Source organism: Flavobacterium sp. B330r, from assembly GCF_056824325.1.
In genome coordinates this window covers 2306860-2364530 of the sequence record NZ_CP124860.1, presented here as the reverse complement: position 1 = coordinate 2364530, position 57671 = coordinate 2306860, and the positions used below count along the sequence as shown (strand labels likewise).

The 57671-nt window shown below is 32.7% G+C and carries 56 protein-coding genes (2 of these 56 only partly in view); 35 read left to right on the top strand and 21 right to left on the bottom strand.

Annotated elements, in window-relative coordinates:
- Positions 1-273, top strand: the 3' portion of a protein-coding gene (locus QLQ95_RS10745) for a bifunctional nuclease family protein (RefSeq protein ID WP_008466556.1). 351 nt of this gene lie to the left of the window's left edge; only the last 273 of its 624 coding nucleotides appear in the window; the start codon falls outside the window, past its left edge; the stop codon is at positions 271-273.
- A 116-nt stretch (positions 274-389) separates the two neighbouring features.
- Complete coding sequence (locus tag QLQ95_RS10740) at positions 390-1241, top strand: thymidylate synthase (protein WP_095928092.1); 852 nt, start codon at positions 390-392, stop codon at positions 1239-1241.
- A 38-nt stretch (positions 1242-1279) separates the two neighbouring features.
- Here QLQ95_RS10740 and QLQ95_RS10735 read toward each other — a convergent pair whose 3' ends face one another.
- Positions 1280-1576 carry an isoamylase early set domain-containing protein gene (locus tag QLQ95_RS10735; RefSeq protein WP_095928206.1) on the bottom strand — a complete coding sequence of 99 codons (297 nt, stop codon included), beginning with the start codon at positions 1574-1576 and terminating at the stop codon, positions 1280-1282.
- A gap of 239 nt (positions 1577-1815) precedes the next feature.
- Between QLQ95_RS10735 and QLQ95_RS10730 the strand changes: the two genes are divergently transcribed.
- The 4 genes from QLQ95_RS10730 to porT all read left to right on the top strand — a co-directional run bounded on the left by QLQ95_RS10730 (position 1816) and on the right by porT (position 4677).
- Positions 1816-2160: a 2TM domain-containing protein gene (locus QLQ95_RS10730; RefSeq protein WP_095928093.1), complete on the top strand. Its 345-nt coding sequence runs from the start codon at positions 1816-1818 to the stop codon at positions 2158-2160.
- An 11-nt stretch (positions 2161-2171) separates the two neighbouring features.
- Positions 2172-2654, top strand: a complete 483-nt coding sequence (locus tag QLQ95_RS10725; RefSeq protein ID WP_095928094.1) for a dihydrofolate reductase — start codon at positions 2172-2174, stop codon at positions 2652-2654.
- A gap of 579 nt (positions 2655-3233) precedes the next feature.
- Positions 3234-3965: a bifunctional demethylmenaquinone methyltransferase/2-methoxy-6-polyprenyl-1,4-benzoquinol methylase UbiE gene (ubiE, locus tag QLQ95_RS10720; protein WP_095928095.1), complete on the top strand. Its 732-nt coding sequence runs from the start codon at positions 3234-3236 to the stop codon at positions 3963-3965.
- Position 3966: 1 nt separating this feature from the next.
- On the top strand, positions 3967-4677 hold the full coding sequence (gene porT / locus QLQ95_RS10715) for a type IX secretion/gliding motility protein PorT/SprT (protein ID WP_095928096.1): 711 nt from the start codon (positions 3967-3969) through the stop codon (positions 4675-4677).
- A gap of 9 nt (positions 4678-4686) precedes the next feature.
- On the opposite strand, the gene QLQ95_RS10710 is transcribed toward porT, so the two are convergent.
- On the bottom strand, positions 4687-5415 hold the full coding sequence (locus tag QLQ95_RS10710) for an RNA methyltransferase (protein WP_320493418.1): 729 nt from the start codon (positions 5413-5415) through the stop codon (positions 4687-4689).
- A gap of 37 nt (positions 5416-5452) precedes the next feature.
- On the opposite strand from QLQ95_RS10710, the gene tamL reads away from it, so the two are divergent.
- The 4 genes from tamL to QLQ95_RS10690 all read left to right on the top strand — a co-directional run bounded on the left by tamL (position 5453) and on the right by QLQ95_RS10690 (position 10747).
- A complete protein-coding gene (gene tamL, locus QLQ95_RS10705; RefSeq protein WP_482503764.1) occupies positions 5453-8026 on the top strand; it encodes a translocation and assembly module lipoprotein TamL in 2574 nt (857 codons plus the stop codon).
- A gap of 60 nt (positions 8027-8086) precedes the next feature.
- Positions 8087-9154: a class II fructose-bisphosphate aldolase gene (gene fbaA, locus QLQ95_RS10700; protein WP_035645669.1), complete on the top strand. Its 1068-nt coding sequence runs from the start codon at positions 8087-8089 to the stop codon at positions 9152-9154.
- A 104-nt stretch (positions 9155-9258) separates the two neighbouring features.
- Positions 9259-10113 carry an acetyl-CoA carboxylase, carboxyltransferase subunit beta gene (gene accD, locus QLQ95_RS10695; protein ID WP_026728501.1) on the top strand — a complete coding sequence of 285 codons (855 nt, stop codon included), beginning with the start codon at positions 9259-9261 and terminating at the stop codon, positions 10111-10113.
- A 97-nt stretch (positions 10114-10210) separates the two neighbouring features.
- Positions 10211-10747 carry a hypothetical protein gene (locus QLQ95_RS10690; RefSeq protein WP_482503762.1) on the top strand — a complete coding sequence of 179 codons (537 nt, stop codon included), beginning with the start codon at positions 10211-10213 and terminating at the stop codon, positions 10745-10747.
- A 40-nt stretch (positions 10748-10787) separates the two neighbouring features.
- Here the strand turns inward: QLQ95_RS10690 and QLQ95_RS10685 are convergent, their stop codons facing one another.
- Together QLQ95_RS10685 and QLQ95_RS10680 are read right to left on the bottom strand one after the other, a co-directional pair.
- A complete protein-coding gene (locus tag QLQ95_RS10685) occupies positions 10788-11669 on the bottom strand; it encodes a cupin-like domain-containing protein (protein WP_482503761.1) in 882 nt (293 codons plus the stop codon).
- An 89-nt stretch (positions 11670-11758) separates the two neighbouring features.
- The gene (locus tag QLQ95_RS10680) at positions 11759-13006 is read right to left on the bottom strand and encodes an ABC transporter permease (protein ID WP_482503759.1); all 1248 of its coding nucleotides are present in this window, start codon (positions 13004-13006) and stop codon (positions 11759-11761) included.
- A 165-nt stretch (positions 13007-13171) separates the two neighbouring features.
- On the opposite strand from QLQ95_RS10680, the gene purH reads away from it, so the two are divergent.
- The 6 genes from purH to rodA all read left to right on the top strand — a co-directional run bounded on the left by purH (position 13172) and on the right by rodA (position 20445).
- On the top strand, positions 13172-14698 hold the full coding sequence (gene purH, locus QLQ95_RS10675) for a bifunctional phosphoribosylaminoimidazolecarboxamide formyltransferase/IMP cyclohydrolase (RefSeq protein ID WP_095928101.1): 1527 nt from the start codon (positions 13172-13174) through the stop codon (positions 14696-14698).
- A 56-nt stretch (positions 14699-14754) separates the two neighbouring features.
- Positions 14755-15783, top strand: a complete 1029-nt coding sequence (locus QLQ95_RS10670; protein WP_008466528.1) for a rod shape-determining protein — start codon at positions 14755-14757, stop codon at positions 15781-15783.
- A 111-nt stretch (positions 15784-15894) separates the two neighbouring features.
- On the top strand, positions 15895-16725 hold the full coding sequence (gene mreC, locus QLQ95_RS10665) for a rod shape-determining protein MreC (RefSeq protein WP_095928102.1): 831 nt from the start codon (positions 15895-15897) through the stop codon (positions 16723-16725).
- On the top strand, positions 16718-17224 hold the full coding sequence (locus QLQ95_RS10660; RefSeq protein ID WP_095928103.1) for a rod shape-determining protein MreD: 507 nt from the start codon (positions 16718-16720) through the stop codon (positions 17222-17224). Before mreC ends, QLQ95_RS10660 begins: the two co-directional genes overlap by 8 nt.
- On the top strand, positions 17221-19194 hold the full coding sequence (gene mrdA, locus QLQ95_RS10655) for a penicillin-binding protein 2 (RefSeq protein WP_482503757.1): 1974 nt from the start codon (positions 17221-17223) through the stop codon (positions 19192-19194). The genes QLQ95_RS10660 and mrdA overlap by 4 nt, the downstream gene beginning before the upstream one ends.
- 15 nt (positions 19195-19209) lie before the next feature.
- Positions 19210-20445, top strand: coding sequence for a rod shape-determining protein RodA (gene rodA, locus QLQ95_RS10650; protein WP_095928105.1), 1236 nt, complete (start codon positions 19210-19212; stop codon positions 20443-20445).
- A gap of 282 nt (positions 20446-20727) precedes the next feature.
- Here rodA and QLQ95_RS10645 read toward each other — a convergent pair whose 3' ends face one another.
- From QLQ95_RS10645 to xrtF, 6 genes are all read right to left on the bottom strand, one after another.
- Positions 20728-21408 carry a DedA family protein gene (locus QLQ95_RS10645; RefSeq protein WP_320493424.1) on the bottom strand — a complete coding sequence of 227 codons (681 nt, stop codon included), beginning with the start codon at positions 21406-21408 and terminating at the stop codon, positions 20728-20730.
- A gap of 133 nt (positions 21409-21541) precedes the next feature.
- Positions 21542-21883, bottom strand: coding sequence for a heavy-metal-associated domain-containing protein (locus QLQ95_RS10640; protein WP_095928107.1), 342 nt, complete (start codon positions 21881-21883; stop codon positions 21542-21544).
- A 48-nt stretch (positions 21884-21931) separates the two neighbouring features.
- Positions 21932-23938 carry a TonB-dependent receptor plug domain-containing protein gene (locus QLQ95_RS10635; protein ID WP_482503754.1) on the bottom strand — a complete coding sequence of 669 codons (2007 nt, stop codon included), beginning with the start codon at positions 23936-23938 and terminating at the stop codon, positions 21932-21934.
- A gap of 118 nt (positions 23939-24056) precedes the next feature.
- The gene (locus tag QLQ95_RS10630; protein WP_482503753.1) at positions 24057-24455 is read right to left on the bottom strand and encodes an HYC_CC_PP family protein; all 399 of its coding nucleotides are present in this window, start codon (positions 24453-24455) and stop codon (positions 24057-24059) included.
- Between the two features lie 46 nt (positions 24456-24501).
- Positions 24502-24948 carry an exosortase F system-associated membrane protein gene (locus QLQ95_RS10625; RefSeq protein WP_482503752.1) on the bottom strand — a complete coding sequence of 149 codons (447 nt, stop codon included), beginning with the start codon at positions 24946-24948 and terminating at the stop codon, positions 24502-24504.
- A complete protein-coding gene (gene xrtF, locus QLQ95_RS10620) occupies positions 24938-25474 on the bottom strand; it encodes an exosortase family protein XrtF (RefSeq protein ID WP_482503750.1) in 537 nt (178 codons plus the stop codon). Before xrtF ends, QLQ95_RS10625 begins: the two co-directional genes overlap by 11 nt.
- 71 nt (positions 25475-25545) lie before the next feature.
- Between xrtF and QLQ95_RS10615 the strand changes: the two genes are divergently transcribed.
- The 4 genes from QLQ95_RS10615 to QLQ95_RS10600 all read left to right on the top strand — a co-directional run bounded on the left by QLQ95_RS10615 (position 25546) and on the right by QLQ95_RS10600 (position 29467).
- Positions 25546-26001 carry a GAF domain-containing protein gene (locus QLQ95_RS10615; protein WP_095928111.1) on the top strand — a complete coding sequence of 152 codons (456 nt, stop codon included), beginning with the start codon at positions 25546-25548 and terminating at the stop codon, positions 25999-26001.
- Between the two features lie 33 nt (positions 26002-26034).
- Positions 26035-26730, top strand: a complete 696-nt coding sequence (locus QLQ95_RS10610) for a toxin-antitoxin system YwqK family antitoxin (protein ID WP_095928112.1) — start codon at positions 26035-26037, stop codon at positions 26728-26730.
- Between the two features lie 154 nt (positions 26731-26884).
- The gene (rpsO, locus tag QLQ95_RS10605) at positions 26885-27151 is read left to right on the top strand and encodes a 30S ribosomal protein S15 (RefSeq protein ID WP_012023524.1); all 267 of its coding nucleotides are present in this window, start codon (positions 26885-26887) and stop codon (positions 27149-27151) included.
- A gap of 180 nt (positions 27152-27331) precedes the next feature.
- The gene (locus QLQ95_RS10600; protein WP_428238000.1) at positions 27332-29467 is read left to right on the top strand and encodes a polyribonucleotide nucleotidyltransferase; all 2136 of its coding nucleotides are present in this window, start codon (positions 27332-27334) and stop codon (positions 29465-29467) included.
- Between the two features lie 73 nt (positions 29468-29540).
- Here QLQ95_RS10600 and QLQ95_RS10595 read toward each other — a convergent pair whose 3' ends face one another.
- Entirely contained in the window at positions 29541-29873 is a 333-nt protein-coding gene (locus QLQ95_RS10595; protein WP_482503746.1) for a fatty acid desaturase, read from the bottom strand.
- On the bottom strand, positions 29854-30627 hold the full coding sequence (locus QLQ95_RS10590) for a fatty acid desaturase family protein (RefSeq protein ID WP_482503745.1): 774 nt from the start codon (positions 30625-30627) through the stop codon (positions 29854-29856). Before QLQ95_RS10590 ends, QLQ95_RS10595 begins: the two co-directional genes overlap by 20 nt.
- Before the next feature lie 106 nt (positions 30628-30733).
- On the opposite strand from QLQ95_RS10590, the gene QLQ95_RS10585 reads away from it, so the two are divergent.
- The 10 genes from QLQ95_RS10585 (at position 30734) to rpe (ending at position 43092) form a co-directional block, all read left to right on the top strand.
- Positions 30734-31696: a helix-turn-helix domain-containing protein gene (locus tag QLQ95_RS10585; RefSeq protein ID WP_095928115.1), complete on the top strand. Its 963-nt coding sequence runs from the start codon at positions 30734-30736 to the stop codon at positions 31694-31696.
- Between the two features lie 302 nt (positions 31697-31998).
- The gene (locus tag QLQ95_RS10580) at positions 31999-32745 is read left to right on the top strand and encodes a hypothetical protein (RefSeq protein ID WP_095928116.1); all 747 of its coding nucleotides are present in this window, start codon (positions 31999-32001) and stop codon (positions 32743-32745) included.
- A gap of 5 nt (positions 32746-32750) precedes the next feature.
- The gene (locus tag QLQ95_RS10575; RefSeq protein ID WP_482503743.1) at positions 32751-35534 is read left to right on the top strand and encodes a TonB-dependent receptor; all 2784 of its coding nucleotides are present in this window, start codon (positions 32751-32753) and stop codon (positions 35532-35534) included.
- 27 nt (positions 35535-35561) lie between these two features.
- Positions 35562-36743 (top strand): DUF4249 domain-containing protein, encoded by a 1182-nt coding sequence (locus QLQ95_RS10570; protein ID WP_320493433.1) that lies wholly within the window; start codon positions 35562-35564, stop codon positions 36741-36743.
- Entirely contained in the window at positions 36731-38449 is a 1719-nt protein-coding gene (locus tag QLQ95_RS10565) for a hypothetical protein (protein ID WP_095928119.1), read from the top strand. The genes QLQ95_RS10570 and QLQ95_RS10565 overlap by 13 nt, the downstream gene beginning before the upstream one ends.
- A gap of 121 nt (positions 38450-38570) precedes the next feature.
- Complete coding sequence (locus QLQ95_RS10560; protein ID WP_482503741.1) at positions 38571-38984, top strand: hypothetical protein; 414 nt, start codon at positions 38571-38573, stop codon at positions 38982-38984.
- 10 nt (positions 38985-38994) lie between these two features.
- The gene (locus QLQ95_RS10555; protein WP_482503739.1) at positions 38995-39546 is read left to right on the top strand and encodes an RNA polymerase sigma factor; all 552 of its coding nucleotides are present in this window, start codon (positions 38995-38997) and stop codon (positions 39544-39546) included.
- Positions 39536-41035 (top strand): porin family protein, encoded by a 1500-nt coding sequence (locus tag QLQ95_RS10550; protein ID WP_428238005.1) that lies wholly within the window; start codon positions 39536-39538, stop codon positions 41033-41035. Before QLQ95_RS10555 ends, QLQ95_RS10550 begins: the two co-directional genes overlap by 11 nt.
- 83 nt (positions 41036-41118) lie before the next feature.
- On the top strand, positions 41119-41982 hold the full coding sequence (locus QLQ95_RS10545) for a sigma-70 family RNA polymerase sigma factor (RefSeq protein ID WP_007804760.1): 864 nt from the start codon (positions 41119-41121) through the stop codon (positions 41980-41982).
- A 447-nt stretch (positions 41983-42429) separates the two neighbouring features.
- A complete protein-coding gene (gene rpe, locus QLQ95_RS10540) occupies positions 42430-43092 on the top strand; it encodes a ribulose-phosphate 3-epimerase (protein ID WP_320493436.1) in 663 nt (220 codons plus the stop codon).
- A gap of 67 nt (positions 43093-43159) precedes the next feature.
- On the opposite strand, the gene glsA is transcribed toward rpe, so the two are convergent.
- The 3 genes from glsA to QLQ95_RS10525 all read right to left on the bottom strand — a co-directional run bounded on the left by glsA (position 43160) and on the right by QLQ95_RS10525 (position 47293).
- Positions 43160-44170 (bottom strand): glutaminase A, encoded by a 1011-nt coding sequence (glsA, locus tag QLQ95_RS10535; RefSeq protein WP_482503737.1) that lies wholly within the window; start codon positions 44168-44170, stop codon positions 43160-43162.
- Positions 44171-44228: 58 nt separating this feature from the next.
- Positions 44229-45017, bottom strand: a complete 789-nt coding sequence (locus QLQ95_RS10530) for a DNA/RNA non-specific endonuclease (RefSeq protein WP_482503735.1) — start codon at positions 45015-45017, stop codon at positions 44229-44231.
- A gap of 92 nt (positions 45018-45109) precedes the next feature.
- Complete coding sequence (locus QLQ95_RS10525) at positions 45110-47293, bottom strand: carboxy terminal-processing peptidase (protein ID WP_095928125.1); 2184 nt, start codon at positions 47291-47293, stop codon at positions 45110-45112.
- 212 nt (positions 47294-47505) lie between these two features.
- Between QLQ95_RS10525 and surE the strand changes: the two genes are divergently transcribed.
- From surE to QLQ95_RS10500, 5 genes are all read left to right on the top strand, one after another.
- On the top strand, positions 47506-48285 hold the full coding sequence (surE, locus tag QLQ95_RS10520; protein WP_320493440.1) for a 5'/3'-nucleotidase SurE: 780 nt from the start codon (positions 47506-47508) through the stop codon (positions 48283-48285).
- Positions 48278-48547 (top strand): hypothetical protein, encoded by a 270-nt coding sequence (locus QLQ95_RS10515; protein WP_095928127.1) that lies wholly within the window; start codon positions 48278-48280, stop codon positions 48545-48547. The genes surE and QLQ95_RS10515 overlap by 8 nt, the downstream gene beginning before the upstream one ends.
- A 63-nt stretch (positions 48548-48610) precedes the next feature.
- On the top strand, positions 48611-49732 hold the full coding sequence (lpxB, locus tag QLQ95_RS10510; RefSeq protein WP_095928128.1) for a lipid-A-disaccharide synthase: 1122 nt from the start codon (positions 48611-48613) through the stop codon (positions 49730-49732).
- Positions 49733-49737: 5 nt separating this feature from the next.
- Positions 49738-50235 (top strand): C40 family peptidase, encoded by a 498-nt coding sequence (locus tag QLQ95_RS10505; RefSeq protein WP_095928129.1) that lies wholly within the window; start codon positions 49738-49740, stop codon positions 50233-50235.
- A gap of 50 nt (positions 50236-50285) precedes the next feature.
- Positions 50286-52310, top strand: a complete 2025-nt coding sequence (locus QLQ95_RS10500) for a ComEC/Rec2 family competence protein (protein ID WP_320493441.1) — start codon at positions 50286-50288, stop codon at positions 52308-52310.
- Between the two features lie 2 nt (positions 52311-52312).
- Here QLQ95_RS10500 and QLQ95_RS10495 read toward each other — a convergent pair whose 3' ends face one another.
- From QLQ95_RS10495 to QLQ95_RS10470, 6 genes are all read right to left on the bottom strand, one after another.
- Positions 52313-52762, bottom strand: a complete 450-nt coding sequence (locus QLQ95_RS10495; RefSeq protein ID WP_172426842.1) for a thioredoxin domain-containing protein — start codon at positions 52760-52762, stop codon at positions 52313-52315.
- Between the two features lie 262 nt (positions 52763-53024).
- Positions 53025-53477 (bottom strand): thioredoxin domain-containing protein, encoded by a 453-nt coding sequence (locus QLQ95_RS10490; RefSeq protein ID WP_095928132.1) that lies wholly within the window; start codon positions 53475-53477, stop codon positions 53025-53027.
- A gap of 215 nt (positions 53478-53692) precedes the next feature.
- Positions 53693-54160 carry a thioredoxin family protein gene (locus QLQ95_RS10485; RefSeq protein WP_095928133.1) on the bottom strand — a complete coding sequence of 156 codons (468 nt, stop codon included), beginning with the start codon at positions 54158-54160 and terminating at the stop codon, positions 53693-53695.
- 47 nt (positions 54161-54207) lie between these two features.
- Entirely contained in the window at positions 54208-55692 is a 1485-nt protein-coding gene (locus QLQ95_RS10480) for a peptide MFS transporter (RefSeq protein ID WP_095928134.1), read from the bottom strand.
- A gap of 3 nt (positions 55693-55695) precedes the next feature.
- Positions 55696-57372, bottom strand: a complete 1677-nt coding sequence (locus QLQ95_RS10475; RefSeq protein ID WP_320493442.1) for a peptide MFS transporter — start codon at positions 57370-57372, stop codon at positions 55696-55698.
- Between the two features lie 34 nt (positions 57373-57406).
- Positions 57407-57671: the 3' end of a S9 family peptidase gene (locus QLQ95_RS10470; RefSeq protein ID WP_482503731.1), read on the bottom strand. It continues 1907 nt past the right edge of the window; 265 of the gene's 2172 nt are visible here — the last part of the coding sequence; its start codon lies off the right edge, out of view; it ends in the stop codon at positions 57407-57409.

The following is a 57671-nucleotide window of genomic DNA, read 5'->3' as shown; positions in this document are numbered from 1 at the left end:
TTTAATGCTCCTATTTTTACTTATAAAAACATCTTAGACAAAGCTGGGATTTATCTAAAATCAAATACTGCTGAAACAGATTCTGGAGCTCAGGAAATAGATGATGTTCTTTCAAATCCTGAAACTTTCGGACACGAAGAAGAAAGCAACCAATCTGGAGATGTTTACGCAAAACATTCTTTACAGGAATTAAACGAGCTTTTAGACCAAGCCGTTTCTCAAGAAGATTACGAAAAAGCAGCAAAAATTAGAGACGAAATCTCTAGAAGATAATTTTTAGGCTATAAGCCGTAAGCTTTAGGCTATAAGCTTAAAGCATAATCATAAAAAAACAAACTTTAAGCATTAGGAAAAAGCCTAAAGCTTGAAGCCTAAAGCTTAAAGCAAAGATGAAGCAATACTTAGATTTAGTAAAACACGTTTTAGAAAACGGCAATCAAAAAGGAGACCGAACTGGAACTGGGACAAAAAGTGTTTTTGGCTACCAAATGCGTTTTGATTTAAGTGAAGGTTTCCCAATGGTCACAACAAAAAAACTGCATTTAAAATCCATCATTTACGAATTGCTTTGGTTTTTAAAAGGCGATACAAACGTAAAATACCTTCAGGAAAACGGAGTCAAAATTTGGGATGAATGGGCAGATTCTAATGGCGATTTAGGACCTGTTTACGGTCATCAATGGCGTAATTGGAATAGTGAGGAAATAGATCAGATTTCTGAATTAATTAAAGAATTAAAAACAAATCCGAATAGCAGAAGAATGTTGGTTTCTGCTTGGAACCCTTCGGTTTTGCCAGATACTAAAAAGTCTTTTGAAGAGAATGTTGCCAATAACAAAGCAGCATTACCTCCATGCCATGCCTTTTTTCAGTTTTATGTAGCAAGCCCAGATCCTGAAAAAGGCGAAACAAAAGGAAAATTATCTTGCCAATTGTATCAGCGAAGTGCTGATATCTTTTTGGGAGTTCCTTTTAACATTGCTTCTTATGCATTGCTAACCATGATGATCGCACAAGTATGCGATTTAGAAGCAGGCGAATTTATTCATACTTTTGGTGATGCACACATTTATAACAATCACTTTGAGCAATTAGAATTACAACTTTCGAGAGAACCAAAACCATTACCAAAAATGATTTTAAATCCGGAGATTAAAAACATTTTTGATTTTGATTATAATGATTTCACACTGGTAGATTACGATCCGCATCCAGCCATAAAAGGAAGTGTTGCTGTATAATAATAAAAAAATCCGCTTAAAAATTTAAGCGGATTTTTTTATACAACTAAAACTCCATTTTCACTTCCGGCATAATCGTTCCATTTGTAAAAATCGGCTTCAGGATCGTTAACATAATTTCCGTCGATTACATACTTAAATTCGTAAATCGCATCTTTCACCAAATCGTAAGTTGCTTTAAACGTTCCGTTTTTTAACTTGCTTAAAGTTCCTTCTGAGGCATTCCAGTTATTAAAATCTCCAACCACCGCTGCCGAATCAGCATCTTTGGCATCTATTGAAAATGTAACTTTAACAACCGGCTTCGTTTTGATAAATTGTTTTTTCAAAGACATAACTATTTCGTTTTTAGATTTATACATCTAAAATTACTTAAATTCAACGAAACACTAACTAACCCCAGAACCGATTTATGATAATACCAAAAACAGCATATTATTTTCGCTTTATCTGTAATTTAAAGTGGTTAAAATTTTGTTTTTCAAATTCTTATAATTTTTAAAAGCAAATATTCCCAATCCAAAATATGGACTTTCGAAAATAAATTTTAACTTTATAATCTCATTTTTATCTTATGGAAAAAGAAGTACACGAACAATACGAATACGCTAGACGCCGGTTAAGACAAAAAAAAATCTTATATTTTCATTTTGTTCTTTTCCTTCTAGGAAGTTTATTCCTATTTATTGGCAACAAATTTTTTGGTTTTGGTGAGGGCACAACCCAAAACTGGTGTATTTGGGGAATTACAATCTGGCTTTTCCTTTTTATTCTACATTTTATAAAAGTGTACATAACTGACCGTTTTATGAATAAAAAATGGGAAAGAGAACAAATTGATCGATTAGTTGCTTTACAGCAAAAACGAATCAGTCAGCTCGAATCTTCTATTAATGAAGAAAATGAAAATAAAATTTAGTTAGGCATACCATGATTATAATGATAGCGGCTGCAGCCGAAAATAATGCGCTTGGAAAAAATAACGAATTAGTATGGCATTTGCCAAATGATTTTAAAAGGTTTAAATCGCTTACTACTGGTCATCATATTATTATGGGAAGAAAAACTTTTGAAAGTTTCCCGAAACCATTACCTGACCGCGTTCATGTTGTAATTTCTCGCCAAGAAAATTATAAACCAGAAGGATGCATCGTAGTAGATAGTATTGAAAAAGCCATTGCAATATGCCCTGAAAATGATGACAGCTATGTTATAGGCGGTGGAGAAATTTACAATCTAGCTCTTCCGTTTACCGACATTATTGAATTAACCAAAGTTCATCATTCTTTTGAAGCAGATGCCTTTTTTCCTAAAATCAATAAAAGTGAATGGACTTTGGTAGAATCTGAAGAAAATTATAAAGACGAAAAACATCTTTATGATTACACTTATGAAACTTACATTAGAAAATAAATAAAAAACATCCTCTTTTTACGGAGGATGTTTTTAAATAATTGACGTGAAGCTTATAACTCGCTCAAGAAAAATTTTGTTTAAAAAAATCACAAATGTTGAGAAACATTCGCAAAACTGAATAACATTTAATGTTGTTTGAGACCTAAATCTCAAAAAGCCTTTAATAACAAATACCACTAAGATATTAAAGGCAGAAAATTAAAATTTCCAAAAACAAATTTAATCCTAAGAACGTACTTTGCACTTAATATAGTATATCCCCCCAAAGAACAATACTTCCAAAACTCTTTCATGAACAAATGAAATTACCAGCGCAAAAAAAGCAACCATTTGTTTAAGTCATAGCGACATTATCAATCATTAACTTTAATCATTTTTACTTTGACAAAGTTGGCCATAATAGGCCTATTAGACAATACCATGATTTAGGGATTTTGATAAAATACCTAGATTTAGGGATAGCAGAAATACCCTTTTATTCTGTTTTAAAATAAACACTCCAAAACATTTATTTGACAAATTAAAAAACTCAATTACAGTTAAACTAGATTGTTTATATTTGCCTAAATAAAAAAAATGTCTGAAAAAGTAACTCCGTATAAAGACTCTACCTTAGGTAAAAAAGAGCAAGTAACCCAAATGTTTGATACCATTTCTGGGAATTACGACAATTTGAATCGTGTAATTTCATTTGGAATTGACGTTAAATGGCGTAAAAAAGTATTAAAAATTGTTTCAGACAAAAAACCAAAAGTTATTCTGGATATTGCAACAGGCACTGGTGACTTAGCCATTTTAATGGCAAAGACTAATGCAGAAAAAATTATTGGCCTAGATATCTCTGCTGGAATGCTAGAAGTTGGTAAAAAGAAAGTTGAAGAAAAAAATCTATCTAATATTATTGAACTAGTTTTAGGCGATTCTGAAAATATGCCTTTTGAGGACAATTACTTTGATGCTATTACGGTTGGCTTTGGCGTAAGAAATTTTGAAAACCTAGAAAAAGGTTTTGCAGAAATCTTAAGAGTATTAAAACCAAATGGAGTATTTGTTATATTAGAGACTTCTGTACCAGATAAATTTCCTTATAAACAAGGTTATAATTTTTACAGCAAAAATATACTTCCATTAATTGGTAAATTATTCTCTAAAGATAATGATGCCTATGGCTATTTGTCTGAATCTGCTGCTGCTTTTCCTTATGGCGAAGCCTTAAACAATATTTTGAGAAAAACTGGGTTTATAGATGTTGTGGCAATGCCCCAAACTTTTGGTGTCGCAACAATTTATTCTGCATCTAAAAAATAGTATGAAAAAAGTTGTAATCTTATTTTTATTAGTCTTAACGACAAAAGGACATTCTCAATTTGCTAAAAACATGTTTAGCAAAGACCCTATCATTAATCTTGAAAACTGGCAAAAACAGCGTGTCTATTTTGGCTATTATCTAGGTTTTAATAGTTTTGACTTTAAATTTGACTACAAAACTCCTGTACAGGAAGATATTCAAGTAAAAAAAACTACTGGTTTTAATGTTGGTGTCGTAGCCGATTTAAGACTTCAGGAATACATTAACCTTCGTTTTGAACCAGGTTTGTATTATACTAAACGTGATTTATTTTTTCCTGGCGTAGGAACTACAGAAAACGACTATTTAAGAGAAGTAAATAGTACTTATATTCACTTTCCTTTATTATTGAAATTTTCTGCCTTGCGCACAGGAAATATACGTCCGTACTTGGTTGGCGGTATGTCTACAACTTTAAATTTATCTAGTAATGCTAAGTCTCAAGATGATAACTTTGAGCAAAAATTTAGAGTAAAACAATGGACAGCCGCTTACGAGTTAGGTTTAGGAATTGATATTTTTACCGAATACTTTATTTTTTCTCCTTCTGTTAGAGGTATGTTCGGAATCACTGATGAACTTATTAGAGATAAAACTCCAGACAGCCCTTGGACTGGAAATATCGATTCGATGAAATCTAGAGCAATTTTAATAAATTTCACTTTTCATTAAAACAAAATATCAACTATTTCGTTTAAATTCACTAAGAATAATTGCTGTTGCAGTAGCTACATTTAAACTTTCGGTTTTTTGAAGCTCTCCAAATCTAGGAATTGTTAGGCGACTGGTTACTATTTTTTCAATTTCTTCTGAAATACCATTGGCTTCATTACCCATAATAATGATTCCATCCTGAGGTAATTTGGATTGATAAATATTTTCTCCGTCCATAAAAGTTCCAAAAACTGGCAGTTTAGTTTGAGCAAGAAAAAGTTTTAAATCAACATAGCTTACATTTACTCTGGTAATTGAACCCATTGTAGCTTGTACCACTTTCGGATTATAAATATCTACCGTTTCTTTAGAACAAATAATCTGCTTAATACCAAACCAATCGCATAAACGCAAAATAGTTCCTAGATTTCCAGGATCTCTAATGTCGTCTAATGCTAAAATTAAGCCCGAATCGATTGTCTTTTTGGGAGCTGGAATTTTAAAAACTGCCAAACAAGAATTCGGAGTCGACAAAGCACTTATTTTTTTCAGTTCTTGGTCATTAATAAGCGTTCGTTTTGAAGCATGTACCGTTTCAAAATCATTCAAAGTGGTGTATAAATGTTCTAATTCAAAATTGGATTGCAGCAATTCTTGAATTACTTTTACTCCTTCTGCAAAGAATAATTGACTAGCAAAACGCTGCTTTTTTTGATGTAAACTAGAGATAAGCTTTATTTGGTTTTTACTAACCATAAAATAATGTACTTTTGAATTAAATATTAAAAAACACTTGAAAAATAATTCCACAAAAATAATAGCATTTCTTCTAATTGCAATATTAATTTGCGCTTGTAATGCCGTAAAAAGAGTTCCCGATGGAAAAAACCTTCTTGTAAAAAATAATATTTTAGTTAACGGAAAATCTACAAATGACGAAACAGCTTCTAACCAAATGTACCAAAAACCAAATGGTAAATTATTAGGTTACAAACTTCGATTAAATTTATACAATTTAGCCAATTTAAATCCAGATTCTACTTATCAAGCAAAATTTAAAAATAATCCTGGAAAGTATGAACGAATGTCCAAAATATTTTCTGCAAAACAAGTAGATCGCCTTGGACAATCGTTTTATTACAAAGGAATTCATGAGTTTTTAAAAAGCACTGGTGAACCGCCTGTAATAGTTGACACTTCAAAAACCAGAAAATCATTATTGCGTTTAAAATACTATTATTTTAACAATGGTTTTTTCAACGTCCATACCGATTACACAATCGACACGGTTGGAGTAAAAAGAGCCGAAATTAATTATAACATCACTACAGGACCAGCTTATAAATTGGATACTATTAGAACCAAAATAATGACTCCTGCGTTAGACTCTTTATACAGAACCAACAATGAACCTTCTTTATTAAAATTTGGAAATCAATATAAAACTACCGATTTTGAAGAAGAGAAAAATCGTATTACAACCTATTTTAGAAATCACGGAGCGTATTATTTTCAGCCTACTTATGTAACTTTTGACATTGATACCATTGGCAAAAAAGCAAAAGCTGATGTTAGCTTAATTATAAACAACAATACTATTCAGGAAAAAGATTCGAGCCGTACAGAACCTTTTAAACTATACAAAATTAGCGATGTAAATATTTACACCGATTATTCTGCTACCAATGCCAAGAAAAAACCAACAGATAGCGTAACATACAACAATTTTAATCTATACAGTTACAAAGGATTAAAATATAGACCGCGTGCTATTACCGATGCTATTTTCATTACAAAAGGAAGCACTTTTGCCGATTTTAGAACCACCCTTTCTTCTCGCTCTTTAAACAATTTAAGGATTTTCAACTATCCTTCTATTCAATACGAAGTAGACAAGAGAGATTCTACAGCTCAATCTCTTATCGCTAATGTTTATCTGACTCCAAGAAAAAAATACAGCTTTGGAGCTACTCTTGACGTAACGCACTCTAATATTCAGGATTTCGGAATTGGAGCCAGCATTTCTGAAACGATTCGAAATGTATTTAATCGAGCAGAAACTCTTGAAATTTCAGCGCGTTTAAACATTGGTTCATCTAGAGATATGGCCAATCCGAACAACAACTTCTTTAACGTTTCGGAATATGGATTAGATATGAAATTAAATTTTCCGAGAATTTTACTGCCCTTTGGAACCGAAAAAATCATTCCGAAAAGCATGATTCCATATACCTCAATATCTTCTGGTTTTTCCAAACAGAGAAATATTGGTCTTGATAAAGAAAACTTCACAGGAGGTATCTCGTATAACTGGAGTCCAAAACGCCATAATACTGCGAAACTGGAATTATTGAATGCACAGTTTGTCCGCAACTTAAATCCAGACAACTATTTTAGAGTTTACACTTCTTCTTATGATGATTTGAATGGAATTGGAAAAGACTACAATGTTAACCCTGGCAACTGGGGAGAAACAACAGAAGAACAAGCAAGAAAAGATCTGACAATACCTAAAGGGACAACAGGATTTACGAATGACGTATTAACAGGCCAAACTGCTCTAACACCTTCAGACTCTCAATACCAAGAAGTTGAAAGTATTGAAGAAAGAAGAGTTCGTTTAACTGAAAATGATTTCATTCTAGCAACAAGTTTCTCTTTTACTAAAACAACTAAAAAAGATTTAGCAGATAACAACTTCTATCAATTTAGAACAAAAATAGAATCAGCAGGAACTTTGTTGTCTCTAGTCTCTGAAATTGGAAACCTTCAAAAAAATTCAAGAGGAAATTATGAGATTTTCAACCTAGAATACTCAGAATATGTTAAAACTGAATTTGATTACATCAAACACTGGGACTTTGGAAAAGAAAAAGTTTTGGCTGTTAGAAGCTTCTTCGGAATTGCAGTTCCGTTTGGAAATTCAAATTACATTCCGTTTTCAAGAAGTTATTATGCCGGAGGTTCAAATGACAACCGTGCTTGGCAACCTTATGCTTTGGGACCGGGAAGTACAAATGCTGTAAATGACTTTAATGAAGCAAATATGAAAATTGCGGCAAGTATAGAATATCGCTTCAAAATTTTTGGAGATGTTAAGGGAGCTCTCTTTGCAGACGCCGGAAATATCTGGAATGTGCTCGATAATGTCGTAGATCCTAAAGCAAAATTTGACAACTTAAACGATTTAGAAGAAATTGCTTTGGGTACAGGATTCGGTTTACGATACGATTTAAGCTTTTTTGTTATTCGTTTAGATTTAGGCTTTAAGACTTATAATCCGGCGCATGAGAAGGGAGATCGATGGTTTAAAGAATACAATTTTGGACACTCGGTTTTAAATTTTGGTATAAATTATCCGTTCTAATGCTAATTAATTCTTATTTTTGCAACCTAAAAACTAAAAACAACTATAAAAAAAATTACAATGGCACATAACATTAAACCAGGAGTAGCTACAGGAGATCAAGTACAAGAGATCTTTAATTATGCTAAAGAGAAGGGTTTTGCTCTTCCAGCAGTAAACGTTACTGGATCAAGCACAATTAACGGAGTTCTTGAAACTGCAGCAAAACTAAACGCGCCAGTTATCATTCAATTTTCTAACGGAGGAGCACAATTCAACGCTGGAAAAGGATTATCAAATGCAGGTGAAAAAGCAGCAATCGCGGGAGGAATCGCGGGAGCAAAACATATTCATACTTTGGCAGAAGCTTACGGTGCAACTGTAATCTTACACACTGACCACTGTGCAAAAAAACTTTTACCTTGGATTGATGGTTTATTAGATGCTTCTGAAAAACACTTCGCAGAAACAGGAAAACCATTATTCAGTTCTCACATGATCGATTTGTCTGAGGAGCCAATCGAAGAAAACATCGAGATCTGTAAAGAATATTTAGCTAGAATGAGCAAAATGGGCATGACATTAGAAATCGAACTTGGTATTACAGGTGGTGAAGAAGATGGTGTTGATAACTCTGATGTTGACAGCTCAAAATTATATACTCAACCAGAAGAAGTAGCTTACGCTTACGAAGAATTATCTAAAGTAAGCCCTAAATTTACAATTGCTGCTGCTTTCGGAAACGTTCACGGTGTTTACAAACCAGGAAACGTAAAATTAACTCCAAAAATCTTAAAAAATTCTCAAGATTTCGTACAAAACAAATTCAACACAGGACACAATCCAGTTGATTTCGTATTCCACGGAGGTTCAGGTTCTACACTTGAAGAAATCAGAGAAGGAATTAGCTACGGAGTTATCAAAATGAACATTGATACTGATTTACAGTTTGCATACACTGAAGGAATTCGTGACTACATGGTTAAAAACCTTGACTATTTGAAATCACAAATTGGTAACCCAGAAGGTGCTGATGCTCCAAACAAAAAATATTACGACCCAAGAAGATGGGTTCGTGAAAGCGAAGTAACATTCAACGCAAGATTGGAACAAGCTTTTGCAGATTTAAATAACGTAAACACGTTATAAAAAAGTATTCAGTTTACAGTTTTAAGTATTCAGTATCTGAGTACTTAAAACTGAATACCACTGAACACTGAAATTTTTATTACTGAACACTGAATACTAGAAAAATGGCTTGGTTTAAAAGACAAGAAAAAGGGATTACGACCGCGACAGAAGATAAGATGGACGTTCCGAAAGGATTGTGGTACAAATCTCCTACTGGAAAAATTATTGATGCTGACGAATTAGCGAGAAATTTATTCGTGAGCCCTGAAGATGATTTTCATGTTCGAATTGGAAGCGCAACCTATTTTGAAATTTTATTCGACAACAACGAATTTGTTGAGTTAGATAAAAACATGACTTCTAAAGATCCTTTGCATTTTGTGGACACAAAAAAATATGCAGAGCGTTTGAAAGATGTAATGGAAAAAACTCACTTAAAAGACGCTGTTCGTACGGGAGTAGGAAAATCTAAAGGAAGAGAGCTTGTAATCTGCTGTATGGATTTTGCATTCATCGGCGGATCTATGGGAGCTGTAGTAGGTGAAAAAATTGCTAGAGGTATTGATCACGCTATTAAAAACAAACTTCCGTTTGTAATGATTTCTAAATCTGGTGGAGCTCGTATGATGGAAGCTGCTTATTCTTTAATGCAATTAGCAAAAACTTCTGTAAAACTAGCTCAATTAGCTGAAGCTAAATTACCTTATATTTCTCTTTGTACAGATCCAACAACTGGAGGAACAACAGCATCATACGCGATGTTAGGAGATATCAACATCTCTGAGCCAGGCGCTTTGATTGGTTTTGCTGGTCCGCGTGTTGTACGTGACACTACAGGAAAAGATTTACCTGAAGGTTTCCAAACTGCTGAGTTCTTATTAGAGCACGGTTTCTTAGACTTTATCACGCCTAGAAAAGAATTGAAAGATAAGATCAACTTATATATCGATTTGATTCAAAACAATGATATTCGATAGTTTTAAAACTACTTAAAATAGAAAATCCCTAAGAAATTACTTCTTAGGGATTTTTTTTGGTGGTATATTCGCTTATTGTAATATAAAACTTATTTTTATGTTTGAAATTAAACCCATAGAAAAATTAAAACATGAGCTTTTGACTCAAAAACAACAATTAAGAAACTTTCCTAAATCTGCTCAATTTCTATTTGACAATTTGTATAATGAAATAGTTACTCAAATTAAAACTATCGAAATTTCCGCCGAATGTATATTACTAGACAGCGTTCAATCTTTTAATGAAAACAAAGAATTTTCAAATGCAAAATATTGGAAAGCAAATTTGACAAATGAAGAAATTTCGAGCTATTGGTTTTTTGCAAATAATGGACAAGGTGACCTTTGGCTTTTTGATAAAGAAAACAACATTCATTTTTACGATCATGACCAAGAAGAAATGAGTCCTGAAAACTTTTTAGATACTGGCTTAAACTTTGAAAAATGGCTGCAATTTGCAGATATCAATAATCAACTTGATACTCTTCTCATAAATCAAGATAAAATTGACAAACATCTTATAGTAGAATATGAAGAGAAATTAAAAGAAATTAGTATTACTCTATTAACCAATTATCCCTTTAACTATTACTAAATCCATAATAGATTAAAATTCGAAGAAAAAACAATATTTATTATTTCGGCTTGTTGTTTCGAAGTTCTTTTTCTGCTATTATAAAAGTTCTTTTTTCACGCCAAATCGCATAACGCTTTCTAAAAATCACTTTTATACCGCTATCTACTGCTCCATGCATAAATAAGCTCCAAACGCTCGCAATTTTTCTTGATACAGATTGATCCCATGCGCGAAGTGTCAGCGAAAAAGAACCGTCTATGTAACGCATCCAGTGCCACATTCCTGTTGGCATGAATAACGTATCACCATGTTCTAAAAAAACTTCATAACCCTCTACTCCTTTTAGAGCTGGAAATTTTTCAAAATCAGGATTCGCGACATCATAATCCTCTAAAGCATAAGTCGTATTTGGGATACAATAAAGCCTTTTCTTCCATTTATTATCAAATAGTATAATATGTTTTCTTCCACCAAAATGGGTATGAAAAAGATGTGGCAAATCGATATCATAATGCAAAAAAGTAATTGCCTTTGAACCGCCAAAAAACATAGCAGGCATACTTTCTATAAAACCTCCCATTAATTCTTTAGGAACTTTTACATCATCAATTAATTCTGGTCTGTGTTTGAAAAGATTGAAGAAAAAAATACGCAATTGAGTTGGTTCGCGTTTTATCAAATCTAGATATTCTCCAAATTTCATACTTGCTATAGAAGCGTTGATCACTTTTGTTGGATCTGCCTTTGAATTATCTACAAGTTTAACCTCTATATCTCCAGCAATCTGCTTGAAATAGTCTGTTGACCACTTTTCTCTTGCTGGCCAATCCTTAGTAAGCCCTTTTATAATTAAAGGCTTTCGTTTGTCTAAATAATTCTTTTTGAAATCTTCTCTAGAAATAGACTCAACAGTATCGACAGATCTAAGGTTAAAGCTCATATATTTAGCAATTTATGTTCTTGGTCTATCAAAAATATCTAATTATTTCGTGTCATCAAAATTTACAGTAAAATAACACAAAAACAATATTACATTCCAGTTCGAATTGCTTCAACCGGATCTAAATTTGCCGCCGAAATCGCTGGCAAAATTCCAGAAATCAAACCAATAAGAGCCGCTAAACTAGTTCCTAAAAGAATATTTCCTAAACTCAAAACAAATTCAAAATCGAGGGCTTTTGTTAAGATTACAGCGATTCCCCAAACCATTAACAGACCTATAATTCCGCCAATAACAGAAAGAATAACGGCCTCAAATAAAAATTGAAATAAGATAAATTTGTTCTTCGCTCCCAATGATTTTTGAATTCCGATAAGATTGGTTCTTTCTTTAACCGAAACAAACATGATATTCGCAATTCCGAAACCGCCAACCAAAAGAGAAAACCCACTGATAATCCACCCAACAAAATTCATCTGACCTAAAATTCCGTCAATAAAATCGGTAAAACCAGAAAGCACATTAATAAAGAAATTATCCATTTCTCCCGCTTTCATTCCGCGAATTGCTCGCAATTTTTGGGCAATTTCTGCTTTATACGCCTCCATGTCTACGCCTTTTTCCGGTTTTAAAACTATTACTGGCGTCATAGAATCGCTATCTCCGTACATTCTTCTTAGAAAATTAGCCGGAAGATAAACCGAAGTATCATTGCTGTCTCCAAAAAATCCAGCTCCTTGTTTTGCCATTACACCAATTACAGTAAATCGCTGGCCATATAAGCGAATATTTTTCCCAATTGGATCGCTTGTGCCAAAAAGACCTTCGGCTATATCATATCCAAGAACAATAACAGGAGTTCCCGAATTAGATTCAGATTCGTTATAAAATCTTCCTTTGTCAAAACTCAATCCATCAATATCGACCATTTCGTTTGATGACGGAATAATATTTACATCGCTGACTGTTTTAGAATCATATTTTAAACTTTCCCTATTTACAAAAAGCTGATATGCTACTTGGTCGGTATTATTCATTGAATTTTTTAAACCAATATATTCGTCATATTTTACATTTGGAAACTGTTCTCTCTTCCATTGCGGAATTTCAGATGGCCCAAAGCAATATTTCATTAAATAAATTGTATTTTTATCTAAGCTGCTCAAATCTTTAGAGATTTTTTTATCTAAAGAGTCAACAGCGGCCAAAACAGCAATGATTGAAAAGATACCGATCGTTACACCTAAAAGCGACAATAATGTGCGTAATTTATTATTTCGCAAAGCATTGATGGCAAAGCTTAGACTTTCTTTTAATAATCTTAGATAAACGATCATATTTTTGTATATTTCAATAAAGTAAAATTCAATAATTTAAATTCAAAAACCTAATAAAAGTTAACTTACTCATCAGTAGATTTTTTTAGCATCTTGTTACACTAATTTTCTTTAATATAATATATAAAAAAACTACTTTTGCAGTCTCAAAATCATAACTACACAATGAGCACAACAAAAAAAATACAATCGGCATTAATTTCTGTTTTTTCTAAAGATGGATTAGAACCAATTGTTAGAAAATTACACGAACAAAACGTAACACTTTATTCAACTGGAGGAACTGAAGATTTCATCAAAAACCTTGGCATTCCTGTTGTTCCTGTTGAAGATATCACTTCTTTCCCTGAAATTCTTGGCGGAAGAGTAAAAACTTTACACCCGAAAATTTTTGGAGGGATCTTAAATCGTCAGGACAATGAGAGCGATGTTCAGCAAATGAAAGAATTTGACATTCCTCAAATTGATTTAGTAATTGTTGATTTGTATCCTTTTGAAAAAACTGTTGCTTCTGGAGCTAGCGAACAAGATATTATTGAGAAAATTGATATTGGCGGTATTTCATTAATTCGTGCAGGTGCAAAAAACTTTAAAGACACTGTAATTGTAGCTTCTGTTAACGAATACAGCTTGCTTCTAGATTTGATTACGGAGCAAGATGGAGCAACAACTCTTGAAAATAGAAGATTGCTTGCTACTAAAGCATTCCATGTTTCATCTCACTATGATGGAGCTATTTTTAATTATTTCAACACAGACGAGACTATTTACAAAGAAAGCATTGCAAATGGTCAGGTTTTAAGATACGGTGAAAACCCTCACCAAAAAGGATTCTTCTTTGGAGATTTTGATGCAATGTTCAACAAACTTCACGGAAAAGAATTATCATACAATAATTTACTTGATGTTGATGCTGCAGTAAATTTAATTGCTGAATTTAAAACTGACGGACCAACGTTCGCCATTTTAAAACACAACAATGCTTGCGGATTGGCTTCAAGAAAAACAATTAGCGAAGCTTATTTAGCCGCTTTAGCTTGTGATCCTACTTCTGCTTTTGGAGGAGTGTTAATTTCTAACACAAAAATTGATTTAGAAACTGCACAAGAAATCAACAAATTATTCTGCGAAGTTGTAATCGCTCCGGCTTATGATGATGAGGCTGTTACTGTGTTACAGGAGAAAAAAAACAGAATTATATTAGTTCAAAATGAAGTTGAATTACCTTCTCGTCAAGTAAGAACTTGTCTTAATGGTTTGTTAATTCAGGACAGAAATAATATTACGGATAATAAAGAGCATTTAAAAACCGTTACAATTACAGAACCTACTGCTCAAGAGATCGAAGATTTGATCTTTGCTTCTAAAATCTGCAAGAATACAAAATCAAACACTATTGTATTTGCTAAAAACGGAACATTGATTTCATCAGGTACAGGTCAGACTTCAAGAGTTGACGCTTTAATTCAAGCTGTTGACAAAGCAAAAGCTTTTGGATTTGATTTAAATGGAGCTTCGATGGCAAGTGATGCATTTTTCCCATTTCCGGATTGTGTAGAATTAGCCAAAAAAGCAGGAATAACTGCTGTAATTCAGCCAGGAGGTTCAATTAAAGACGAATTAAGTATAAATTATTGCAATGAAAATAATCTTGCAATGGTATTTACAGGAACTCGTCATTTTAAACATTAATTTGTTTAACTTTGTTCGATAAATAATTTATAACATTTTAAACCCCTAAAAAACTTATGGGATTTTTTGATTTCATGACCGAGGATATTGCGATAGACCTTGGAACCGCAAACACTTTAATCATTCATAATGATAAAGTTGTCATTGATAGTCCATCTATCGTTGCACGTGATAGAGTATCAGGCAAAATCATTGCTGTTGGTAAGGAAGCCAATATGATGCAAGGTAAAACACATGAAAACATCAAAACTATAAGGCCTTTGAAAGATGGTGTAATCGCTGATTTTGATGCTTCGGAAAAAATGATCAATATGTTCATTAAAAGTATTCCTGCATTGAAAAAAAGAATGTTTACTCCAGCTTTACGTATGGTTGTATGTATTCCTTCTGGTATTACTGAAGTGGAGATGAGAGCGGTGAAGGAATCTTGTGAGAGAGTAAACGGAAAAGAAGTTTACTTGATTCATGAGCCAATGGCAGCGGCAATTGGTATTGGTATAGACATTATGCAACCAAAAGGTAACATGATTGTAGATATCGGAGGTGGTACAACAGAAATTGCCGTTATCGCTTTAGGCGGAATTGTTTGTGACAAATCTGTAAAAATTGCAGGTGACGTTTTCACAAACGACATCGTTTATTACATGCGTACACAGCACAACCTTTTTGTAGGAGAAAGTACTGCAGAAAAAATTAAAATTCAAATTGGAGCGGCTATTGAAGATTTAGATGGTCCGCCAGAAGATATGTCAGTTCAAGGTAGAGATTTGCTTACTGGTAAACCAAAACAAGTAGATGTTTCTTATCGTGAAATTGCAAAAGCATTAGACAAATCTATTCAGCGTATTGAAGATGCGGTAATGGAAACATTATCTCAGACTCCGCCAGAATTAGCAGCAGATATCTACAACACTGGTATCTATTTAGCTGGTGGTGGATCAATGTTAAGAGGTCTTGACAAACGTATTTCTCAAAAAACAGACTTACCGGTTTATATTGCCGAAGATCCTTTAAGAGCAGTTGTACGAGGAACAGGAATGGCTCTTAAAAACATCGCTAAATTTAAAAGTATCTTAATCAAATAAGATTTAAAATAACAATCAATTTACTTTTATAAGGGCCCGATTTTCAATATTAGGCCCTTGTAAAAACTGAAACCTTTAAGCATATCCTGAAACAAAATAACCAGACAAGAAATGCAGCAAATATTTAATTTCATTATAAGAAACAGTAATCGATTGCTGTTTTTGCTGCTTTTAGGTATTTCGTTGACGCTCACAATTCAATCGCATTCCTACCACAGAAGCAGAGTAATCAGTTCGGCTAATTTTTTAAGCGGAGGTGTTTATGAAAGAATTAATCGTGTAAACGAATATTTGAATTTAAGAGCCGAAAATGATGAACTTGTATTAGAGAATGCAAGGTTAAAAAGTCTTTTGTTTAACAAAGAAGACACTACCAAAGCACCATTGCCAGATAGCATTAAAGGTGTAAAACCTGCAGATATCGTGGTATCAAAAGTAATTCATAATACATACAACACACACGAAAACTATATCACTTTAAACTCTGGAAGCAAAGAAGGAGTTAAGCCAGATATGGGAGTTATAAACAGTTTAGGTATTATTGGAGTAGTAGACAATACTTCTGCAAACTATTCTACAGTAGTGAGTATTTTGAACATGAAGTCGCATATTAATGCTAAAATCAAAAAATCCAACCACTTTGGTTCTTTAACTTGGGATGGTAAAAGCACAGGATTTGTTCAGCTAGAAGATGTGCCAAGATTAGCATCAATTAGAAAAGGCGACACCATTGTTACCGGAGGACAATCTGTAATTTTCCCTGAAGGAATTAATATCGGAACTGTAGACGTTATATACAAAAAAGAAAACACAAGTTTTTATGTTATAAAAGTTAAACTATTTAACGATATGACAAACTTGGGTCACGTATATGTCATCAAAAGTAAAGACAGAGAAGAACTTATTAACTTAGAAAACAAAAACAAAGAAAAAAATGAATAGCGCTCTGTTAGTCAATATTTTTCGATTTATTATGTTACTGGCAGTTCAGATTGTTATTTTCAACAATATGAATTTCTTAGGATATATAAGTCCTTTTCCGTATATCTTGTATATCATTCTATACCCTGTAAACAGCAATAAAGCAGGATTAATAATTTCTAGTTTTTTACTTGGACTTACAATGGATATGTTCTGTAATTCTGGAGGTATACATGCAACTGCATGTGTTATATTAGCGTATTATAGACCCTATATTTTTAAATTTTCTTTTGGTCTGAGTTATGAATATCAAACTATTAAACTAAACGAATCTTTAACACCAGAACGATTTTCATTTATACTGGTTTCGGTTTTAATGCATCATATTGTATTATTTGTCTTAGAAGCATTTCAATTCAAATTCATCTGGGACATTTTGCTCCGAACCTTATTTAGTTCTATCTTTACTATAATCACCTCAATAATAATAATTTATCTTATTAAGCCCAATAAACGATGAGAAAAGTCTTGCTGCCCACTATAATTATTATTGCAGCGTCTTTGCTAGTGATTAGAATTTTTTACCTGCAGATTATTGATGATTCTTTTAAATTGAAATCGGAAAATAATGCGATAAAAAAAGTATATGACTATCCTGAAAGAGGTTATATTTATGATCGCAACGGAAAACTTCTTGTTGCGAATCAGGCTTCTTATGACATCATGGTTATTCCAAGAGACATTAAAAAAGATTTAAATATTGCCGAATTTTGCGCTCTTCTAAATATTACTGAAGAAGAATATCATAAACGCGTTGAAAAGGCAAAAGTATACAGCCCTAGACTTCCTTCTGTTTTCTTATCTCAGCTAAATAAAAATGAATTTGCTGCTTTTCAGGAAAAAATCAGAAAATATGATGGTTTCTATTTTCAGAAAAGATCACTTCGTGATTATGAAGTAGATTATGGAGCAAATATTTTTGGTTTTATTACACAGGTTAACGAAAAACAGATTGAAAAAAATCCTTACTACAATAGTGGAGATTTAATTGGAAAACAAGGTGTAGAGCAAAGTTATGAAGAAATTTTACGCGGAATAAAAGGTGTAAAATACATTCAAAAAGACAAATACAACCGAGAAATTGGTGCTTATAAAGAAGGGAAATATGACACCATCGCCGTAGCTGGAGAAGATATTAATTTAACTATTGATGCTGAACTTCAAAAATATGGAGAAGAATTAATGATTAATAAGCGAGGAGGAATTGTCGCGCTTGAACCTAAATCTGGAGAAATTCTAGCATTGGTCACTGCTCCTTCCTATGATCCAGGTATTTTAGTAGGTCGCCAAAGATCTAAAAATTATACGCTTTTATATAACGATTCTATTTCAAAACCATTATACGACAGAGGACTTTTAGCAGAGTATCCTCCAGGTTCTCCATTTAAAATCCTAACTGGTTTAGTTGCGCTTCAAGAAGGTGTCATAAATGAGCAGACTACTTTTATGTGTCATCACGGATTTAGTTATGGTGGAGGCCGATTCATGAAGTGTCACGGTTTTGGTCCACATCAATTGCATAACGGAATTTACAATTCTTGCAACACTTATTTTGGACAAGCCTATATGTTGACCATTAATAAATATAAAGATCCTGGTCAGGCAGTTGATGTTTGGAGCGGTCACATAAAAAGTTTTGGTTTAGGACAATTTATGGGATATGATTTACCTATTGGAAAACGAGGAAATATCCCAACTTCTAAAACCTATAAAAGAATTTATCCTAACGGAGGATGGAGAAGTTCCACTATTGTATCGAATGCAATTGGTCAGGGAGAGGTCTTAATGACACCTATTCAATTGGCCAACATGATGGCGACTGTTGCAAATCAGGGTTATTATTATACTCCTCATATCATTAAAAAAATTGAAGGAGAAAAAATCGACGAAAAGTTCACTACAAAACACGTGACTACGGTTGATCAAAAATATTTCCCACCAGTTATCAGTGGACTGTTTGATGTTTACAACAAAGGTACAGCTTACAGTTTAAGAGTAGAAGGAATCGATATTTGCGGAAAAACAGGTACTGCCGAGAACTTTGCCAAAATAAACGGCAAAAGAACACAGCTTAAAGACCACTCTATATTTGTTGCTTTTGCACCAAAAGACAATCCAAAAATTGCTATTGCGGTTATGATTGAAAATGGAGGTTTTGGAGCAACAGTTGCGGGTCCGATAGCGAGTTTAATGATTGAAAAATATCTAAGAAAGAAAATTACAAGAACCGATCTAGAAATAAGAGTACTGAATAAAAGCTTACTTTCAGAATATGCTAAATTGGGAGGAATAAGTGAGGCTCTTAAAATTGAATCTGTTCCTAAAGATTCTGTTTTGCAAGCTAAAATTGCAAAGCCAAAAGCACCAGTTACAACGGCACCAAAAACTGAAGTTAAAAAAACAGCGGTAGACACAACTAAGAAAAACTAAGAAAGATTATTTCAAATGAAAAATCAAAGTGTAAAAAATAATATTGATTGGATAAGTGTCTTTATCTACATTGCGCTGGTAACTTTAGGTTGGCTTAATATTTACTCGTCTTCCTTATTATCAACAGATGGTACTTATCAAAAACAGCTGATTTTTATTTGCTGTACAATTCCTTTGATATTTGTTGTGCTTTTTGTTGATGGTAAATTCTATGAAAAATATGCTAGTATCATATTTGGAGTTTCTTTATTATCTCTTGCTGGATTGTTTCTCTTCGGAAAAACAATTGCTGGACAGCGATGCTGGTATGCCATCGGAAGCTTTACTTTGCAGCCTTCTGAGTTTGCAAAAGCCGCGACATCATTGGCTTTGGCCAAATATTTAAGCGACACGCAGATCAACTTAAAAGAAACCAATAGACAAATTCAGGCTTTAGCCATTATGCTATTACCTGTAATACTTATTCTTCCACAGCCAGATCCTGGAAGCGCTTTAATTTATAGTGCTTTTATTCTTGTTCTGTATCGAGAAGGTTTACCTTCCTGGTATGTTTGGACAGCATTTATAACGATTATCCTCTTTGTTCTTACTTTGGTTTTAGAACCATACGCTGTTATCGCAATGGCTTTTGTGGTTTTGGCAATCATACATTTTAAAGGCAGAGCAGTAGATCGAAATATTATTTTAAGCGGTATCTTATTAGTTTTAATTTCAGGATTTGTTTTCTCTGTAGATTATGTATTTGATAATGTTTTTAAACAACACCACAGAGACCGTTTCAATATTTTACTAGGTAAAACTGTAGATATGAAAGGGATTGGATATAATACCAATCAGTCTGAAATTGCAATTGGTTCTGGTGGATGGATCGGAAAAGGTTTCCTAGAAGGAACTCAGACCAAAGGAGGATTTGTTCCTGAGCAACATACCGATTATATTTTTACAACTGTTGGTGAAGAATGGGGATTTGCAGGTTCTTTTGTCGTTATTTTACTTTTCGTTAGTTTATTGCTTAGAGTAATTTATTTGGCAGAAAGACAGAAGACAAAGTTTAGCCGAGTCTATGGCTATTGCGTCGCCGCAATTCTATTTATACACTTCTTTGTAAATATCGCAATGGTAATTGGAATTTTCCCTACAATTGGTGTTCCTCTGCCGTTCTTTTCATACGGAGGCTCTGGACTTTGGGGATTCACCATTTTGCTGTTTATTTTCCTTAAAATGGATGCAAATAAAGTGAATGAATGGTAATTTAAAATATTCCATTTTAGTTGCTTTACCTGTTCGCTATTGCTCGGATTTAAATTCCAATTAGAAATATTTATACAACTAAAATAATTTAACCTAAAAGCTGTAATTACGTTTTAAAAACTAATTGCAGCTTTTTTTGATTTTACATTTACTCTCTTAGCTTCGATTTTATTTTCTAAGTAAGATTATATATCATACAATGGAAAAGTCAACAATAACTTTAAAAACAAAGCATAAAAAAATCCGAAGTTTAAGCTTCGGATTTTTTTATTTACTTTAAGATTATATTTGTTCCTTTGGTGTCTTTTTAAATAGTTTAACTAGAACCGGGAACGTTGAGATTATAACGATAATAACTATAATGTATTCAATATGTTTCTTTAAATCTATGCCTTGCTTTAAGAAAATACCGTATAGATAATGTCCTGCGAAAATTAAAATAAACGACCAAAGAAAAGAACTCAGGATATTGTAAAACATAAACTTCTTTCTATCCATCGATACAATACCCGCAACAATTGGAGCAAAGGTTCTGAAAATTGGAAGGAAACGTGCGTAAATAATTGCTTTTCCACCATATTTTTCAAAGAAATCTTTTGACTGCAACAGATATTTCTTCTTGAACCAGAATGTATCTTCTTTTTTGAATAAATAATAACCGCTTTTTGCGCCAAACCAATAACCAGTCATATTACCTAAAACTCCCATTACAGCAACTGCTGTAGCAAGCAGAAAGACATTTATAAAATCATTTGGAATAGAGGCAACATTCTCAACTAGATCACGGCTGTAAATACCTGCCAAAAAAAGCAAACTATCTCCAGGCAGAAAAAAACCTGCAAAAAGTCCTGTTTCGGCAAAAACGATAAACAGAACAATAAACAACCCAATCTGAAAACCTCCAACGCTTAAAGTAATATAAAATTCAGGGTTTAGTAACTGGGTCCATTCAAAATTATTCATAAAAGGGGAATTGGTTATCTTATAAGTTCGTGAAAGTAACAATAATTTAGCTTAACCACAATAAAATACGGTATTTTAAACATAAATTAACTATTAAAAAAAGCCCAAACTATTCGTCTGGGCCTTCTTTACATTATTCTCTTACATACTTGCAACAGCTGTGTAAGTTATCATAATCTGCAGTTGTCGCCTTAACTTCCTTAGTATCATGACCTGCCTTTGCAATCGCTTTGTTTAAATCTGAAGGAGAACATTTTTCTTCGTTTAAAATAACCGAAAGCTGATGAGAGCTTACATCCCAACTTGCACTTTTTACACCCGGAACTCCGTAAGCCGCTTTTTCAATTCGTTTCTTGCATTGTTCGCAGTTACCATTTACTTCTGTTGCATACTTTAAGTTCTTATTTTTCTTCGTTTGAGCCTGAGCCGACAAACCTAAAAAAACCATCATTGCGATTAAAACTATCTTATTCATTGTATTTATTTTTATTGTTATTAAAATTGATTTTTGATATTGAAATTGTTATTTAATTTTAAACCTTAATCCTGCATAATACATCTGTCCAAAAATTGGAGCGTATGCGATCGATGCATCAAAATTAGATCCAAAAGGATCGTTTGCCCCTAAAATTGCTTTTTGCTGCTTATAATTTCCAATATTCTCCCCTCCTACATATACCTCAAAAACCGATGAAAAAACACGAGTTACCTGAGCATTCATCACGCCATAAGCTGGTGAAAAATCAGGAAACTGATCTTCTACAGGATTTGTTGCCGTATAAGGCAATTGCTGTTTTCCTGACCAATTATACGTAAAGTCAAACCTCCATTGTTTATCATCATTCATTGTTGTTTCGTATTCTAAATTTCCTAAGAAGCGATGTTTAGCCTGAAGCGGACGCTGGAATGTCCCCCTTAAATAATCGGTTTGGATATCGTAATATTTATAAGCTGTTCTCAAATTTAAGTTATGAATCAATTCATAATTAAACTCTACTTGAAGGCTGTTTGCAAAAGAACTTCCTTTCAAATCATAAAACAAAACTTGTTGCGGGCTTTGCATCACATCTACAACAGCTTGATTTTGGAAATCGGTGCGGTAAAAATCAAAACCTGCATCGGCATTTTTATTGAAAAGACGGAATTTCTGCGAGAAACTCACGCCATAATTCCAAGCAATCTCTGGATTTAAACCGTAAACTTTTCCGCTAGAATCTAAAATCGAAAAAGTTCTTGAACTAGCAAAAAGCTGCTGATTCTCGGCAAAAATATTGGCAGAACGTTTCCCTCTTCCCGCAGAAAAACGAACTACTCCATTTTTCCAAGGATTATATCTCATGTGCAATCTTGGTGTAACAAAAAAACCTAATCGATTATGGTTATCTACTCTCCCTCCTAAAATCAAACTAAAATTGTCTGTATTATCGTAAGTGTACTCAAAGAAAGCACCAACCGAATTATCAATTCTACCCACATCTGTTAAATTAACAAACTCTTGATATTGATCGTAAGTAAAATTCAGACCAGTAGTAAACTTGTGCATGGTGTTATTGATAATCGAATTGAAAATCAAATTAGAATAAAAACTATTTTGTTTGATATCGTATTGATTTAAGCCATAATAAGAATCTTGTTTATGACTATTAAAAGCGTTTTGAAAACCGATGCTTTGATAAGGCATATCTTTAAACACATATCCAATTTTTGTTGACACATCAAAACGTTCTGTATTAATTTCAGAACCCCAATGGTTAGTTGTACCTCGATCGCGATCTTTATCAAAATCAACTTCTCCCGTTTGTTTTTTATCATTCATATATCTGAAATTGATAAAACTAACCAAACCGCTTTCCGGATCATAATATTGGTAACGGTTTAAAACATTGATTTGTTTTCCTAACGGATTATCTAAAAACCCATCATTATTCATATCGTTTTTAGCTACGCGCGCATTTCCATGAACAAACAAACTTGTTGCCCATTTATCTGATAATTTTTTATTGAAATGAGTATTCAATTCAAAACGAGAATCGGTTGAACCATAAGCATTCAAGAAAAACGGAATATCGTTTAAAGGTTTTAAAAGTTCCGTATTAATTTGACCTGAAATACTTTCGTATCCATTTATAACACTTCCCGCTCCCTTGGTAATCTGAACACTTTCGATCCAAGTTCCAGGAGTAAATGACAATCCGTAAGCTTGAGAAGCTCCTCGAACAGAAGGAATATTCTCTTCTGTAATCATTAAGTAAGGACTCGTCAATCCAAGCATTTTAATTTGCTTAGTTCCTGTTAAAGCATCAGAAAAATTGACATCGATTGATGGATTGGTTTCAAAGCTTTCTGCCAAATTACAACAAGCCGCTTTAAGCAGTTCTTTACTAGTAATTACAGAAGTATTGGCTGTTAACGTATAGGATTTTTTAATTCCTTTTTGCTTTTTAGTGATTTTTACTTCTTCTAGATCTTCTTGTGAAAACACAGATACAGAAAGCAAAAACGCCACAAAAAGCATTATATTTTTTTGCATAAAAAATGATTTTAATGTTGAAATAGAATTACATTATTGCATTCTGCGCAAAGCAAAAGCAATTAAAATGTAAATACGAAGCCTTAATTAAGACTCGTAGTGCATCTTAACATTAAAATCAGGAATAGAAAATATACTGATGGTATAATTTAAATAAAGGGGGCGCATTCGCATCAGCATAGTACGAAAGAACTTCTTTCTTTTTAAAACTTGGAATTTCTAAAAAGACAAGAGGTTTGTAATCTTGTACAACTGCTGGGAAAGCAAATTGAAAGAAAAAGAATTTGATTGTTGCATTATCTGATTTCTTTTCGAAATGAACAACTTTGTCTTTACAACAAGAGTTCTTTTTCTCTTTAGAACCACAACATTTCTTTTCAACAACAGGTTCTGCGGTAGTCTTTAATGAAACCGAAGCAATTTCTCCGCCACAATAGTGCACATCAAAAGCAAACCCAATATTGGAAACCAATAAAAGGAACGCCAAAAACAGACCTGTACACTTTTTCAAATTCATACTGCAAAGCTATTCAAAAACTGTTGATAAAAAACTAAATGAATTGTTATTTTTTAGATTTCTGGAGCTGATAGTAAAATCCAGGAATAAACAATAACACCAAAATTGGCTGAACTATAAATCTTCTCACATAAAAAAGAAGCCAACTGCCATCTGGAAAAAAATGAAGTATTATATAAAATGAACTCAATAGCACAACCAAAAAGCAGGCATAAACAAATGAGCTAAACTTAAAAATATCACGATCTTGAAATAAGACATAAATCAGTAAAAGTGACAAAGCAGAGTTTAGAAAATAACGAAGAAAAAGCGACCCGAAAAGTTTTAAAGTTTCCACTTCTGGATAAGGACTCGAATGGTAATCGGCTTCAAAGTATCTCAGAAAAGGATCATAAAACAAATTTCTTTCAAATGTCCTAATCAAAGCAAAACCTATTACCACAACAATTGCTGTAAAGATTTTAAATTTATTCTCTTTTAAATTATTTAGCATATTTTGAAAATCTATTAATCCAGAAAACCCATAAAATAAAAACATATCCGTAAATCACTAACGGAAAGAAAGTACCGTGTAAAAATCGGGTATATTGAGGAAAGTTATATACAAGGACAATCAAAATCGCAATTCTTATAACATTTAATAGGTATATAGATATAAGTCCAAAAAGTATAAACAATACTGTTTTTTTTAAGCTTCTCGAAAAAGCAGATACAAATGACACAAAAAGTATCATTACGCTAACAGCATTGCACCCTTCTGTTATACGCGCTATAAATTTGCCATTTAAAATAATCTCCTGCCACGGATTTTGTGAACTTTTCTGAATTATGACATCATAATTAAAAAGCTTTAGTAATTGCTCTGCATTTTGCCCGGCTATCATTGTCGCTCCATCAAGTTCCTCGGCTTGATAGGTATTTAAATAAAACTTATACAGCAGTGTAAGCACAATATAGGTAAGAAAAAAGACGCTTACAAAAATTAAGAATGGCTTAAACTGGACTAAATATTTTTTCAAGAGATTTTTTTTTTCAAATTTATGTATTTTTTGAGTTCAGCTTTAAATACTTTTGTATAAATTTTTACATTATGACATTTCAAGAATTACAACCAAAAATAAGTGCAATTGTTGCTGGCACTGAAACAGATAGAGACGGAAAATTATTAGCAATATGCCAACTTTTAAACGAAAACGTGGAGTATTACAACTGGGTTGGATTTTATTTTGCTAATCACGAGGCTAAAACTTTACATTTAGGACCTTATGTTGGTGCAGAAACAGACCATACTGTTATTCCTTTTGGAAAAGGAATTTGCGGCCAAGTTGCTGAAAGTAATGCCAATTTTGTTGTTCCAGATGTGAAAGCACAAGACAATTACATCGCCTGCAGTTTAACTGTAAAATCGGAAATCGTAGTACCCCTTTTTGTTAATGGAGTAAATATTGGTCAAATCGACATCGACAGCCACGTAATTGATCCTTTTACAGAAGCTGACGAAAGATTTTTAGAATTTGTAAATCAAGAAGTTGCTAAATTATTCTAGAAGAACTATTTTTAAGATAAAAAATAGCACAGAATGAAAAGAAACTTCCTTCTCTTTTTGCTTACACTAATTTCAGCTCATCTGTCTGCACAAATTAATATGGTTTCTAAAAAAATCTTTTTAGACTCCTTAAATCGTGAATGCACATTAGAAAACTCTGCCTACACAAGAGTAATTACCAATTATTCGCAGAAAAGTGTTCGCTATGTTGTAACTGACTTTTATAAGAACGGAAGAAAGAAAATGACTGGTTCTACTCTGGATCGCGATGTCTTAAAAAAAGACGGCGAATTTATTTACTATTATAAAAACGGAGCAAAAGAAACCGTTGTCAATTATTCTGAGGATCATAAAAATGGAAAAGAAATCAATTGGTACGAAAACCAAAATAAAAAGTGCGAAAAACAGAATCTCTGGGATCCGAAAACAAAAAAGACACAAACTTTAGTTCTTAACTGCTGGGATGAAAACAAAAGTCAGACTGTAGTTGATGGAAATGGAGATTATGAAGAAATAGATTTATTTGTAACACAAAAAGGAACTCTTAAAGACGGATTGAAACAAGGAGTTTGGGAAGGAAATGATGCGTCGAGAAAAATTACATTTGTTGATAATTACGACAAAGGTGTTTTAATTTCAGGTGTGAGCACTGATACAAACAATGTCAAATTTTCGTATTCTTCTTTAAGCGAAAAGCAATCTGGTAAAAAAGCTCAGAAGCTTAAGTAAAAAAACGATCGTAAATCATTAAAAACAAATTTCTTAACCCTTATTTTAAGATTCTTTTATTTTTGTTTGATTTTTTTGTTTTTTTAATCTAATTTTGCACCCGTCTTACAAAAGTTGTATTGACATACATAAAAATCATTAAAACAATATTGGAATGTATTTAACTAAAGAAAAGAAAGAAGAAATCTTCGCACAACACGGTGATGCAAAAAACACTGGTAAAGCTGAAGGTCAAATCGCATTGTTCACTTACAGAATTTCTCACTTAACTGAACACTTGAAAAAAAATCGTCACGATTACAACACTGAGCGTTCTCTTGTACTATTAGTAGGTAAAAGAAGAGCTTTGTTGGACTACTTGAAAAAGAAAGATATCAACAGATATCGTGAGATTATCAAAGTATTGAATATCAGAAAATAATCAATATAGAAAAGAGGTGCGAAAGTGCCTCTTTTTGTTTTTACATTATAGCTATTTATAATAAGCATATTACAAGAAAAAAAGTTTGGTTTTTCATTGGGTTTTAGATAACAACAACTACACACAACAACAACTACAACACAACTAAAACCCATTGTATAATCAATAAGGAAAAAATTTATGATTCCACAATTATTTGTAGAAAAGATCGATTTAGGTGATGGCAGAAGCATCACAATCGAGACAGGACGTTTAGCGAAACAAGCTGACGGTTCTGTAGTAGTAAGAATGGGCGACACTATGATTCTTGCAACAGCAGTTTCAGCTCGCACATCAAACCCAGGCGTTGATTTTTTACCGTTAACGGTAGATTACCGCGAAAAATTTGCAGCAGCAGGTCGTTTCCCAGGAGGTTTCTTTAAAAGAGAAGCACGTCCAAGCGACAGCGAAGTATTGACAATGAGATTAGTTGACCGTGTATTGCGTCCGCTTTTCCCAGACGATTACCATGCTGAAACACAAGTTATGATTCAATTAATGTCTCACGACGAAGAAGTTATGCCAGATGCATTAGCTGGTTTAGCTGCTTCTGCGGCATTAGCTGTGTCAGACATTCCATTTTACAACTTGATTTCTGAAGTTCGTGTTGCACGTATCGACGGGAAATTAGTAATCAACCCAAGCAGAGAAGAATTAGAAAAATCTGATATCGATATGATGATTGGAGCTTCTATGGATTCTGTAGCAATGGTTGAAGGTGAGATGAAAGAAATCTCAGAAGCTGAAATGATCGAAGCTATTAAGTTTGCTCACGAAGCTATCAAAGTTCAAATTCAGGCTCAATATCGTTTACAAGAAGCTTTTGGTAAAAAAGAAATTCGTACTTACGAAGGAGAGAGAGAAAATGAAGAAATTTACGCAAAAGTAAAAGCTGCAGCATACGATAAAATCTATGCTATTGCAAAAGTTGGTTCTGCTAAACACGAAAGAGGTGCTGCATTTGCTGAAGTAAAAGAAGAAGTTAAAGCTTTATTTACTGAAGAAGAATTAGCTGCCGATGGTGATTTAGTTTCTAAATACTTCTACAAAACAAACAAAGAAGCTGTTCGTAATGTAGTTTTAGAATTAGGTGTTCGTTTAGATGGTAGAAAAACTACAGACATTAGACCAATCTGGTGTGAAACTGATTATTTACCAAGAGTTCACGGTTCATCTTTATTTACTCGTGGAGAAACTCAAGCTTTGGCAACTGTAACTTTAGGAACATCTAGAGAAGCAAACCAAATCGATTCTCCATCTGAACAAGGTGAAGAGAAATTCTACTTGCACTATAACTTCCCTCCTTTCTCTACAGGTGAAGCAAAACCATTAAGAGGAACTTCAAGAAGAGAAGTTGGTCACGGTAACTTAGCTCAAAGAGCTTTAAAAAATATGATTCCTGCAGATTGTCCTTATACAATTCGTGTTGTTTCTGAGGTTTTAGAATCTAACGGTTCTTCTTCTATGGCAACAGTTTGTGCTGGAACAATGGCTTTGATGGATGCTGGAGTTCAAATGGCAAAACCAGTTTCTGGTATTGCTATGGGATTGATTACTGACGGTGAGAAATTTGCTGTATTGTCTGATATCTTAGGAGACGAAGATCACTTAGGAGATATGGACTTTAAAGTAACTGGAACTGCTGACGGTATTACAGCTTGCCAAATGGACATCAAAATTGATGGTTTACGTTATGACATTATGGAGCAAGCTTTGGCTCAGGCTCGTGATGGACGTTTACACATTTTAGGAAAGTTAACTGAAACTATCGCTGCACCAAGAGCTGACGTAAAAGCTCATGCACCAAAAATCATTACCAGAACTATTCCTGGAAACTTTATTGGAGCTTTAATTGGACCTGGTGGAAAAGTAATTCAAGAATTACAAAAAGCTACTGGAACAACTATCGTTATTAATGAAGTTGATGAACAAGGTGTTATCGAGATTTTAGGTACAGATCCTGCTGGAATTGAAGCAGTATTAGCAAAAATTGCTTCAATCACTTTCAAGCCAGTATTAGGAGAAGCTTACGAAGTTAAAGTAATTAAAATGCTTGATTTTGGAGCTGTCGTAGAATATACTGCTGCACCAGGAAACGAAGTTTTACTTCACGTTTCTGAATTGGCTTGGGAGCGTACAGAAAATGTTGCTGACGTAGTTAAAATGGGAGATGTTTTCCAAGTGAAATACCTAGGAGTTGACCCTAAAACTAAAAAAGAAAAAGTGTCTAAAAAAGCACTTGTTCCAAGACCTCCACGTGAGGAGAAAAAAGAGTAATCAGATCTTAGTTTACTAAAGGTTTATTCATAGAAAACCCCAATTCATTAATTGAATTGGGGTTTTTAAGTTTTTATTTTGTCTCCGCTACAGGATTTCCCATTTTATGCAAATGAACAAAATGTGAAAACATCATTTCAAACAATGTTTTATGATGATAAGGCTGCCTATACTCTTTTGTTGTTTTTTTAATTATTTCATTTATTTCACTATAATTAGTATGACATATATTAGGAAAAAGATGATGAGCAGCATGACAATTGGAACCTCCACTTAAAAATCTTGCCCAACCTTTATCTGCATCCCAATCGCAGCTAGTGTAAAGCTGATGAACCGCCCAAGTGTGTTCTAAAAACTCTCCCTCGGGCTGCGGATAATCTGCGCCATCAAAAAAAATGGGTTCCAACAAGCATAATAATAAATACCATTGATGTAAATGCACTGGCGGTAAGATAACTCAAAACCACAAATCTCCATGAAAAATCAGAATACAGTAATGGAAGAACCAGCACCAAAGAAAAATAAAATATTTTATACAATACAAATCTAAAATATAACGCCGCTTTAGGAACACCCCTTTTCATCCAGTTGTAGTCTTCTGAAAATAAATATACCCAATCACTCATAAAAACAGAGTGCAATAAAGTAAACATATAAACAAATGGCGCGTAATATGCCTGATATTTATGCTTCGGTTTCCAAGGATGCGTTGGGCTTAATCTCAAAAAAGGGTTTTTATCTATATCAATATCACTTCCTTCTACATTTGCATATAAATGGTGTGATCGAATATGTCTTAATCCCCAAAGCATCGGGTCAATTCCTACCGTAAGAAAACTAAAAAAATGCAAAACGGAATTTGCCTTTTTATTTTGGAATGCTGTATTGTGCGAAGCATCATGCCCAAAACTAAATCCTATTAACAATCCTGATAATTGAAAAACAACATATAATACCCAAAAGTTTATTTTAGTGATGGACTCCAAAAAAAGCAACGAATAAGACAAATAACAAACGAATGTCCAAAACAAACCTTTAAACCAAAACTGAGCATCTCCATAAGAAATAGTTTTATCCTGAAGCTTCTCCTGTACTCTTTTCTTTAAAACAGAAAAGAAAAGCTTTTCGTCTTCTGATTTATTAAAATATTTAGCTTTCATAAAATTTTATTTTTTTTTAATTACAGAACAAACGTATTGCATTTATCGCATATCAATTTGTGTAAACTAATAAATCATTTTTATACATTTGCGATTATCGCAAAATATGAAATCGCAAGAATTATTTTTAAAAGCAATTAGACAAAAAATACCTAAATCAGTTTCTTTAATAGAAGAAATTGCAGGCATTTTACAAATTAGCTACGATGCTTCACACCGAAGAGTTTCGGGAAAAAGTAAATTCTCTATAGATGAAACAATTACACTGGCAGGCTATTTCAACATTTCGTTAGATAACTTATTTTCAAATAAGGAAAAGGTGGTGGTTGAAAAAACAATTGAGATTGAAAACTTAAAGGACATGCTTCAATATTTCAAAACATCATCTGAAAATATAGCAACCTTAATAAAAAACAAGAAAACAACACTTTTTTATTCCGCAAAAGATATTCCTCTGTTTTATTTTATGGATGGTACAATCCTATCTAAATTTAAAGCTTTTGTATGGCTGAATCTATTAAATTCAAATCAGAAAAAAGTTGCTTTTGAAAATTTTGTAGTCGATGAATCGTTTACTGAGTACATGCAGAAATTAAAAGAAATATATGAGAATACTTCTGTCAACGAAGTATGGAATGATACTACCATAAACAGCAGCTTACAGCAAATTTTATATTTTTATGAAGCTGGCCTTTTAAATTTAAAAAGTGCCAATGCCCTTTGTTTAGATTTAAAACGGATTGTAAATCTAATAAAATCAAAGTGCAACGATACTAATAATAAGTTTTCCATTTATTATAATGAACTCATATTATTAAACAACAATATGCTTATAGAAACAGAAGACAAGCTTACGATGTTTGTACCCTATACTCTTTTGGGATATTTTATAACCGACAATAAAGAAAGTTGTAAAAATGTTCATCAGTTTTTTAAGCAACAAATCACGAACTCTATACCTTTGGGTCAATCTGGCATTAAAGAACAAAATCTTTTCTTTAATCGAGCCATTCGAAAAATTGATTATTATTTGGAAAAGATAAATTCACAAGTAGATTTGTTTTTTTGAAAAAAAATATTAGAAACCCCAATTCGATTAAGAATTGGGGTTTTTCAGTTTTTTGGACATTTGCATCTTTTTGCTATCTTTCTACAAATCAAGCTTATCCTTCATAAAATCAAAAAACACACCACTACAACATCATTTTTCGAATATTTTTAATAAAAATTCTAAATTTTAATAGTCCTACAATGCCTTTCACTAGCCTGTAGCGTCATTTTATAACAATTTAACAAATTAGCGTTTTATTTGTAACCTTTTTTTTATACTTTTGAAATCTTCCAAAAACAACTAATAAACCATTAAATCCTTTGAAAAATTACCAAAAAAAAATCGTTTTTCTCATTTTATTTGAATTATTATTAAATATTCATCCTATCCAGAGTCAAACTAGCAATGACGTAAAAACTTACAATTGGTTTGACACTACAGTTGGCAAAGACAATCTGGATATTTATAATGGGGTACCACACACAAATCCTTACAGAACCTTAAGAAATGACATTCATTTGTATTTAGTAGATAAATACGAATTAGGAAAAGCGGTCTACGAAGACCAAGCCTATTATGACATTAAACTTAAATACGATATCTATCGCGACATATTGGTTTTAAATCCAGCTGGAGGTTCAGAAAATATCGGTATAAGCTTAATACAGAATAAAGTCAGTTCGTTTTCTCTACAAGATAAAAACTTTATCAAAAGAGAAAGAACAACCGAAGACATTCCTGAATTTACCACAGGCTACTACGAAGAAAGTAAAGTTGCTCCCGAATTAATTTTATATATCAGACATCATAAAGACATGCAAAAAACAATTTCTGACAACAGCATCTATTATGTATTCAAAGAAAACAATTCTTATTTTATCGATTTAAAAGGCAAAATTTATTTAATAAAAAGCAAAGGCGACCTTATTAAATTATTCCCAGAACAGAAAAAACAAATCAATGGGTTTTATTTATTGAACAGAGAACTACGAAAATCCGATTTAAATCAATTCATGAAAAATTTGATGAAATACACTTTTAACTCTCTTTCAATATCAAGCAAATAAAACAAATGAAAAAATTTTTACTCTCCTTACTTATCGTCTTCTCCTTTCAATTGTCTTTTGCACAAAATTCTAATGAGAAGTTATCGATTACTTTAAAAGATGAAACTTTAGAAAACACTATAAAACGTATTGAATCATCGACATCTTATAAATTTTATTTTGATTCGGCTTGGTTAAATTCTAACAAAACACTTATTTCTGGCACTTTTAATAATGTTAGTATTGATGAATTTATGTCTGCTGTTTTAAATAAAACAGACTTAAATTATGTTGTTATCAAGAACAAAGTAATCTTGACGCTTAACAGCACAATATACAGTACTTTACCATCTAATTATTTCCCTGACGAACCACTTCAAACAAACAGCCAAGGAAATGATCAAAATGACAATCCTGTTTTTTATCAGCAATATGACTCAACTAGTAGCTATAGTGTAAGCAAAAAGAGTTCTATTGTATTTATAGGTAAAGAGAATAAGGACACAACAAAGAAAACATTTACAGTTACTGGAACCGTTAAAAATGAAGAAAACGGAAAACCAGAAGCCAATATTTATATTAAGGTAAAAAATAAAAACATAAGCACATCTAGTGATCTTGATGGAAATTATACTTTACAATTACCAAGAGGAATTAACATAGTAGAAATAAAATCGCTTAGTCACAAAGAGGTTACAAAAACTTTAGTGGTATACGATGATGGCCAATTTGATATAGAACTTAACGAAAAATCGAATCAATTGGACGAAGTCGTGATTAAAAAGAAAGGCCAAAGAGCGACAGAAACAGTTGTATCTGGTTTGGTTTCTATTGATATTGAAAACATAAAAAATGTTCCTCTTATTCTTGGAGAAAGAGATATTTTTAAAGTTGCTACTACTTTTCCAGGTATAAAAACTACTGGTGAAGGATCTTCAGGGTTTAACGTTCGTGGAGGAAAAGAAGATCAGAACTTAATTCTTTTAGATAATGCAGTGGTGTATAATCCGCAGCACTTTTTAGGTTTCTTCTCTGCCGTTAACCCTTACACAACAAAAAAAGCAGACATTTACAAAGGAAGCATTCCTGCCGATTTTGGAGGAAGACTATCGTCTGTATTTGATATTGCAACAAAAAATGGAAACAAAGAGAAAATTTCTGGAGAAGGTGCTATAGGACCAATTACTTCGAACCTTACATTAAGTGTGCCTCTTGAAAAAAATAAATCAAGCATAATTGTTGGAGGTCGTGCAACATATTCTGATTGGATTTTAAAACAATTGGATGACGAAAGACTTAAAAATAGTGAAGCTGGATTTTATGATGGAATTTTAAAATACCAAAACAACATCAACAGTAAAAATGCAATTGAAGCAATGGCATACTACAGTCATGACCGTTTCAGATTGAGTTCAGATTCATTATACAAATACAGCAACAGATTATTTTCTGCAAAATGGGATCATACTTTTAATGACAAAAACAAAGGAGCTCTTATTTTAACGAATAGCGAATATAAATTCAACATAGATTATCATTCTGACAATATTAATTCTTTTGATTTCGGATATAAAATAAACGAGACTCAATTGCAATTAAAGATGAATTATAAGTTGAATGAAAAACACAATTTTTCTTATGGTTTAGCTAGTAAATTATATAATATTTCGCCAGGCTACCAACATCCAACAAACCCTAATTCAACTTTAGTTCCGACTGATATTAATAAGGAAAAAGGATTAGAATCGGCAATTTATCTGGCAGACAATTATAAAGTAAGCGACAAATTATTGATTGATCTTGGTTTAAGATATTCTTTATACGCATCATTAGGGCCTGCTGATGTCAATACTTATGAAAGTGGAAAACCGATCAGTGACGCTACAATTATCGATACTAAGCACTACAACAATAATGAAGTTGTAACAACTTATGGAGGTCTAGAACCAAGAATAGCGGCACGTTATTTCTTTACAGAAGATTTTTCTATCAAAGCGGGTTATGATGTGACGAGACAATACATTCATCTTTTGTCTAGCAACACCACACAATCTCCTACTGACACTTGGAAATTATCTGATGCAAACGTAAAACCACAAAGTGCACAACAAGCATCTTTAGGATTGTTTAAAAACTTTGGAGATGATGAATACGAAGTTAGCTTAGAGGGTTACTACAAGAAATCTAAAAATATTTTAGACTATAAAGTTGGTGCGCAATTATTGCTAAACGAAAATGTAGAAACAGAACTTTTACAAGGTGAAGGAAAAGCTTATGGTGTAGAATTTTTAATTAAAAAACAAGTTGGTAAATTAAATGGATGGTTAGGATACTCTTATTCAAGATCATTGATTAAATTAGATGGTGAGTTTAATGAAGAAATTGTAAACAATGGTAAATTCTTCGCTTCTAATTTTGATAAGCCACATGATTTAAGCGCTGTTTTAAATTACAAATTCACAAAACGTTATAGTCTGTCAACAAACTTTATATACCAAACGGGAAGGCCAATTACCTACCCTATTGGAACTTATAATCTTGGAGGCGCAGAATACACATTATATAGCGACAGAAATGAATTTAGAATACCAGATTACATTCGTTTAGACATCGGTATCAACATTGAAGGGAATCATAAAATTAAAAAATTAGCGCATAGTTTCTGGAATATTTCTGTTTACAATGTATTAGGAAGAAATAATCCGTACTCGATATTTTTTGTAACAGATCCAAACGGAAAATTAAAGGGATACAAAACATCAATCTTCTCTATTCCGGTTCCAAGTATAACTTATAATTTTAAATTTTAATCTTCCGTAAAGCAGAATTTAAAAATCATGAAAACATTATTAAAAAATAAAATAACAGTATTACTACTAATGAGTACTATATTCATTAGCTGTACTGAAACCTATAACCTTAAGACTGATTCTTACGAGGAGGCACTTGTTGTAGAAGCAACTATAACAAATGAATTAAAAAATCAGGAAATTAAACTGACGAAAACTGCTCGTTTGGAAGAAGAAGGCGTACAAGTAGAAACAGGTGCGAATGTTGTAGTTACCGACAATAAAGGAAACAGCTATCACTTTACTGAAAATTCAGAAAAATATATTTCTGATTCAGAGTTTAAAGCAGAACCTAACACAGAATATTCTTTAGAAATCACTACAAAAGGCGGTAAGAAATACCAGTCTTCAACTGAAGTTTTGACAACTGAAAATCAGATTGAAAACCTAGTCCCTAAAGTGGTTTCAACCCAAGAAGGAGAAGGCGTACAAATAAGTGTTGAAAGCTATGACCCAACAAATACTTCAAAATATTATAGATACGAATATGAAGAAACTTATAAAATAATCGCACCAAAATGGGGTGACCAAAAACTAATTGCAACGGGTCCAAAAGAAATTGCGCTTGTTCCAAGTCCATTAGACATTCAAATTTGTTATGGCTCAAAAAAATCTGTTGATATCATTCAAACATCAACAACAAATCTACAAGAGGATCGTGTTAATTTTCCTGTGCGATTTATAAGTGACCAAAGTTATATTATCAGTCACAGATATAGTATTCTAGTGCGCCAATATGTACAAAGTATTGAGGCATTTACTTTTTACAAAACATTAAAAGAAATCTCAAGCAGTTCTAGTGTATTATCGCCTAAACAGCCTGGCTTTGTAAATGGTAATATTAAATGTGTTACCGATACTGAAAGCAAAGTAATAGGCTTTTTTGACGTGTCTTCGGTATCATCAAAAAGAATGTTTTTTAATTATGCTGACTTATATCCAGGAAGACCTTTACCTCCCTATTATGTGCCATGTATTGACGCTGAGTACAGATTCTGTTTCGGATTTGGTGACCCTCCTTGCCTTGGGCCACAATTAATAACAGAACTTAACAGCTATAGACTTTGGTACAGCTATAATACCAACGATTATTATACTATGGTACCTATAGAATGCGGAGACTGCACAACATTTTCATCTAACGTAAAACCTTCATTTTGGACAGAATAAAGCACCTATTATTATTGTTTGTTTTAATTAGCACACAATTAGGAAACGCACAGCAAAATATTGTTGTAGACGAAACTATTTACCTTCATGCCAATGCATCGACATTTGTATCGGGTGAGACATTATTGTATAAAATTTACTGCTTAAAATCGTCTGACAAAACTATAAGCCATATTAGTAAAATTGCTTATGTAGAATTGGTAGACAGCGATAAAAAAAGCGTTTTTAAAGCCAAAATCAAGCTAGAAAATGCGTTAGGACAAGGAGATTATTTTATTCCGACTACTCTTAAAACAGGAAGTTACAAACTAGTTGCTTACACCAATTGGATGTTAAACAAACCTGCTTCAGAATTTTTTCAAATGGATATTAATATCGTTAATCCTTATAAAACAAATGAAAAAACTCCAAACAGCAATGTTTTAACAGGCACTTCAAATACTTTAGAGAGTTCAGTAAACGCGACAGATTTAAACCTTAGATTAAACAAAAAAGTTTTCTCTAGCCGCGAACATGTCGATTTAAAACTAGAATCTTCAAATGATAATATTAAAGAAGGAAGTTACTCTTTATCTGTTAGAAAATTAGACAACATTCCTACTCAAAATTCAATTTCAGCAACTAATTTTGCCACTATACCATCAAATACTGTTGTGCTAGATGCTACTTCAAAAGCAGTTCTTCCAGAATTAAGAGGAGAAATGATCTCTGGTAAAGTGGTTTCTAAAAGCGGAACAGATAAGATTCAAGATGTTACGGTTTCTTTTTCTTTGCCAGGAAAATCTTTTGTTTTTCAGGTAGTAAAGACAAATTCAGAAGGACGCTTTATTTTTAGTATTGATAAAGAGAATTACAATCCAAACATCATTATTCAAGTAATTGATGAACGTGCTGATAATTATTCTATTGCATTGGACGAACTTCCAAGTATAAACACAACACAATTAGCATTTTCGCCAAATAACAATTTATCATACACGTTTAAGGAAAGTCTTTTGGACAGAGCGGTTTCAAGTCAAATTGAGAATGCTTATATCCATAGAAAAAAGGACAACTTAGAAAAGCAAACTACTCAAGATCCATTCTATGCCACTAAAGCAAAAGAATATGTTTTGGATGATTATACAAGATTTAAAACGTTACGAGAAACAATAACAGAGGTTACAACAGAAGTATATCATAAAGAAAATAACGGAGTCATGCATTTGCATGTAACAGATCCATCTGTTTTCCCTCAATTGCCAGATCCTGCATTAGTATTAGTTGACGGATTGCAATTGCAAAACCAAAATGATTTATTAAAATACAACATGAAAAATATCTATAGAATCGACCTTATTGTCGGCAGATATTATGTTGGACCAAAATCATTTAACGGATTAGTAAGTTTTATAACTTTTGATAAGGATTTCGCAAGCACACAAAGCGGTTCTTCAATTCTAAAAACTACAATTTTGAGACCACAGCTTAAAAAAATCTACAACAATGTAGATTATACAAACTTGGCTGATAATGCAAGAATTCCTGATTTTAGAAATCAATTGCTTTGGAATCCTGATGTAAAATTAAACAAGGATTCTCAAACCTCATTCTACACTTCTGATGTTGCCGGAAATTATGAAATAAGATTGGAAGGTTTTGCAAAAAACGGAACTCCAGTTTCTATTAAAGAATTAATTGAAGTAAAAGATACAGCGACAAATTAAAAAAAATACAACCGCTAAAAGCCCATGTTTCAAAAACTTAGAAACATGGGCTTTTTATTTTTTCATAGTTACGCAACCTTTTCATTGTTTTTATACTATAGATTATAAAAGGCTAACTAAGATGAAAAAAGCAACACTTTTTATTTCGGCAATTCTGCTTGTTTTTTTATTTTCATGCAATAATGAAGCTGCAGAAACAAAAAATACAATCCCAATAGATGATAGCGCATACTATGATCAAGATCCGGATTGCAAAGATATAACGTCTGGAACCTGCTGCGATGTAGATGGCAGGATATGGGTAGAAACAGAAACTTCATATAAATATACCTATAACTATAAAGCATTTAATGCACCATCTGACGATTATGAAATTGAATGGACTGTTATAAGTGGCTCAATAATTTTACTGAAAGGACAAGGCACAAAAGAAGCCACTTTTTACTTTAATAAAGATTTTACTAAGGGAGAAATTTCAGCATATAACAAGAAATCTTTAGAATGTCAAAGCACTATATTAATTTCAAAATTATAGTTTTTAAAATTTGAATTTAGATCAGCTCATAAAAGATTGCGTTAGGCAAAACAGAAAAGCACAAGAAGAATTATACCAATTGTATAAAAACACTCTTTTTGTACTTAGTCTAAAATATTGCCCTAATGAAGCAGAAGCCGAAGATAATCTGCATGATTCTTTTATTGAAATCTTTACCAATATAAAAAACTACAAAGGAAACGGAAGTTTTGAAGGCTGGATTAAAAGAATTACGATCAATAAAGCCATAATACGATACAAGCAATCGTACCTGCTTACTGCAATTAAAGACGATTTCTCTCAAGACGACACCGTAAATGAAAGTGAAATAGATTTTTCTCTTGACACCATTTTATCTTTTGTTCAAGAACTCCCTCACCAATACCGATTGGTTTTTAGCTTATACGAACTCGATGATTATACGCATAAAGAAATTGCTACAATGTTATCCATTTCCGAAAGCACATCAAAATCAAATTTACATCGAGCAAAACAGATTCTGAAATTAAAAATCAAATCAAAAAATACATTTTATTATTCAAAACAAAAAAATGGAGAATAAAACTGAAATAGGAAAAGCAATCAAAAACAAATTGGACAATTTAGACAAAAGTCCGAGTGATTTTGTATGGTCTAAAATTGAAAAAGATTTAAATAATAAAAGACGTAAAAGAATTTTGTTTTGGCTAATTCCTAGCATCCTTATGGTTACAATTTTATCAAGCTTGCTGTATCTTAATTCAGATTTTCAGAAAGAAAATATAGACCCAAAAACTCCGTCACAAAAAAATGCTTCTAATTCGACTAGCTCGAAAAACCAAACTTTGCCAGTTAACCTGCAAAAAAAAGGATCGGATGAAGTTACTACTGTTAAAAAAATCAAGACCGTAAAACTCGTAAAACAGTCAAGCAAATTTGTTACATCGACTAATGAATACGAAGAATATGAAGTTGTAAAAAAATATAAAGTCATTATTAAAAAAGAACAAATCACCTCTAAACCAATAAAAACAACTGCAAAAGATCGCAATACAATTAATGCTAAAAAACCAATTGTAGCTTATAAAAAAGGCAATTCTAAAAACGGTGTTGCACAAAAAACAGCAAAATCTAGTTTCACAAATCCGAAGAAAACTCAAAAAAAGGAAATCAATAAAATTTCAAAAAATACTATTGCAGGAAACAAAACTCCAAAAAACGCAATTTCAGAAAAGGCAATTTCAGGAAAAGATACTATAACTGATAATAATTTCAAAAAAGACCTCCCAACTTCAATAGTAATAACTGAACCCAAAATGGATAGTGTTGCCAAAAAAGACAGCACAGATTTAAAGAAAAAGACAACTCCAAAACGAGAGTATAAAGAACGTAAGTACACGCCTCAAACAACAGAGATTGAACCTGAATTTACAGTTGCTGCTTTTTATGGCCCTGCACTTTTTGGCTCTTTAAACAGTAAATCCATGATTAGTCCTAGAATGAATGATTTGTCTAAAAGTCATCCTATTACCTCACATTATGGTGTTTATGTAAAAACGATGTACGACAAAATTGGTTTCAGAGCAGGATTTTCTAAGATAAATCTAAAAACATCAACGCGATTAAATCAGAATTTAATTCCAGATTACACCAATATCAATTTAAAAACAGAAATAAACGTAAAAGAAACATTTAGCGATTCTAACCAAGTAGATTTAGTACAAAATCTCTCTTATTATGAACTGCCATTAGAATTTAATTACGCAATAAAAAAAGACGAAAGCAAAGTTGGAATAGAAGCTTTTACAGGCTTTAGTTTTTTAATATTGGATAAAAACAAACTGTATTTAAAATCAGAAAATGTGTCTCAGCAAAATATAGGAGAAGCAAAAAATCTTTCAGGCGTAAATTTCTCCTATAATTTAGGTCTCGGATTAAGTTATAAATTGACCGAACGTATTGCATTGGACATAAACCCTTTATTCAAATATTACTTAAGCACTTTCAATAAAAAAGAAGAGGCTAAACCATATAGTATTTCGCTTCAAACTGGTGTTAGTTATAAATTTTAAAAAATATTTTTAAAATATTGTAACTTTTTTGATACTCCTTACGTATAACCATTTGTACACTTTAAAAATAGGGAGACAACAACATGAGACAACTTAAAATCACCAAGCAGGTAACTAATCGTGAAACTGCATCGTTAGATAAATATCTACAAGAAATTGGAAAAGTTGACCTAATTACCGCTGATGAAGAGGTAGAATTAGCACAAAGAATAAAGGCTGGTGATCAAAGAGCTTTAGAAAAACTAACAAAAGCCAACCTACGTTTCGTAGTATCTGTGGCTAAACAATATCAAAATCAAGGATTAACTCTTCCGGATTTAATTAATGAAGGAAACTTAGGTTTAATTAAAGCGGCTCAACGTTTTGATGAAACTCGTGGTTTTAAATTCATTTCTTACGCTGTATGGTGGATTCGTCAATCGATTCTTCAAGCTCTAGCTGAACAGTCTCGTATTGTACGTTTACCATTAAATAAAATTGGTTCTATCAATAAAATCAACAAAATGTATGCGTTATTAGAGCAATCTAACGAGCGCCCGCCTTCTGCTGAAGAAATTGCAAAAGAACTTGACATGACTGTAAACGACGTAAAAGAGTCTATGAAAAACTCTGGACGTCACCTATCTATGGATGCTCCTCTTGTTGAAGGAGAAGATTCTAACCTTTATGACGTATTGCGTTCTGGCGAATCTCCAAATCCAGATAGAGAATTAATTCACGAATCTCTTCGTACTGAGATCGAACGTTCTTTAGAAACATTAACCCCAAGAGAGGCAGATGTTGTACGTTTGTATTTTGGACTTGGCGACCAACACCCAATGACTCTTGAAGAAATTGGTGAAACTTTCGATCTAACTCGTGAGCGTGTTCGTCAGATTAAAGAAAAAGCAATCCGTCGATTGAAACACACTTCTAGAAGTAAAATCCTTAAAACTTATTTAGGATAAACGATATTAAATTTCAATATTTAAAATCCCAAATTCCAATCTAATTGGGATTTGGAATTTATAACTTGGAATTTTACCCCAAACAACAGTTTGATTGACTGTTCGTTTTTTGATTGATGATTGAAACTCCGGCTGATTACCGGAGTTTTTTATTTTTTTAGTATTTAGCTAAAATGTTAGTAACACAGAGTACACAAAGTTTTTACGCAAAGTTCGCTAAGATTTTATTTAAGTATCAGTCGAAAGACAAAGGTCACAAAGCTTTGTGGACTTTGGTTTCTCAAATAATTTCAAACAGAAACTTTGTGAACTCTGCGAAAAATCTTTGCGCTCTTTGCGTTTAAATCATTAACTACAGCATAAAAAAACTTAGCGCACCTTGCGTAATTCTTTGCGCTCTTTGCCGTTAAAAAAAAATTATCTTTGTAAAAAAAACAACACACTACAATGAAAAATACACTTATTGCTCCTTCAGTTCTTGCTGCCGATTTTGGTAATTTACAGCGTGATGCAGAAATGCTTAACAACAGTCAGGCAGATTGGTTCCATATCGATATTATGGACGGCGTTTTTGTTCCAAACATCTCATTTGGTATGCCAGTTCTAGAAGCAATTACAAAACATGCAAAAAAATATATCGATGTACATTTAATGATTGTTGACCCAGATCGATACATTAAAACCTTTGCCGATTTAGGAGCAAACGGATTAACCGTACATTACGAAGCATGCACGCACTTGCACAGAACACTGCAAGCCATTAAAGCAGAAGGAATGAAAGCGGGAGTAGCAATGAACCCTCACACTAATGTTGATCTCTTAGAAGACGTTATAAATGATATTGATGTAGTTTGCATCATGAGTGTTAACCCAGGATTTGGAGGACAATCATTCATCGAAAATACTTATGACAAAGTAAAAAAACTAAAAGCATTGATTACACGCAAAAATGCTTCAACACTAATCGAAATTGACGGCGGTGTAACCAGCAAAAACGCCAAACAATTGGTAGAAGCTGGTGCAGATGTTTTAGTTGCTGGAAGCTTTGTTTTTAAAGCCGAAAACCCAACAGAAACAATTGCAGAGTTAAAAGCTCTTACTGCTTTTTAAACTTTCAAAAACAAAAAAGAAAAGGCCAAAACATTTTTTGTCCTTTTCTTTTTTTATTACCTCAAACCTACTTAGGAGTAATCCAATAAGGGTTTGCTTTAAGTTTTTCTACAACGTATTGGATCACTTTCTGAGCTTTCAAACTATTTCCAGTTTCATCTAATGGCGGCGAAATAACCGCAATTCCAAATTTGCCAGGACACACTGCCAATATTCCTCCTCCAACTCCACTCTTTGCTGGAAGCCCCGAGTTAAACAGCCAAATTCCAGAATTGTCATAAAGCCCAGCAGTTGCCATTACAGGCAAAGTATACATAACAGTTGTCTGACTAACCACCTTATTCTTTGTAATAGGATTAACACCTCCATTTGCCAATGTGGCCGCCATTGTAGCAAGATCCTTTACATTTACATTCAATGCACATTGTTTCGTATAAAGATCTGTTGCTTGTACCGGATCAAAATATATTCTGTTATAAGCCAATAGCAAATGTGCAATAGCTTGATTCCGCAAATTATCACCAGCCTCACTTCTATAAACAGGACGATTTATAGAAAGCTGTCTTCCGGCAAAATCACTATGAATTTTCTGGATTTCTTTCCATTTTGCTATAGAATCATTACCCCGAATAAGGCTAGTGGTTGCAATAGCTCCTGGATTTACAAGAGGATTAATTTTATCGCCTTTGTGCATTTCTACTGCAACAATAGAATTAAATGGCAATCCAGTCGCATTTACTCCTACTTTATCTTCCAAAAATTGTGACCCTTCTTGCTCAATTACTTTTGCCATAGTAAACACTTTCGATATACTTTGAATCGAAACCATTGATGTTATATCACCTTTTGTATATATGGCTCCCTCTGCGGTAACAATTGCAATACCAAAAATATCGGGATCAACATTGGCAAGCTCTTGAATATAGTCGGCATTTTTTCCTTCTTTTAAATCTTTAAATTTATTAAAGGCCTCATTAAGTGTATTCTCTATATTTTGTTTATTCAGTAGTATTTGGCTATAGCCTTGGTTTATGATAAAAACAATCATTAAACCAACAAAAGTCATTTGCTTGTTCATTCTAAAAAATGCATTCTTATTTGTATTCTGTATTAATTTATGACTAAATAGTATTGAATTAAAAATCCTTACTGCTTTTAAGATTTTTAAGATTCGGGAAGAAATCAATTCCAGTCATTTTTTCTAAAGTTTCAATCGGAACAACAAAATCATAAATAGATTTATCGCTTTTTTCGTTTGGAACCAAGAAAGCAATTGCTTTATGCTCTTTACCTGTTTTAGCCAAAACGATTTTATAAAAATATTTAGGAACAGCAACTTTTTCTGTTCCTATTTTTCTATCCGATTCTTTCGCAATTCCGCCAGTTACGACATAAATATCATTATATTTTCCTGCCCAATAACGCGTCTTCTGCTCTATTCTATTCCAAATTCCAGCATTAAATTCCTTTTTCTGAGGTGATATATTCGACGTGTAAAAAGTATCATTATAGGCATCTTTACTAAATTCCATATCTCCAGCAGGGCAAAGATGTCCTTTATCATAACCTGAATTTTTATAATTTCTCCAATCTGCAGAACCTGTCGTTACATTTGGATCTTCAATAAAATAAGGTCTTTTAAAATCATTATTTTTTAAATATTCTTTTTTCAATTCGTACGCCACCCATTCTGCCTGCTCGAACTTTTCATTATACGATAAAGTATAATATTGGTGTTTTACAATCTGCTTTGTCGTCGAAGTTGGCAAATAAGCAACCGTATAGACAGAATCTGTGCTAGAAGAATTTCCTTTAATAGAAGAAACCGCTTCATCATTATTTACTTTTTCAGTAATTCCTGTATTCTCTTTTTTACAAGAGAACAATGCAAAACCCATTAAAATCAAACTCAGGCCAACTTTCATAATTCTATTTTTAGAGGTTAAACATACAAAAAAACGCTCCATAAATTTAAAATTCATAGAGCGTTTTTAAACAAATTAAATTCTTCTCGAATTTAAGACTTCACTAGCTTGTCCTTTTTCATTTTAGGATTAACTGTAGCTTTTACCAAACTTTTTGATTGTAAATCATCCAATACGTTTAACGCTTCTTCTACATAAACATCTTTAGATAAAGCTTGGTGCCATGCATCTCTTTTTTCTTTTAAAGAAGCATCAGCTTTCATTTCATCTTCTTCATACGGTAATGATTTAAAAATCAAATCGTTTTTGTAATCAGAAATTGGTTTATATTTTTTTCCTTCGTTTTCAACTTGTTCTTGAGTTTCTTTAAAACTCTTAATATTCAAGCTATATACGTTTTCTTTATTTTTAACATCGATCCATTTCGCATTATCATCAATTAACTTAAATTGAGCATTTTGAGCAATTCTGTTTTTACTGTTCATAATTGCTTTGTTGAAATTCTCATTAGAAGTCCAAGTGCTGTAATCGGCTGGATCAATTTTATCCCAAGGCATTGCATTATCAATGTCTCTTTCTCCCATTTTTAAGTAAGCATAACGATCTGGCATTACCACATCACTATGAACACCTTCTAATTGAGTAGAACCACCGTTAATTCTATAAAACTTCTGTCCTGTAATTTTCAATGCTCCAAGATCTCCATAGTTTGCATTACGCACAAACTGATTTAAATCTAATACGTTTTGTACAGTTCCTTTACCGTAAGTTTGTTTACTTCCGATAATCACACCACGTTTATAATCCTGAATTGCAGCCGCCAAGATCTCAGAAGCCGAAGCAGAAAAACTGTTTACCATGATAACTAATGGACCATCCCACTCGATTTTTTTATCTTTATCATATAAAACTTCTTTCTTTTTACCAGCAGATTTTACCTGAACGATTGGTCCTTCTTCGATAAATAAACCAGCAATATCAACCACTGTAGAAAGAGATCCTCCACCATCATCACGAACGTCTAAAACAATACCGTTGATGTTTTCTTTTTTCAATCTCTCTACTTCACGAGCAATATCTTTTCCTGCATCACGTCCGTCTTTGTTTTCAAAATCGATATAAAATTTAGGAAGATAGATCACTCCATATTTTAAACCATCTTTCTCCACAATACTAGACTTAGCGTATGTTTCTTCAATTTCAACAACATCACGAATAATAGAAATCACTTTAATAGAACCATCAACTTTCTTAACAGTTAACTTTACTTCAGTTCCTTTGTGACCTTTAATTTTCTTTACAACATCATCCAAACGCATTCCAACAACATCTACAGGCTCTTCGTTTCCTTGAGCCACTTTCAAGATTAAATCTCCTGCTTCTAATTGTTTTCCTTTCCAAGCTGGACCTCCAGAAATTAACTCATCAATTTGAGTAAAATCATTTTTCTTAGTCAAACGAGCTCCAATACCTTCCAATTTACCGCTGATGTTTACATCAAAACGATCTTTTTCTTCTGGTGCAAAATAGCTTGTATGCGGATCAAAACGAGCCATGATCGAGTTCAAATAAACAGAAAACCAGTAGTCTCTATTCAAATCTTTAATCACGCTAAAATTATCATCTAGAGATTTTAATGAACTTTCACGAGTTTCTTTCTCTAAAGTTTCAAAAGATTTCTCTTTGTAAGCTGGATCTTTTTTCTTCTTTTCATCTTCAATTTTTTGCTTTGTAACCAAAGAAGAAAGAGTCGATAATTTAATCTGTTTTCTCCATCTTTCATTTATCTCCGTTAAGTTTTTTGCATACGGGATTTTCTCATAATCCGCATCAAAAGTCTCATCTACATTATAATTAAATGGCTGAGCTAAAATCGTTTTATAACGTTTTTTACTTTCCTCCATACGCTTCATTAACCTTGTATAAGTAAGATTGAAAAACGTAATATCTTTATTCAAAAATTGATCATCCAGCATTAATTCATACTGTTTGAATTCGTCAATATCAGACTGAAGGAAAAATCTTTTTGAAGGGTCTAAAGCATCAATATAATCCTTGAAAATACCTTTAGAAAATTCATCATTTATTTCTGCTGGGCTGTAATGTCCTTTTTCAATAACAAATGCTAATAATTCTAAAAGTGTCTTGTCTTTGTTTGGATCTGGGTCGATTGTCCTATCGGCATTCATCTTAAATGCAAATAATGTAAGCGATAAGCACAATACGGCTATGAGTATCTTATAATTTCTTTTCATAAACTTTATAATAGCATTCATCAATTTTTTTATCTAAGTTACGTTAAAAACTATGCCACGAGAGCTAACGCTTCGATAATTTTTTGTTAAAGATATAAAAATGTTTAATTCGCAAAAAAGTTCTTTACCTTAGTTGACAAATTTTACAGTATTTGTGACTTCTCGCAAATAATTGTGATTAATTTTGCTCTTAAAATCTTACAATTGTTAAAACTACACATAATATTTATTAAATGAAAGCCGAGAAACCACTTATATTAGTAACCAACGACGATGGTATTTTGGCTCCTGGAATTAGAGCCCTTATTAGTGTCATGGAAACAATAGGCGATGTCATTGTCGTTGCGCCAGACAAACCGCAAAGCGCAATGGGTCACGCAATCACCGTCAATAATACTTTATTTATTGATAAAATCTCCAAAGACAATGACACAATTGCAGAGTACAGCTGCTCTGGAACGCCTGTCGATTGTGTAAAACTGGCAGTAAACGAAATCTTAAAACGCAAACCCGATTTGTGCGTTTCGGGAATAAATCACGGATCGAATTCTTCTATTAATGTCATATATTCCGGAACCATGAGCGCCGCGGTTGAAGCTGGAATAGAAGGTATTCAAGCAATAGGATTTTCTCTTTTAGATTTTGATTGGAATGCTGATTTTGAACCAATAAAGTCTTTTGTAAAAAAAATCACTTTAGAAACCCTAGCCAATAAACTTCCGCCAGGAGTAGTTTTAAATGTCAATTTTCCAAAATTAAAGGAGTCTGAAATTAAAGGAATTAAAGTTTGCCGTCAAGCGAAAGCCTACTATGCGCAAAAATTTGATAAAAGACAAACTCCTTTTGGGAAAGATTATTACTGGCTTGCCGGAAAATTTGTAAACGAAGATAAAGGCGAAGACACTGACGAATGGGCATTGGAAAACGGATATGTTTCTGTAGTTCCAGTACAATTTGACTTGACCGCTCACCACTCTATTCAACAACTTAATACTTGGAAATTAAATGACTAAAGAAATACTGATCGGATTTTTAATCGGAATTTTTACGGCTCTTTTAGGAAGTTATCTATTCATCACTTTTTTTACCACATTTGATATTTCGCAAGGATTTCAAATGATTCGAGAATACGGATATCTCGGAAAAATAATTACTATAGGAACACTTTTAGACCTTGCCGTTTTTGGTATTCTGTTAAAAAGAAATAAAGAATTTATGGCGCGTGGCGTAATTCTAGCCGTGATTGTACTGGCAATTTCTACATTAGTTATTTAAATCTTATCTTTGCTAAGTTCCTTTTAATGGTTACAACTTTAGCACATTTACAAAAAAACCAACATGAAGTATTACATAATTGCAGGAGAAGCCTCTGGAGATTTACATGGTTCAAATTTAATGAAGGCCTTATATACCGAAGATCCAGAAGCAGAAATTAGATTTTGGGGTGGAGACTTAATGCAAAAAGCAGGCGGAACTCTAGTAAAACACTATCGCGACCTAGCTTTTATGGGCTTTATTGAAGTGGTTTTCAATTTAAAAACCATTTTAAACAATATTAAAATCTGTAAAAAAGACATCTCGGAGTTCAAACCAGATGTGATTATTTTTATTGATTATCCTGGTTTTAATATGCGAATTGCAAAATGGGCAAAAGAATTAGGTTATAAAACACATTACTATATTTCTCCTCAAATTTGGGCTTGGAAAGAAAATCGAATTAAAGCCATCAAACAAGACATTGATAAGATGTATGTTATTTTGCCATTCGAGAAAAGTTTCTACGAAGACAAACATCATTTTCCTGTAGATTTTGTTGGACATCCGCTTATTGATGCCATTCAGAATCAGCCCGCTTTTGATGAAGCTTTCTTTAGAAAAGAAAATAATTTAGGCGAAAAGCCCATTATTGCCGTTCTACCAGGAAGCCGTAAACAGGAAATTACCAAAATGCTGAGTGTGATGCTGAGCGTTGTAGATGATTTTCAGGATTATGAATTTGTTATTGCAGGCGCTCCAAGTCAGGAATATGAATTTTATCAGCAATTCCTGAAAAATAAAAACATTGCCTTTGTTTCGAACAAAACATATGATTTGCTTCGTTCTTCGACAGCTGCTCTTGTAACTTCTGGAACTGCAACTCTTGAAACTGCACTTTTTAAAGTTCCCGAGGTCGTTTGCTATAAAGGAAGCGAAGTTTCGTACCAAATTGCAAAACGCATTATTACATTAAAGTATATTTCTCTTGTCAATTTAATTATGGATCAAGAAGTTGTAACCGAGTTGATTCAAGCAGATTGTAATAAAAAACGAATCAAAGAAGAACTTCAAAAATTATTAGAGCCTGGCCATCGCAATAAAGTGCTGCAAAATTACGATATATTAGAACAAAAATTAGGCGGAGTTGGCGCGAGTAAAAACACAGCAAAACTAATTGTTGCCGATTTAAAACAAAATAATTAATTGATTTGAAACGAATTGTAATTTTTCTGCTTTTGGCAATTGCTGTTACTTCTTGTAAATCGACTTCGACAGCGGTATCAAAAAACAGCACAAAAAGCGAATCAAAAAAAGAAAACAGAGCTTTGGTTAATAATTTAATTGAAAAAGCTACTGATAATATTGGCGTTCGCTATAAAGCAGGTGGAACTACAAAAAGCGGTTTTGATTGTTCTGGATTAGTTTACACCACTTTTGAAAGTGAAAATATCCAACTTCCGAGAAGTTCTTTTGATCAAGCAAAAATTGGAAAAGTTGTCCCATTAAATGACGCCAAAAAGGGAGATTTAATTTTCTTTAAAACCAACAAAAGCAGACAAATCAATCACGTCGGACTAATTACAGAGGTCAATTCTGATGAAATAAAATTTGTCCACTCATCTACCTCAAAAGGTGTAATTATTTCCTCTACCAAAGAACCTTATTACAAAAACTCCTTTGAGCAGGTAAATAGGATTCTTCAATAAAAAGATATTTTTTTATTATTTTTCTTACAAATATTTAATACTTTTAAGCCATGAAAGTATTAGATTTTCCGTTAATAAAAATTACAATCGCTTTTATAATAGGTGTCATCACAGCTTATTATTTACACTTATCTATTGCGGCAATTCATTATTTGCTACTAATTTGTCTTTTCTTATTTGTCAGTACCTATTTATGGAATTTAAAAAACAATAAGAAAACAATTCTTTTTGGGATTTCAGTTTACTTGCTCTCTTTTTTCTTAGGTTCTTTTACTCTTATTAGCCATACCGAAAGTCTTCAAAAGAACAATTACACGCATTGCAAAGCAGCATTTGAAACAAAACAATCTCTTACTTTAATCTTGAGAGAAAAATTAAAAAGCAATGATTTCAGTGATCGTTACATTGGGCATATCAAAACCATTTCAGGAAAAGTTTATTCTGGAAAAATAATTGTAAACGTTCAAAAAGATAGTAACCGCAATGCTCTAATTATAGGAAACAACATTAAAATTCAAACGCTTTTACAGCGAAATAAACCCAGTAAAAATCCAAATCAATTTGATTACAGTAGATATTTGGCAGACAAACAAATTTATGCTCAGATTTATTGTTCTAAAAAAGAAATTTTGGTGAACAAAAACATTCAAAAAGACATTTGGTATTATTGTGCCAAATTACATTCGCGAATAATTTTTAATCTTGAAAAGTCAAAATTCAACAAATCTGAAATGAATGTTGCTCTGGCGCTCATTTTAGGTCAGCAGCAGGACATTTCACAAGACATTATCCAAGATTATCAATACTCTGGCGCTACACACGTTTTATCGGTTTCTGGGCTTCATGTAGGCTTTATAATGATTTTTATAACCTTTATACTCAAACCAATTCCAAACACAAAAAAAGGTTCATTTTTTAAACTGGCTTGCATTCTAATTTCCTTAGCTGGTTTTGCTATTATTTCTGGCTTATCGCCTTCCGTTTTACGATCTGTAGTCATGTTCTCCTTTCTTGCAATTGGAAATCATTTGCGCCGAACTGGCAACATCTACCATACTTTACTCGTTTCAATTTTACTAATATTACTTTTTGAGCCTTATTTCTTATTTGATGTTGGCTTTCAATTAAGTTACATCGCACTTTTTTTCATTCTTTGGCTACAGCCTGTTTTAAAAAACATTTATAAACCAAAAAACAAAATAACAATTTACATTTGGGAAGCTTTAACGGTTTCATTCGCTGCTCAAATTGGCACATTGCCTTTATGCCTTTATTATTTCCATCAATTTCCAGGGTTATTTTTTGTCACAAATATTATTATACTCCCTATTTTATCCTTTATCATGATTGCTGGAATTGTGGTTATGATTATCTCCATTTTCACCAGTCCGCCCTTATTCATCACTATGATTTTTGAGAAAAGCATTTATCTGCTAAATCTTACGATTCATGCTGTTGCTTCTATAGATTCATTTGTTATCAGAGACATCAGTTTTAATTTGTTTCATTTATGGGCATTTTCTTTATTTATAATCAGCACCATTATCTGGATTAAAAAGCCAAGTTTCAGCAAATTGCTATTTGCATTGATTTCAATTATTACGATCCAGCTTGCCTTTATTTTAACCAAAATAGAAACAGAAAAAGAAGAAGAATTGATTGTTTACAACGAAAGAAACAATACACTCATTTCTGAACGTTCAGGAAGAAATCTTGTGCTTTTTACTAGAGATACTGTTATTGAAAACAACAGAAACATCAATTCGTATCTCGTAGGGAATTCAATTGCGTTATCTAGAATCAAAGAGATCAAAAATGTGCTTTATTTTAAAGACACCAAAATTCTAATTATTGACAGCACTAAAACTTTACCAGAAAAAGTAAATCCAGATATTTTAATTCTTACTCAGACCTCAAAAATAAATCTGGATCGATTGCTAGAAAATATTCGTCCTAAAATTGTTATTGCTGATGGATCGAACTCTAATTCGATTCAGAAAAATTGGAAAAATAGTTGTCTTAAAAAAAATATCCCTTTTCATTCAACAAAAGAAAAGGGATATTATAGATTGTAATTTTATTCTGGATTTAAAATCAAATCCGATTCAGAAATCCATGATTTAACGCCAGAAGCTTTATAGCCTATAAGTCCTAGTTTATTAAAATTGGTCTTTCCTTTTCTACTGGTAACTTCAGAAAAACACACTTGCGGAACCTCTTCTATACCAAAAGCATTTTTCAATCGCAAATTTTGCTCTTTACTAGCATCAGAAATAGATGGATCAGAAAGATCAAGCTTGACCAAAATAACATTTTTACGCGACCATTCTTCAAAATCACGAGTGGCAAAAATTTCATTTTGTAATTGAGGACTCACGTTTTGACTAGTAAAAAAAATCAGCAAAGGCTTTCTCTTTTCCGCACTTACAGTTACGGCATCATTAATGTCTGTTTTCCATATTATATTTTGAGAATTCATATAAAATGGACTTAAAAAAAATAGTAGGATAAGTAATTTTTTCGGCATATAATTTTGGTTTAGGTTATGTTAATAAAACTAAAATAGTATAAAAATATAATCCAATAAAGATTTTAAGAGATTAAAAACCAAGTTCTAAGCATTAAAATCAAATTGACAATAAATTGCCTGTTTTTTAATAAATGTGAAATAAACACTAATAAAAACAATCAAATATTGATTGATCTTTTTTAGAATAAAAAAAATCCCCTCCTGTAAAACAGAAAGGGGACTAAAAAAAATTAAAATAAAAGTCGAATGAAATCGTTTACTATTCTGATGGATGTAAAATTGCATTTGATTCTGCAATCCAAGCTTTCGCTCCTCCAGGTTTATAGGCTATTTTTCCTAAAGCACTAAATGTAGTTTTGTTTTTTCTTACCGATGCCATTGCAAAGCATACTTCTGGAAGATCTTGAACTCCAAATGCATTTTTTAATTTCACATTTTGTTCACGATCGCTATCTGAAGCATTCATATCAGACAAATCTAATTTTACTAAGACCACATTGTCACGTGACCAAACCGCAAAATCGGGCGTTTTAAAGATTTCATTTTGAAGATTTTCTGGCACACCTGAGGCAGTGAATAAAATCAGCATTGGTTTTTTCTGGTCATTACTTATAGCAATAGCATCTGTCATGTTTGTTCTCCATGCTAAGTTTTGTGCTTGGGCCATAAATGAACCTAAAAAAAACAGTAGGATAAGTAGTTTTTTAGTCATATAAATTGGTTTTGGTTAGATTAGCAAGACGAAATTAACATTATATTTTAGTTATCCAAATTTTATTAGCACAAAAAATACATTATATGTTTTTTTAAACGTGATAAAATAAATAATACTCAATTTGCCTATATTTTGTAAAGAATTTTTCCTACTAAACAAAAAAAAGGTCCCTTACAGTGTAAGAGACCTTTTGATATTTTTTTATTCTAAATTTATAATTTCTTCGGATGCACTATACCTTCTGCAACATTTAACCAAGCAGATGGCCCACCAGCAACATATCCTGTTTTACCAAGACCTTTAAAATTAACTCTTCCGTCTTTTGTTTCTGCACTTGTAAAGAAAACAGTTGGAAACCCTTGAATACCGAAAGCTTGCTGCAATTCATTGTTTTGACTTTTAAGCTCTGGCGTTTGTGCAACAGCTCTAGGATAATCTAATTCTACTAGAACTACATTATCAGTCGCCCACTTTTTAAATTCGGCAGTTTTTAAAACTTCATTTTGCAAACGAATACACCAACCACACCAATCACTGCCTGTAAAAAACATTAGCATAGGCTTTTGTTCTTTGTTACTTATAGTAATGGCTTCTCTAACATCTGTATACCATTTTAATTCTTGTGCCTGAATATTTGCGGCTCCAATTAAAAACAAAGCGATGAGTAGTATTTTTTTCATAACGAGGAATTTTATGCAAATTTATGCAAAAAGTTATTACAATATAATTATTTAACTTCCTGCATTAATCTCTTGATTAGCGGGGTAGCCACAATTAAAACAACTCCGGCAATTAAAGAATATAATGCTAATTGATAATATCCGTCTGTATAGGCAATAAGTTTAGACATTAATGTAGTTCCAGTGTTGGCATCAGATATTTCGGCTCCCAATTTCCCAGCAGCAAACTGACCAAATGCACTAGACAAGAACCACAATCCCATCATCATTCCAAACAATCGTTTAGGAGATAATTTGGTAATTACCGACATTCCGATTGGACCAATACACAACTCTCCAAGCGTATAAACAAGATATCCTAAAGCAAAAACATCCAAAGAACTTAATCCATCTGCATCTACAAAAAATCTAGCAGAGTAAAAGATAAAGAAACCTGCCGCAAGAAGAATAAATGACAAACCAAACTTAATAACAGTGTTAGGTTCAATTTTTCGCTTAGCCATTAATATCCATAACAAACCTACCAATGGACTAAAAATAACAACATACAATGAGTTGATACTATTATTTACCACATTTGGATCAATATGAAAAAACAACAACTTGTTCGATAAATTGTCTTTTGCAAACAAAGACAATGAACCTCCAGATTGCTCCGAGATGGCCATAAACATAAAGTATCCAAAAATGAATACAAATGCAGCTAAAAGTTTTCTCTGCTGTTTTCCATCTTTTAACATTATCAATTCATATGCAAAATATCCTAATGCCACTACTCCCATAGTATACATAAAGTACTCTGTAAAATCAGAATTGATAACCATTATATAAACTAGTGGAATTACAACAAAAGAACCTACATAAACTGCAGTTTCATAAAGATTACGTTTTTTAGGTGCATGGTTTTCTAATGGAGAATTTCCAATTGGCGCAAGATGCTTTTTCGTTAAAAGAAAAGTAATAACTCCAATTATCATCACAATTGCCGCAGAAAGAAAACAAAGACTCCAAGAATAGTTCTTTCCTAAATAAATAGGAATTGCACCACCAAGCATACCTCCAATATTAATTCCTGCATAAAACAATCCGTAACCAGCATCTCGACGGCCGTCACTTTCATGATACAACTCCCCTACCATTGAAGATACGTTTGGTTTAAAAAAACCAGTTCCGATAATAGAAAGTGTTATTCCGTAGTAAAAGAAATCATGCGGAGAAGCTGCAATAAGCAAGTTCCCAAGAATCATGACAATTCCTCCAAAAAGAAGCGATTTCTTAAAACCTAGTATTTTATCAGCAAAGATTCCACCGATAAAAGTAAATGCATATACAAAAGCCTGAATTGCTCCATATTGCAAATTTGCTTTTCCTTCTACTAGACCTAATTGGTCTACCATAAAAAAAGCTAAAACCCCTCTCATTCCGTAGAAACAAAAACGCTCCCACATTTCAACCAAAAACAAATACCACAATTGCTTTGGGTACTTGCCTTTAAAATTTTGAATTTCTTCTAAAGTAATATTGTTTTCCATTTTTTATCTAACACCGTGCATTAATTTTTTCAATAGTGGTGTTAAAGCAAATAATAAAATTGCAGCAATACCAGTTAGGACAACAAATACCATAAAGAATTCATATAAGTTATGGATTTCAAATCCTGCAAAAATTGGGTTTTGCGCACTAATTTGATGATGATCCAACAAAGCCAATTGGTCTGCTGAAAGCGTTATTTTTTTATCTAAAACTGCCTGAAGATCGATTCCTAATTCTTTTGCTTTTGCAAATTTATCACCAGTTGCTGGTAAAATAGAACCTAAAGTTCCTCCTAAAGCGTAACCTGATGCATTAGACAAGAAGAATACTCCGTATAATAATGATGCAAAACGTTTTGGAGATAATTTACCAACCAATGACAAACCAATTGGAGACAAACACAACTCTGCACATGTATTTAAGAAATATAATAAGATCAACCATTTAACTAGCAAGAAACCTGAAGTTCCGATATAAGAAACCTGAGTCGCGATCATAAAGAAACTGATCGAAATGATTACTAAACCTGCAGCCAATTTTACAGGAGAAATCGGCTCTTTCCCTTTAGCTCTTAAAGTATCCCAAAGCACACTGAAAGGAACTGCTAAAAGCACAACAAATAATCCGTTAAAAATTTGAACCATCGATGGTGGCATTGCCCAACCAAAGAAATGTCTGTCTGTTTGGTTATCTGCAATAAAAGTTAAAGACGAACCCGCCTGCTCAAATGCCGCCCAGAAAAAGATAATAAAGAACGATACGATGTAGATTACAATAATTCTATCTCTTTCAATTTTAGTTAAAGAAGTATCAGAGATAATTAATCCTGCCAAAGCCAAACCACTTGAGTAAATCAAAGTATAAATTAAGTTCTGACCTACAACATAATGAAAAAAGAAACCTAAAGCAATAAAAGCAACTCCTGCACTTATTAAAGCTTTATTAGAAAAGTTTGCTTTCTGAGCTTCTCCTTCTTCAAAATCCGAAGCATCATTTTTAGAAGGAAGTCCTCCTAATGGTTTTCCTTCTGGAGAAACCACATATTTATTTTTTAAGAAGTAGAACAAAATTGTTCCTAACAACATAGCCACAGAAGCCGCCATGAATCCCCATCTAAAAGCGTGGATATCTCTAATTCCACCAGCATCTTTAACATCTCCTAACAAAGGACAGATAGACTGACCTAAGAATGCTCCGATGTTAATTCCCATATAGAAAATAGTAAATGCACTATCCAATTTTGTTTTTTCTTGTTTTGGATACAAACTTCCAACCATACTAGAAATGTTTGGCTTAAAGAATCCGTTACCAAAAACAATTACACCCAATGCAGAGTACATAACGATTTTTGCCAAGTCTAAATTAGACTCAAAAATACTTCCGCTGGTAAACAAAAGCATTTGTCCTATTGCCATTAATAACCCTCCTAATAAGATACAATTTCTGTTTCCTAAATAGCGGTCAGCAACAAAACCTCCTAACATTGGAGTCAAATAACAAAGCCCAAGGAAACCTCCGTAAATTAAAGAAGCTTCTTCTTCCTTCATTAATAATGAATTCACAAGGAATAAAGTTAATAAAGCTCGCATTCCATAAAAATTGAATCGCTCCCACATCTCCGTTCCAAACAATACCCAAAGCCCTTTTGGATGCGCGGTTTTTACTTGTGTTTCTCCCATATTATTCACTATTTAATTAGGTTATGATTTTAAATTATAGATTTTCTTTGATGAAATTGGTCATTTTTGCGTAAAGCTGAACTCTAGTGTTTCCGCCATAAATACCGTGGTCTTTATCTGGATAAATTTGAGAATCAAACTGCTTATTAGCCTGAATTAAAGCTTCCATCATCTGCATCGTGTTTTGAACATGAACATTGTCATCTCCAGAACCATGAATCAACAAGAACTTTCCTTTCAATTTACTAACATGATTAATTGGAGAGTTTTGATCGTATCCGCTTGCATTCTCTTGTGGA

What these genes read in the sequence shown, in the direction of transcription:
- QLQ95_RS10740 (WP_095928092.1), top strand. Translation starts at nt 390, where the DNA reads ATGAAGCAATACTTAGATTTAGTAAAACACGTTTTAGAAAACGGCAAT.
- QLQ95_RS10735 (WP_095928206.1), bottom strand. Translation starts at nt 1,576, where the DNA reads ATGTCTTTGAAAAAACAATTTATCAAAACGAAGCCGGTTGTTAAAGTT.
- QLQ95_RS10730 (WP_095928093.1), top strand. Translation starts at nt 1,816, where the DNA reads ATGGAAAAAGAAGTACACGAACAATACGAATACGCTAGACGCCGGTTA.
- QLQ95_RS10725 (WP_095928094.1), top strand. Translation starts at nt 2,172, where the DNA reads ATGATTATAATGATAGCGGCTGCAGCCGAAAATAATGCGCTTGGAAAA.
- ubiE (WP_095928095.1), top strand. Translation starts at nt 3,234, where the DNA reads ATGTCTGAAAAAGTAACTCCGTATAAAGACTCTACCTTAGGTAAAAAA.
- porT (WP_095928096.1), top strand. Translation starts at nt 3,967, where the DNA reads ATGAAAAAAGTTGTAATCTTATTTTTATTAGTCTTAACGACAAAAGGA.
- QLQ95_RS10710 (WP_320493418.1), bottom strand. Translation starts at nt 5,415, where the DNA reads ATGGTTAGTAAAAACCAAATAAAGCTTATCTCTAGTTTACATCAAAAA.
- fbaA (WP_035645669.1), top strand. Translation starts at nt 8,087, where the DNA reads ATGGCACATAACATTAAACCAGGAGTAGCTACAGGAGATCAAGTACAA.
- accD (WP_026728501.1), top strand. Translation starts at nt 9,259, where the DNA reads ATGGCTTGGTTTAAAAGACAAGAAAAAGGGATTACGACCGCGACAGAA.
- QLQ95_RS10690 (WP_482503762.1), top strand. Translation starts at nt 10,211, where the DNA reads ATGTTTGAAATTAAACCCATAGAAAAATTAAAACATGAGCTTTTGACT.
- QLQ95_RS10685 (WP_482503761.1), bottom strand. Translation starts at nt 11,669, where the DNA reads ATGAGCTTTAACCTTAGATCTGTCGATACTGTTGAGTCTATTTCTAGA.
- QLQ95_RS10680 (WP_482503759.1), bottom strand. Translation starts at nt 13,006, where the DNA reads ATGATCGTTTATCTAAGATTATTAAAAGAAAGTCTAAGCTTTGCCATC.
- purH (WP_095928101.1), top strand. Translation starts at nt 13,172, where the DNA reads ATGAGCACAACAAAAAAAATACAATCGGCATTAATTTCTGTTTTTTCT.
- QLQ95_RS10670 (WP_008466528.1), top strand. Translation starts at nt 14,755, where the DNA reads ATGGGATTTTTTGATTTCATGACCGAGGATATTGCGATAGACCTTGGA.
- mreC (WP_095928102.1), top strand. Translation starts at nt 15,895, where the DNA reads ATGCAGCAAATATTTAATTTCATTATAAGAAACAGTAATCGATTGCTG.
- QLQ95_RS10660 (WP_095928103.1), top strand. Translation starts at nt 16,718, where the DNA reads ATGAATAGCGCTCTGTTAGTCAATATTTTTCGATTTATTATGTTACTG.
- mrdA (WP_482503757.1), top strand. Translation starts at nt 17,221, where the DNA reads ATGAGAAAAGTCTTGCTGCCCACTATAATTATTATTGCAGCGTCTTTG.
- rodA (WP_095928105.1), top strand. Translation starts at nt 19,210, where the DNA reads ATGAAAAATCAAAGTGTAAAAAATAATATTGATTGGATAAGTGTCTTT.
- QLQ95_RS10645 (WP_320493424.1), bottom strand. Translation starts at nt 21,408, where the DNA reads ATGAATAATTTTGAATGGACCCAGTTACTAAACCCTGAATTTTATATT.
- QLQ95_RS10640 (WP_095928107.1), bottom strand. Translation starts at nt 21,883, where the DNA reads ATGAATAAGATAGTTTTAATCGCAATGATGGTTTTTTTAGGTTTGTCG.
- QLQ95_RS10635 (WP_482503754.1), bottom strand. Translation starts at nt 23,938, where the DNA reads ATGCAAAAAAATATAATGCTTTTTGTGGCGTTTTTGCTTTCTGTATCT.
- QLQ95_RS10630 (WP_482503753.1), bottom strand. Translation starts at nt 24,455, where the DNA reads ATGAATTTGAAAAAGTGTACAGGTCTGTTTTTGGCGTTCCTTTTATTG.
- QLQ95_RS10625 (WP_482503752.1), bottom strand. Translation starts at nt 24,948, where the DNA reads ATGCTAAATAATTTAAAAGAGAATAAATTTAAAATCTTTACAGCAATT.
- QLQ95_RS10615 (WP_095928111.1), top strand. Translation starts at nt 25,546, where the DNA reads ATGACATTTCAAGAATTACAACCAAAAATAAGTGCAATTGTTGCTGGC.
- QLQ95_RS10610 (WP_095928112.1), top strand. Translation starts at nt 26,035, where the DNA reads ATGAAAAGAAACTTCCTTCTCTTTTTGCTTACACTAATTTCAGCTCAT.
- rpsO (WP_012023524.1), top strand. Translation starts at nt 26,885, where the DNA reads ATGTATTTAACTAAAGAAAAGAAAGAAGAAATCTTCGCACAACACGGT.
- QLQ95_RS10600 (WP_428238000.1), top strand. Translation starts at nt 27,332, where the DNA reads ATGATTCCACAATTATTTGTAGAAAAGATCGATTTAGGTGATGGCAGA.
- QLQ95_RS10590 (WP_482503745.1), bottom strand. Translation starts at nt 30,627, where the DNA reads ATGAAAGCTAAATATTTTAATAAATCAGAAGACGAAAAGCTTTTCTTT.
- QLQ95_RS10585 (WP_095928115.1), top strand. Translation starts at nt 30,734, where the DNA reads ATGAAATCGCAAGAATTATTTTTAAAAGCAATTAGACAAAAAATACCT.
- QLQ95_RS10575 (WP_482503743.1), top strand. Translation starts at nt 32,751, where the DNA reads ATGAAAAAATTTTTACTCTCCTTACTTATCGTCTTCTCCTTTCAATTG.
- QLQ95_RS10570 (WP_320493433.1), top strand. Translation starts at nt 35,562, where the DNA reads ATGAAAACATTATTAAAAAATAAAATAACAGTATTACTACTAATGAGT.
- QLQ95_RS10560 (WP_482503741.1), top strand. Translation starts at nt 38,571, where the DNA reads ATGAAAAAAGCAACACTTTTTATTTCGGCAATTCTGCTTGTTTTTTTA.
- QLQ95_RS10550 (WP_428238005.1), top strand. Translation starts at nt 39,536, where the DNA reads ATGGAGAATAAAACTGAAATAGGAAAAGCAATCAAAAACAAATTGGAC.
- QLQ95_RS10545 (WP_007804760.1), top strand. Translation starts at nt 41,119, where the DNA reads ATGAGACAACTTAAAATCACCAAGCAGGTAACTAATCGTGAAACTGCA.
- rpe (WP_320493436.1), top strand. Translation starts at nt 42,430, where the DNA reads ATGAAAAATACACTTATTGCTCCTTCAGTTCTTGCTGCCGATTTTGGT.
- glsA (WP_482503737.1), bottom strand. Translation starts at nt 44,170, where the DNA reads ATGAACAAGCAAATGACTTTTGTTGGTTTAATGATTGTTTTTATCATA.
- QLQ95_RS10530 (WP_482503735.1), bottom strand. Translation starts at nt 45,017, where the DNA reads ATGAAAGTTGGCCTGAGTTTGATTTTAATGGGTTTTGCATTGTTCTCT.
- QLQ95_RS10525 (WP_095928125.1), bottom strand. Translation starts at nt 47,293, where the DNA reads ATGAATGCTATTATAAAGTTTATGAAAAGAAATTATAAGATACTCATA.
- surE (WP_320493440.1), top strand. Translation starts at nt 47,506, where the DNA reads ATGAAAGCCGAGAAACCACTTATATTAGTAACCAACGACGATGGTATT.
- QLQ95_RS10515 (WP_095928127.1), top strand. Translation starts at nt 48,278, where the DNA reads ATGACTAAAGAAATACTGATCGGATTTTTAATCGGAATTTTTACGGCT.
- lpxB (WP_095928128.1), top strand. Translation starts at nt 48,611, where the DNA reads ATGAAGTATTACATAATTGCAGGAGAAGCCTCTGGAGATTTACATGGT.
- QLQ95_RS10500 (WP_320493441.1), top strand. Translation starts at nt 50,286, where the DNA reads ATGAAAGTATTAGATTTTCCGTTAATAAAAATTACAATCGCTTTTATA.
- QLQ95_RS10495 (WP_172426842.1), bottom strand. Translation starts at nt 52,762, where the DNA reads ATGCCGAAAAAATTACTTATCCTACTATTTTTTTTAAGTCCATTTTAT.
- QLQ95_RS10490 (WP_095928132.1), bottom strand. Translation starts at nt 53,477, where the DNA reads ATGACTAAAAAACTACTTATCCTACTGTTTTTTTTAGGTTCATTTATG.
- QLQ95_RS10485 (WP_095928133.1), bottom strand. Translation starts at nt 54,160, where the DNA reads ATGAAAAAAATACTACTCATCGCTTTGTTTTTAATTGGAGCCGCAAAT.
- QLQ95_RS10480 (WP_095928134.1), bottom strand. Translation starts at nt 55,692, where the DNA reads ATGGAAAACAATATTACTTTAGAAGAAATTCAAAATTTTAAAGGCAAG.
- QLQ95_RS10475 (WP_320493442.1), bottom strand. Translation starts at nt 57,372, where the DNA reads ATGGGAGAAACACAAGTAAAAACCGCGCATCCAAAAGGGCTTTGGGTA.